The sequence below is a fragment of the Streptomyces sp. NPDC016845 genome (assembly GCF_044332585.1).
Classification (GTDB): Bacteria; Actinomycetota; Actinomycetes; order Streptomycetales; family Streptomycetaceae; genus Streptomyces.
This window is the reverse complement of the sequence record NZ_JBIRPI010000033.1, coordinates 1-56439: the sequence shown is the minus strand read 5'-3', so window position 1 is coordinate 56439 and position 56439 is coordinate 1. Positions and strand designations below refer to the sequence as shown.

59 protein-coding genes and 4 pseudogenes (1 of these 63 only partly in view) are annotated in these 56439 nt (G+C 70.5%); 44 read left to right on the top strand and 19 right to left on the bottom strand.

Annotated elements, in window-relative coordinates:
* Positions 1-486 carry the 5' portion of a prepilin peptidase gene (locus ACH4RC_RS39235; protein ID WP_398209355.1) on the bottom strand. It extends 249 nt beyond the left edge of the window, so 486 of the gene's 735 nt are visible here — the first part of the coding sequence; its start codon is at positions 484-486; the stop codon falls past the left edge of the window.
* A 43-nt stretch (positions 487-529) separates the two neighbouring features.
* Complete coding sequence (locus ACH4RC_RS39230; protein WP_398209354.1) at positions 530-1621, bottom strand: hypothetical protein; 1092 nt, start codon at positions 1619-1621, stop codon at positions 530-532.
* 1319 nt (positions 1622-2940) lie between these two features.
* Between ACH4RC_RS39230 and ACH4RC_RS39225 the strand changes: the two genes are divergently transcribed.
* The 22 genes from ACH4RC_RS39225 (at position 2941) to ACH4RC_RS39120 (ending at position 27768) form a co-directional block, all read left to right on the top strand.
* Positions 2941-3840 (top strand): conjugal transfer protein, encoded by a 900-nt coding sequence (locus ACH4RC_RS39225; protein WP_398209353.1) that lies wholly within the window; start codon positions 2941-2943, stop codon positions 3838-3840.
* Between the two features lie 14 nt (positions 3841-3854).
* Positions 3855-4178, top strand: coding sequence for a hypothetical protein (locus ACH4RC_RS39220; protein WP_398209352.1), 324 nt, complete (start codon positions 3855-3857; stop codon positions 4176-4178).
* Positions 4175-4759: a hypothetical protein gene (locus ACH4RC_RS39215; protein WP_398209350.1), complete on the top strand. Its 585-nt coding sequence runs from the start codon at positions 4175-4177 to the stop codon at positions 4757-4759. Before ACH4RC_RS39220 ends, ACH4RC_RS39215 begins: the two co-directional genes overlap by 4 nt.
* Positions 4759-7449 carry an ATP-binding protein gene (locus ACH4RC_RS39210; RefSeq protein WP_398209348.1) on the top strand — a complete coding sequence of 897 codons (2691 nt, stop codon included), beginning with the start codon at positions 4759-4761 and terminating at the stop codon, positions 7447-7449. Before ACH4RC_RS39215 ends, ACH4RC_RS39210 begins: the two co-directional genes overlap by 1 nt.
* Complete coding sequence (locus ACH4RC_RS39205) at positions 7446-7847, top strand: hypothetical protein (RefSeq protein WP_398209347.1); 402 nt, start codon at positions 7446-7448, stop codon at positions 7845-7847. Before ACH4RC_RS39210 ends, ACH4RC_RS39205 begins: the two co-directional genes overlap by 4 nt.
* Positions 7847-10564, top strand: a complete 2718-nt coding sequence (locus ACH4RC_RS39200) for a hypothetical protein (RefSeq protein ID WP_398209345.1) — start codon at positions 7847-7849, stop codon at positions 10562-10564. Before ACH4RC_RS39205 ends, ACH4RC_RS39200 begins: the two co-directional genes overlap by 1 nt.
* Positions 10561-11733 carry a C40 family peptidase gene (locus ACH4RC_RS39195; protein WP_398209344.1) on the top strand — a complete coding sequence of 391 codons (1173 nt, stop codon included), beginning with the start codon at positions 10561-10563 and terminating at the stop codon, positions 11731-11733. Before ACH4RC_RS39200 ends, ACH4RC_RS39195 begins: the two co-directional genes overlap by 4 nt.
* A gap of 329 nt (positions 11734-12062) precedes the next feature.
* Positions 12063-12428, top strand: a complete 366-nt coding sequence (locus tag ACH4RC_RS39190) for a hypothetical protein (protein WP_398209342.1) — start codon at positions 12063-12065, stop codon at positions 12426-12428.
* Positions 12398-15010, top strand: coding sequence for an ATP/GTP-binding protein (locus tag ACH4RC_RS39185; protein WP_398209340.1), 2613 nt, complete (start codon positions 12398-12400; stop codon positions 15008-15010). Before ACH4RC_RS39190 ends, ACH4RC_RS39185 begins: the two co-directional genes overlap by 31 nt.
* The gene (locus tag ACH4RC_RS39180) at positions 15010-15912 is read left to right on the top strand and encodes a replication-relaxation family protein (protein WP_398209339.1); all 903 of its coding nucleotides are present in this window, start codon (positions 15010-15012) and stop codon (positions 15910-15912) included. The genes ACH4RC_RS39185 and ACH4RC_RS39180 overlap by 1 nt, the downstream gene beginning before the upstream one ends.
* A gap of 396 nt (positions 15913-16308) precedes the next feature.
* Positions 16309-16947, top strand: coding sequence for a hypothetical protein (locus tag ACH4RC_RS39175; protein WP_398209338.1), 639 nt, complete (start codon positions 16309-16311; stop codon positions 16945-16947).
* A 215-nt stretch (positions 16948-17162) separates the two neighbouring features.
* Complete coding sequence (locus ACH4RC_RS39170; RefSeq protein WP_398209337.1) at positions 17163-17768, top strand: ATP/GTP-binding protein; 606 nt, start codon at positions 17163-17165, stop codon at positions 17766-17768.
* A 143-nt stretch (positions 17769-17911) separates the two neighbouring features.
* Positions 17912-18490: an SAF domain-containing protein gene (locus ACH4RC_RS39165; protein WP_398209336.1), complete on the top strand. Its 579-nt coding sequence runs from the start codon at positions 17912-17914 to the stop codon at positions 18488-18490.
* Positions 18490-19338 (top strand): MinD/ParA family protein, encoded by an 849-nt coding sequence (locus tag ACH4RC_RS39160; protein ID WP_398209334.1) that lies wholly within the window; start codon positions 18490-18492, stop codon positions 19336-19338. The genes ACH4RC_RS39165 and ACH4RC_RS39160 overlap by 1 nt, the downstream gene beginning before the upstream one ends.
* A 139-nt stretch (positions 19339-19477) precedes the next feature.
* Entirely contained in the window at positions 19478-20863 is a 1386-nt protein-coding gene (locus ACH4RC_RS39155; protein WP_398209333.1) for a CpaF family protein, read from the top strand.
* On the top strand, positions 20860-21777 hold the full coding sequence (locus tag ACH4RC_RS39150; protein ID WP_398209332.1) for a type II secretion system F family protein: 918 nt from the start codon (positions 20860-20862) through the stop codon (positions 21775-21777). Before ACH4RC_RS39155 ends, ACH4RC_RS39150 begins: the two co-directional genes overlap by 4 nt.
* Complete coding sequence (locus ACH4RC_RS39145) at positions 21774-22667, top strand: hypothetical protein (RefSeq protein WP_398209330.1); 894 nt, start codon at positions 21774-21776, stop codon at positions 22665-22667. Before ACH4RC_RS39150 ends, ACH4RC_RS39145 begins: the two co-directional genes overlap by 4 nt.
* A gap of 31 nt (positions 22668-22698) precedes the next feature.
* Positions 22699-22938, top strand: coding sequence for a hypothetical protein (locus ACH4RC_RS39140; RefSeq protein ID WP_398209329.1), 240 nt, complete (start codon positions 22699-22701; stop codon positions 22936-22938).
* Between the two features lie 3 nt (positions 22939-22941).
* The gene (locus ACH4RC_RS39135) at positions 22942-23337 is read left to right on the top strand and encodes a TadE family protein (RefSeq protein ID WP_398209327.1); all 396 of its coding nucleotides are present in this window, start codon (positions 22942-22944) and stop codon (positions 23335-23337) included.
* Positions 23334-23786, top strand: coding sequence for a TadE/TadG family type IV pilus assembly protein (locus ACH4RC_RS39130; RefSeq protein ID WP_398209325.1), 453 nt, complete (start codon positions 23334-23336; stop codon positions 23784-23786). Before ACH4RC_RS39135 ends, ACH4RC_RS39130 begins: the two co-directional genes overlap by 4 nt.
* Positions 23783-24244: a hypothetical protein gene (locus tag ACH4RC_RS39125; RefSeq protein WP_398209323.1), complete on the top strand. Its 462-nt coding sequence runs from the start codon at positions 23783-23785 to the stop codon at positions 24242-24244. The genes ACH4RC_RS39130 and ACH4RC_RS39125 overlap by 4 nt, the downstream gene beginning before the upstream one ends.
* Positions 24241-27768, top strand: a complete 3528-nt coding sequence (locus tag ACH4RC_RS39120; RefSeq protein ID WP_398209322.1) for a BTAD domain-containing putative transcriptional regulator — start codon at positions 24241-24243, stop codon at positions 27766-27768. Before ACH4RC_RS39125 ends, ACH4RC_RS39120 begins: the two co-directional genes overlap by 4 nt.
* An 8-nt stretch (positions 27769-27776) precedes the next feature.
* Here the strand turns inward: ACH4RC_RS39120 and ACH4RC_RS39115 are convergent, their stop codons facing one another.
* Positions 27777-27995 (bottom strand): hypothetical protein, encoded by a 219-nt coding sequence (locus tag ACH4RC_RS39115; RefSeq protein WP_398209320.1) that lies wholly within the window; start codon positions 27993-27995, stop codon positions 27777-27779.
* 62 nt (positions 27996-28057) lie between these two features.
* Positions 28058-28207 (bottom strand): hypothetical protein, encoded by a 150-nt coding sequence (locus tag ACH4RC_RS39110; protein WP_398209319.1) that lies wholly within the window; start codon positions 28205-28207, stop codon positions 28058-28060.
* Positions 28208-28580: 373 nt separating this feature from the next.
* Between ACH4RC_RS39110 and ACH4RC_RS39105 the strand changes: the two are divergent.
* From ACH4RC_RS39105 to ACH4RC_RS39065, 9 genes and pseudogenes are all read left to right on the top strand, one after another.
* Positions 28581-28913 (top strand): annotated as a pseudogene (locus ACH4RC_RS39105) (DnaB-like helicase N-terminal domain-containing protein); the annotation flags it as partial.
* Positions 28914-28950: 37 nt separating this feature from the next.
* Positions 28951-29838 (top strand): DNA primase, encoded by an 888-nt coding sequence (locus tag ACH4RC_RS39100; RefSeq protein WP_398209318.1) that lies wholly within the window; start codon positions 28951-28953, stop codon positions 29836-29838.
* 41 nt (positions 29839-29879) lie between these two features.
* The gene (locus tag ACH4RC_RS39095) at positions 29880-30461 is read left to right on the top strand and encodes a hypothetical protein (protein ID WP_398209316.1); all 582 of its coding nucleotides are present in this window, start codon (positions 29880-29882) and stop codon (positions 30459-30461) included.
* A gap of 115 nt (positions 30462-30576) precedes the next feature.
* The gene (locus tag ACH4RC_RS39090; RefSeq protein ID WP_398209315.1) at positions 30577-30885 is read left to right on the top strand and encodes a hypothetical protein; all 309 of its coding nucleotides are present in this window, start codon (positions 30577-30579) and stop codon (positions 30883-30885) included.
* Entirely contained in the window at positions 30882-31043 is a 162-nt protein-coding gene (locus ACH4RC_RS39085; RefSeq protein WP_398209313.1) for a hypothetical protein, read from the top strand. Before ACH4RC_RS39090 ends, ACH4RC_RS39085 begins: the two co-directional genes overlap by 4 nt.
* A 2-nt stretch (positions 31044-31045) precedes the next feature.
* Positions 31046-31246: a hypothetical protein gene (locus ACH4RC_RS39080; RefSeq protein ID WP_398209311.1), complete on the top strand. Its 201-nt coding sequence runs from the start codon at positions 31046-31048 to the stop codon at positions 31244-31246.
* Between the two features lie 78 nt (positions 31247-31324).
* Positions 31325-31501 carry a hypothetical protein gene (locus ACH4RC_RS39075; protein WP_398209310.1) on the top strand — a complete coding sequence of 59 codons (177 nt, stop codon included), beginning with the start codon at positions 31325-31327 and terminating at the stop codon, positions 31499-31501.
* Positions 31498-31797, top strand: coding sequence for a hypothetical protein (locus ACH4RC_RS39070; protein WP_398209308.1), 300 nt, complete (start codon positions 31498-31500; stop codon positions 31795-31797). The genes ACH4RC_RS39075 and ACH4RC_RS39070 overlap by 4 nt, the downstream gene beginning before the upstream one ends.
* Complete coding sequence (locus ACH4RC_RS39065; RefSeq protein WP_398209307.1) at positions 31794-32129, top strand: hypothetical protein; 336 nt, start codon at positions 31794-31796, stop codon at positions 32127-32129. The genes ACH4RC_RS39070 and ACH4RC_RS39065 overlap by 4 nt, the downstream gene beginning before the upstream one ends.
* Positions 32130-32306: 177 nt before the next feature.
* Here the strand turns inward: ACH4RC_RS39065 and ACH4RC_RS39060 are convergent, their stop codons facing one another.
* The gene (locus ACH4RC_RS39060; RefSeq protein WP_398209305.1) at positions 32307-32678 is read right to left on the bottom strand and encodes a hypothetical protein; all 372 of its coding nucleotides are present in this window, start codon (positions 32676-32678) and stop codon (positions 32307-32309) included.
* Positions 32679-32991: 313 nt separating this feature from the next.
* Between ACH4RC_RS39060 and ACH4RC_RS39055 the strand changes: the two genes are divergently transcribed.
* The 3 genes from ACH4RC_RS39055 (at position 32992) to ACH4RC_RS39045 (ending at position 34507) form a co-directional block, all read left to right on the top strand.
* Positions 32992-33534: a hypothetical protein gene (locus ACH4RC_RS39055; RefSeq protein WP_398209303.1), complete on the top strand. Its 543-nt coding sequence runs from the start codon at positions 32992-32994 to the stop codon at positions 33532-33534.
* A gap of 44 nt (positions 33535-33578) precedes the next feature.
* Positions 33579-33785, top strand: coding sequence for a hypothetical protein (locus ACH4RC_RS39050; protein ID WP_398209301.1), 207 nt, complete (start codon positions 33579-33581; stop codon positions 33783-33785).
* Between the two features lie 284 nt (positions 33786-34069).
* Complete coding sequence (locus ACH4RC_RS39045; RefSeq protein ID WP_398209300.1) at positions 34070-34507, top strand: hypothetical protein; 438 nt, start codon at positions 34070-34072, stop codon at positions 34505-34507.
* Between the two features lie 307 nt (positions 34508-34814).
* Here ACH4RC_RS39045 and ACH4RC_RS39040 read toward each other — a convergent pair whose 3' ends face one another.
* The 4 genes and pseudogenes from ACH4RC_RS39040 to ACH4RC_RS39025 form a co-directional block, all read right to left on the bottom strand.
* Entirely contained in the window at positions 34815-35099 is a 285-nt protein-coding gene (locus tag ACH4RC_RS39040) for a hypothetical protein (protein WP_398209299.1), read from the bottom strand.
* Between the two features lie 33 nt (positions 35100-35132).
* Positions 35133-35344, bottom strand: a pseudogene (locus ACH4RC_RS39035) (hypothetical protein).
* Between the two features lie 68 nt (positions 35345-35412).
* Entirely contained in the window at positions 35413-36099 is a 687-nt protein-coding gene (locus tag ACH4RC_RS39030; RefSeq protein ID WP_398209298.1) for a hypothetical protein, read from the bottom strand.
* Between the two features lie 290 nt (positions 36100-36389).
* Positions 36390-36635: a DUF6233 domain-containing protein gene (locus ACH4RC_RS39025; protein ID WP_398209297.1), complete on the bottom strand. Its 246-nt coding sequence runs from the start codon at positions 36633-36635 to the stop codon at positions 36390-36392.
* A gap of 137 nt (positions 36636-36772) precedes the next feature.
* Here ACH4RC_RS39025 and ACH4RC_RS39020 point away from each other — a divergent pair, with 137 nt between their 5' ends.
* Positions 36773-37024 carry a hypothetical protein gene (locus ACH4RC_RS39020; protein WP_398209295.1) on the top strand — a complete coding sequence of 84 codons (252 nt, stop codon included), beginning with the start codon at positions 36773-36775 and terminating at the stop codon, positions 37022-37024.
* Between the two features lie 61 nt (positions 37025-37085).
* A complete protein-coding gene (locus tag ACH4RC_RS39015; protein WP_398209294.1) occupies positions 37086-37424 on the top strand; it encodes a hypothetical protein in 339 nt (112 codons plus the stop codon).
* Between the two features lie 56 nt (positions 37425-37480).
* Here the strand turns inward: ACH4RC_RS39015 and ACH4RC_RS39010 are convergent, their stop codons facing one another.
* Positions 37481-37819 carry a DUF6221 family protein gene (locus tag ACH4RC_RS39010; RefSeq protein ID WP_398209293.1) on the bottom strand — a complete coding sequence of 113 codons (339 nt, stop codon included), beginning with the start codon at positions 37817-37819 and terminating at the stop codon, positions 37481-37483.
* Between ACH4RC_RS39010 and ACH4RC_RS39005 the strand changes: the two genes are divergently transcribed.
* Together ACH4RC_RS39005 and ACH4RC_RS39000 are read left to right on the top strand one after the other, a co-directional pair.
* A complete protein-coding gene (locus tag ACH4RC_RS39005) occupies positions 37762-38469 on the top strand; it encodes a phage minor capsid protein (protein WP_398209292.1) in 708 nt (235 codons plus the stop codon). The genes ACH4RC_RS39010 and ACH4RC_RS39005 overlap by 58 nt on opposite strands.
* A 294-nt stretch (positions 38470-38763) precedes the next feature.
* Positions 38764-39363, top strand: a complete 600-nt coding sequence (locus ACH4RC_RS39000) for a hypothetical protein (RefSeq protein ID WP_398209291.1) — start codon at positions 38764-38766, stop codon at positions 39361-39363.
* Between the two features lie 263 nt (positions 39364-39626).
* Here ACH4RC_RS39000 and ACH4RC_RS38995 read toward each other — a convergent pair whose 3' ends face one another.
* The 3 genes from ACH4RC_RS38995 to ACH4RC_RS38985 form a co-directional block, all read right to left on the bottom strand.
* Entirely contained in the window at positions 39627-40766 is a 1140-nt protein-coding gene (locus tag ACH4RC_RS38995; RefSeq protein ID WP_398209289.1) for a hypothetical protein, read from the bottom strand.
* Positions 40767-41694: 928 nt separating this feature from the next.
* On the bottom strand, positions 41695-42765 hold the full coding sequence (locus tag ACH4RC_RS38990; RefSeq protein ID WP_398209288.1) for a hypothetical protein: 1071 nt from the start codon (positions 42763-42765) through the stop codon (positions 41695-41697).
* A 558-nt stretch (positions 42766-43323) separates the two neighbouring features.
* Positions 43324-43773: an ATP-binding protein gene (locus ACH4RC_RS38985; protein WP_398209286.1), complete on the bottom strand. Its 450-nt coding sequence runs from the start codon at positions 43771-43773 to the stop codon at positions 43324-43326.
* A 247-nt stretch (positions 43774-44020) separates the two neighbouring features.
* Here ACH4RC_RS38985 and ACH4RC_RS38980 point away from each other — a divergent pair, with 247 nt between their 5' ends.
* Positions 44021-44839 carry a helix-turn-helix domain-containing protein gene (locus ACH4RC_RS38980; RefSeq protein WP_398209285.1) on the top strand — a complete coding sequence of 273 codons (819 nt, stop codon included), beginning with the start codon at positions 44021-44023 and terminating at the stop codon, positions 44837-44839.
* A 3-nt stretch (positions 44840-44842) separates the two neighbouring features.
* On the top strand, positions 44843-45058 hold the full coding sequence (locus ACH4RC_RS38975; RefSeq protein ID WP_398209283.1) for a DUF397 domain-containing protein: 216 nt from the start codon (positions 44843-44845) through the stop codon (positions 45056-45058).
* 191 nt (positions 45059-45249) lie between these two features.
* On the opposite strand, the gene fxlM is transcribed toward ACH4RC_RS38975, so the two are convergent.
* The 6 genes from fxlM to ACH4RC_RS38945 form a co-directional block, all read right to left on the bottom strand.
* Positions 45250-47322, bottom strand: coding sequence for a methyltransferase, FxLD system (fxlM, locus tag ACH4RC_RS38970; protein ID WP_398209281.1), 2073 nt, complete (start codon positions 47320-47322; stop codon positions 45250-45252).
* A gap of 26 nt (positions 47323-47348) precedes the next feature.
* Positions 47349-48605: a lanthionine synthetase C family protein gene (locus ACH4RC_RS38965; RefSeq protein WP_398209279.1), complete on the bottom strand. Its 1257-nt coding sequence runs from the start codon at positions 48603-48605 to the stop codon at positions 47349-47351.
* A complete protein-coding gene (locus ACH4RC_RS38960) occupies positions 48599-51664 on the bottom strand; it encodes a lantibiotic dehydratase (protein WP_398209278.1) in 3066 nt (1021 codons plus the stop codon). The genes ACH4RC_RS38965 and ACH4RC_RS38960 overlap by 7 nt, the downstream gene beginning before the upstream one ends.
* A 97-nt stretch (positions 51665-51761) precedes the next feature.
* Positions 51762-51920: an FxLD family lanthipeptide gene (gene fxlA, locus ACH4RC_RS38955; RefSeq protein ID WP_398209276.1), complete on the bottom strand. Its 159-nt coding sequence runs from the start codon at positions 51918-51920 to the stop codon at positions 51762-51764.
* Between the two features lie 464 nt (positions 51921-52384).
* Complete coding sequence (locus tag ACH4RC_RS38950; RefSeq protein ID WP_398209274.1) at positions 52385-52696, bottom strand: hypothetical protein; 312 nt, start codon at positions 52694-52696, stop codon at positions 52385-52387.
* Between the two features lie 39 nt (positions 52697-52735).
* Entirely contained in the window at positions 52736-53989 is a 1254-nt protein-coding gene (locus ACH4RC_RS38945; RefSeq protein ID WP_398209272.1) for a helix-turn-helix domain-containing protein, read from the bottom strand.
* 214 nt (positions 53990-54203) lie between these two features.
* Here ACH4RC_RS38945 and ACH4RC_RS38940 point away from each other — a divergent pair, with 214 nt between their 5' ends.
* The 4 genes and pseudogenes from ACH4RC_RS38940 to ACH4RC_RS38925 form a co-directional block, all read left to right on the top strand.
* Positions 54204-55052, top strand: a complete 849-nt coding sequence (locus ACH4RC_RS38940; protein ID WP_398209270.1) for an NUDIX domain-containing protein — start codon at positions 54204-54206, stop codon at positions 55050-55052.
* Positions 54953-55360 (top strand): annotated as a pseudogene (locus tag ACH4RC_RS38935) (SAM-dependent methyltransferase); the annotation flags it as partial. The gene ACH4RC_RS38940 and the pseudogene ACH4RC_RS38935, both read left to right, overlap by 100 nt.
* Positions 55361-55373: 13 nt before the next feature.
* The gene (locus ACH4RC_RS38930) at positions 55374-56330 is read left to right on the top strand and encodes an NUDIX domain-containing protein (protein WP_398209269.1); all 957 of its coding nucleotides are present in this window, start codon (positions 55374-55376) and stop codon (positions 56328-56330) included.
* Positions 56252-56439 (top strand): annotated as a pseudogene (locus tag ACH4RC_RS38925) (transposase family protein); the annotation flags it as partial. The gene ACH4RC_RS38930 and the pseudogene ACH4RC_RS38925, both read left to right, overlap by 79 nt.

The window sequence follows — 56439 nt, the reverse complement described above, 5'->3', positions numbered from 1 at the left end:
CACGATTAGGAACAGGGTGGTCAGGGTGAGGGCGCCGAGCAGCGCGCCCGTCCATGCTCCGGCGGCCCCTGGCAGCAGACTCGCGGCGCCGAGCAGCGCCAGGGCCACGGCGGCCAGCGGCAGGGTCAGGACATCGGGCAGCCGGTGGGTGCGGGCATCCACCAATGCCAGCAGCGTGCCGGCCGGGGTCAGTAGCAGCCACACCACAAGTTCGGGGTGTGGCCCGGTGGTGAATGCCAGCAGGCCACAGACGCTTATCACGGCGGCCGGGATCGACCCTGCGCGGGCTGTCGAGGGGTAGCGGTGGCCGCCTGCCGCACACCAGGGGGCCAGCCAGCCCCAGAGGTGGTTCGGAAGAGGGTGGCCGTGGGGACAGGTGGTGCGCCACGGGTCACCGGCGGGCACGGCCAAACGGTGCAGCGCGGCCAGGATGCACCAGCCGGATGCCCCACCCCATAGCGCGGTCGCCACGATGAGTATCGGCACCGGCCCCTGCCTCCGCTCCCCGGCCCCCGAATCTGCGGGGCTGTCACCCTTCTCCTTGGGACAAACGAGCGCACGTGGGACACAGTTCGCCCGGGGCGCCGACGGGAAGACCGCACAGGCCGTCGCGGCCCTCGCACTCGTGCTTGCGCACCACCACGTCCACGACAGTCCTTCCCCACCGTGCGGCTACAGCCGGCCCCGACGGGTTCTGCCGGGGCCGGTCAGGGGCGCGTTCGCCGGCCGCTGCCAGGAGAGCGAGTTGCCGCAGCCGGGCGGCCACCAGAGCGGCCAGCGAGTGGGTGCGCTCGGACGGCGGCGGATACGGGCGGCCCACCAGCGCCTCGCGGATGTGCTCACGGGGGACGCCGCCGGCCAGGAGACGGCCCACCAGCGGGGCCTGGTCGGCGAGGGTGCTGCCGGTGGCCAGCGCGGCGTGCAGTTCGGGGTGGTGGCGGGCGATCGACAACAGCGTGGCTTCGCCCCGAGCGGTCGTGGTGGCATCCGTCCCGTCCGTTTTGCGCGTGCTGGGCGCGGAGGGAGGGAGGGGATTGGTGTTCTGCTGGTTGGTCTTCTTGAGGTTGTTCTTCTTAGGGGGCGGATTTTCCAGCGCTGGGTTACCCAGCGCTGGAAAATCGGACTCTGGTTCTGACCTGCGGGGTTGCGCTTCGGTGTCCAGAGATCGATTTTCGGACTCTGGTTCTGGCCTGCGCAGATGCGCTTCGGGGGTGCCAGAGGCAGGTGCGGGGCTGTCGCGGTCGTCGTGGCGGGGTGGTGGAGCGGGTGCGGTGAGGGTCAGCCCGTGGGGCATGTCAGTGATGTGGAAGAGGGTGTCGCCGAGCCTGCCCCGCTCATCGCGGGCCCGGTAGCGCCTCAGATACTCGTAGCTCTCAAGCTCCCGCAGTGCCGTCGTCAGCGCCGCCTTCCCCTCCGGGCCGGCCCTGAGCAGCGCCGCCAGGGAGATGCCGTAGCCGTCCTGGTGGCTGAGCAGCTCGACCAGCAGGCCACGGGCCCGCCGCGAGAGCCGGCGATCACGCACCGCGTGGTTGAACACGGTCGTGTAGTAGGCGCCGACCACGTCGACGGCCATCGGCCCGCGCTGGATCAGCCCGCCAAAACCCCGGCTTGCTCCGCTCACGGTCTGCTCCGTCCGTCCGGGACCCGCAGGCGAGAAACGCGTGCTGCGGATCGTGGGTGTCATGCCGGAGTTGACCCGTCAGGGTGCACCACAAGGCGCACCGGTTCGGGGCTGAGCGATCACGTTTGCGCCACGATCCGAGGTACGGCGAGTGGTGCGCCCAGCGGTGCACCTTCGGTGGCTCGAGCAGGCGCAGGCTCCAGTGGACGGCTCACGCCACTCCTCTCGCGCTCGCGAACGCCGGCACGGACACGAGGACAGCGGGATGCGCAGTGGACCGGCCGGCCTTGGCGCAGAGGGCGGAGAGGATGCAGTGGCAAGTTGTGCAGTGCGTGTGCCCGACTGCGCAGTCACGGGCCCGAGAACGGGTGCGCAGTGCACCGGTGAAGGTGGTGCGCAGTGGCCCGGGTGACGTGGTGCGCACCGTGCTTGTGCGGGGGACAGGTGTCCCGCGGCAGCAGCGGACCTGAGGGCCCGTGCAAACTCTGGTGCGCACCCGGATCCCTCGGTGCGCACCGAGAGCGATGGTCGGACAGCGTCGTCGGCACGGGGGCGCAGACGGTGCACGGGATGCGTGCCCCTGCCACTGGTACGCCTTTCGGCCGGACTTCAAAGGCGCACCGAAACGCGCACCGCCGCAGTTCACCGGCGTGCGCACACGGGAGCGCAGGTGGTGCCCACCGGATGGATGCCCTCTGCACTGGTGCGCGTTCGGGAGTACCCGTGCCAGTGGTTCTGCCTCGCCCGCGAAGTTCGCAGCGGGCAGTGCGCACCAGTTCGGTGAGGTAACCGCCCGGCCGCCGTCATAGGTGCTGCACACTGCGCAGCACGCGCTCCGGGTGCGCAGTGTGCCGCGGTTTGGTTGCTGCACAGCCGCCACGCAGTTCACTCCCGACTGCACACGATGCGAGATGCGCACTGCGCATCTCACATCCGGTCCGTGCGCAGTAGAAGGCGCGCAAGAATGCGTCGCCCAAGAAGCACTGCGCAGCTCGGGCGCCATGAGCGGGCGCAACGCCTCCCCGCACCGAACTGGCGCTCGTGAACGATGCGGGGCCTACCGCCGAGTGCGGGAGACTGCCCGTCCCAGCCGAAGACTCCCCGAAAACGTGGGCGCGGCCCGATCCCCCTCGCGTCCTTGGCCGGTGCGGGTGCCTGGAGAACGCGCACCGCTGCGCGCACCACTTCGCGCACCAGTCAGCGCACCACTGCGATCGTGACTCACCCGAGACCTACGCCCCCGGAACTGGTGCGCCTTGTGGTGCGGCTTGCTGGGTTTGGTCATGGCATCAACTCATCGCTCCCCCAGGAGATCGCTGATGCCAGCACCCCTTCGCGAGGCGCCGCCGACGGCAGCCGGTGTCGAGCTCGCCCACACCTTCCGCGCCGTGCGGCTCGGGCGCGCCGGTGTGTGGGCCTGCCTGATGGCCGGGCCCGCCGCACTTGCGCTCGTCCTCACCCAGCCCGCACCGACGGTCGCCCAGAGCGCCCCGGCGCCCGCCCGCACCGCTGCGGCCGCAAGGCCCATGGACCCGTCCGGTTACGCCGCCGTATTCCTCGACGCGTGGCTGCGCGCCGACGCCGACACTCCCGACAGCAGCGACGCGGTACGTGCCTTGCAGCTGGCACCGGACGTGGCGCTGCCCGAGTCGGCGGACACCGCTACAGCGCCCCGAACGGTCGCTGCGGTGCGCAGCGTGCGAAGCGCGGGAGGGCAGTGGTCGGTCACGGTCGCGGCTCAGTACGCCGACGGTGTCCGTTACTTCGCCGTCCCGGTGACCTCATCGATGTCGGGCGGCGCGGTCACGGTGACCGGCACGCCCGCCCTGGTGGCCCCGCCCGGCCCCGCGAGGACGGCTCCGTCGCCCTACCGGGTGGACGTACCGGACGGTCCGCTGTCGGACACGGTCAGCGGCTTCCTGTCGGCCTACCTCACCGGTAGCAAAGAAGTCGACCGTTACCTCTCCCCCACGACCGTTCTGGCGGCGGTCCGCCCCGGTGTGGCCGAGCGGGTGGACCTCGAGGTCGTGAGCGCCCGCGAGCAGGCCGCGGCCGAACAGAAGGTACCGGGGGACGGCACTCGCGTACATCTCCAGGCCAGTGTGCGGGCCCGCACCAAGGCTGGCAGGTGGCCGCTGTCCTACGAGCTCACCCTCGCCGCGCGTGGCGGGCGCTGGGAGATCGCCGCCCTGACCTCGGGCGGAGGCGGGGCGAAGTGAACAGTCTGCGTCCGATGGTTCTGGCCGGCCAGCTCGATGATCTCGGCAACGGGTGGATCGACATGTTCAAGGGCTGGGCCAACAACGGCCTCAAGGCCGCCTTGGTCCTGATCGTGCTCTACGTCCTGATCACCCGCTTCAGCCTGAAAGCCGGGGTGGGAGCCCTGTTGCTGATGGTGCTGGCGCTGGGCATCTACAACGCCCGCGAGGATCTGGCGGACAAGGTCGAGGACGAGGTCAAGAACCCCGCCCACGGCGCCGCCCAGCAGCACACGCCTTTGGGACCAGAGCCGGCTCACGGGGTGCGGGGGATGGCCTTGAGCGGGTGGTCGGCATGAGCGCGGCCGCCGGTCCGGTGCGCGCGGCCCGCTACTACACCAGCGCGCGTCGTCTGCCGTGGGTGATCGGGAAGTTCGCGGACTGGAAGATCCCGTTCGGGCCGTTCAACGCGGTGCAGATCGCCCTCCTCTCGCTGGGTGGCCTGCTGCTGGTCAGAACCGCCCCTTTGTGGTGGGCGTATCTCGGTCCGGTGCCGGTGGTGGCGTGGGCCACCGCACTCTTCGTGTGCCGCCGTCATAAAGTCGCCGGCCGCACTCCGGCCGGTTGTGCGCTCGGTGTTCTGGCCCGGATCGTGCAGCCCGTCGGGGGCCGCATCGGCGGGCGGGCCGCCCGCGATCGGCGACCGCAGCCTCTCACAGGATCCTTCACGTTGCAGCCTCTGGCCTGCCCGGAGGTTTCCGCCACGACGGTTTGGCCCCACATCCTGCCGCGCCAGGCATCTCGCCGAGCGGCTCTTGCACCGCGGTCCTGGCTCGCCCCGAAGCCTCCCGCTACCGCATTGGCGACCGCGCCGGCGGTGGCACGGCGCTCGCTGTCGCCCATCCAGGTGGCCCTTCTCGCTGCACAGGAGCAGAACTGATGCGCATTCCGATTCGTCACATTGCCGGCCACTTGGTGTGGTCGAGCCAGGGGCACAGCTGGGCGCTGTACCGGCTGCACCCCGAGCCCAGCGAGGACGGGCACAGCACCGACGCCGTGCACGGCGCCTACCAGGCCGCCACGGTCCGCGAGGAGCAGCTGCAGCGCATCACCCAGCTGGTGCGCTCGCTGTCCGGTCAGCCGCGCCTGTTCGGGGTGTGCGCGCAGGTCGATCCGTCCGAGGTCGCCTGGCGGATGCTCGAGGGCCTCAGCGACGAAGGTGAGCTTCGGCCGGCGGCGGGTGCGTGGGTGGAGCATGTCGAGGCGGCGCTCGATGTGCTGGAGGGCGCGGAGATGCACCGGCGGACCCTGTGGCTGGCTGTCCCCCTGTCGCTGCAGAGCACGGGCCGGCGCGGGCTGGTGGCCGGCGGCCTAGGAGTGGGGGCGTTCGGGGAGCTGGCCGACTCCCTGGGTCTGGTGCCCGCCCCCGTGAGCGCGGACGAGCTGGCGCGGACGCGGGAGAAGGCGGCACAGGTGGAGGCGCAGATCGCCGGCGCGGTGCCGTTCCGCCGGGCCACCCCGGCCGAGATCGTGTGGCTGGTGCAGCATGCGCTGCACCGCGGGGTGCGGGAGCCGCTGCTGAGCGAGGCGTCCGCCAGTGCGCTGTACGCGGGCGGCACGCGTGCGGGAGTGCTGGCCTCCCCCAGCTACGCCGACCTCGGGCAGGTGCGCCTGCACGAGGGCGGCCACCCCTCCCCCGCCACCGAGCAGGAGCGGACGGGCGGCTGGCGGCAGGCGCTGCGCAGTCTGCCCTGTCTCTCTGGGGGAAACCTGACGGCCCGGCAGTGGTGGAAGGAGAGCATCTCCCCGCTGCAGCGACGCTGGCTGCAGGTGGAGACCCCGGACGGCATCGGCTATCAGGCGCAGCTGGTGCTGGCCGAGGCGCCGCCTGCCATCGCGGTGCAGGCCGCGGATCTGTTTGCGCAGCTGGAGGCGCTCGACTTCCCCGTCGACTTCACCGTCAGCCTCAACCTCATCGAGGCGGAGGAGGCCCGGCGCAAGATCCAGCGCAAGCGCACCGAGCTGGTCGATCAGGTCGACCAATACGATGCCCGGCCCACCGGTCTGCCCTGCGACCTTCCCGAGGCCGCGCGCGACCTGGGGGAGATGGACGGCCGCCTGGCCCGCAACGCAGCTGAGGTGGAAGTGCAGTCGGTGACGGTGCTGACCGTGTGGGCGCCGACCGCCCAGCTGTGCGATGCCCGGGCCCGGGCGCTGGAGAAGCTGTTGTCCGGGGCGAACTACCGGCTGGTGCGCCCGGTCGGGCGGCAGCAGGACCTGTTCCTGCTCGGCCTGCCGGGCAGTGCCCAGCCCTACAGCGTGCGGGAGTTCACCCAGCATCAGCTCGCCGAGGACTGGGCGATGTGCGGGGCGTTCGCCCGCACCGAGGCTGGTGATCCCGACGGGATGCTGCTGGGTCAGGACCTGGACTGCGGCACCACCCGCCCGGTCATGGTCAACGTCTCCGACGCGCCGCAGCACGATGCGTCCGCGTCGCTGGCGGTTGTCGGTGATCTCGGCGGCGGCAAGAGCGTGCTGGAGAAGCTGGTCCAGTCCGCGACGATCGACCGGGGCGGGCGTGCGATCTGCATCGACCGCACACCGGGCCGGGAGTGGGCCCGCTTCGCCCGCGGCTCCGCGACGGGCCGCTGCCAGATCATCGACGCCGCGCGTGCCGCCGTGTCCATCGACCCGCTGCGCGTCTTTCCCGGACCCGCGGGCCGCCAGTACGCCCTCAACTACCTGACCCTGCAGCTGGGAATCGGCGCGATGAGCCTGCAGGGCGAAGTGCTTCATCACGCGGTCGAGGAGACCGCGGGGCAGCAGGATGCGTCGATGGCCAAGGTCATCGAACACCTGGGCCGGATCGCAGCCACCGACCCGGGCGAGCGCGCGGATGCGGCGGCATCGACGGCTGGCATGCTGCGCCTGGTCACCACCAACCCCCTCGCCGCGATGGTGTTCGACCCCGCCCTGCCCGTCGCGCGGCTGGACGGAGATGCCACCGCGGACCTGCTCGTGGTCACCACCACCGGACTCACCCTGCCGCCGAAGGATGCCTTCGAGAAGCCGGAGATCCTGGCCCACCAGCCGCTGGAGGCCTTGATCGGACGGGCGGTGCTCTATCTGATCGCCGCGATGGCCCGCCAGGCCGCCTTCAGTGACCCCTCCCGGTTCTGCGCGGTGGTCACCGACGAGCTGTACTGGCTGACCAGCTCCGCCGAGGGCACCGCGCTGGTCCACGAGATCCTGCACGACGGCCGCAAGCACAACGCCGGCCTCATCGCCGGCGCCCACGACGCCAAGGAACTGGGCCCCGACCGCAACCTGTTCGCCTACAAGGCCCTCTCGCGCACCACCGACCGGGACTCGGTCCGCCGCGGACTGCACTTCATCGGCCTGGACAGCCAAGACGACAACCTCGTGCGCACCGTCCAGGACCTCTCCCCCGTCGGGGTGCCCGAACGGGCCGGCGAAATCTTCCTGACCGGGCCGCGCAACAACACCGGCCGCATCAAGGTCCGCATCCCCGCGGTGGCGCGTATCGACGCCCACATCCGCACCACCCCCGGCGACAAGCAACAAGCCGACACCCGTGGGCCGATCAGCAGTCAGGAGGCGACCTCGTGACGATCCGTCTGTGGGAGCGGCGCCGCCGGGTTGCCGCCTGTGCCGTGATCGGCACCGTTGTGGCCCTGCTTACCAGCGCGCTGATTGTTGTCCTCGTCGGCCCGAGGCTGCCTGCCGCCTGGTGGCCGCAGACCGGAGACGCCTTCCGGGCCTCCAGCCCCTCCCCCGTCCGGGACGCCGCCGCGGTCCACGAGCAGGCGCCGCCTGACGGGGCGTCCGCCACATCGTCGGTGTGTGACGCGGTCGTCGGCCCGGCCCACGGCTTCTGCCTGGGTGCTCCGCCCCCCGCCGCCGCCCCCGACCATCCGCTGGCGCTCGCCGAGTCCTGGCCGCTCGGGGTACTCGCCATCGGCATCACCACCCTGTACGTCCTCCACCGTCGTCGTCAGGGACTGTGATGAGGCGCCCGGACCGCGGCACGCTGCGCGCCGCCGGCTTCACCGTCCTGCTGGCGGTGGTCTTCCTCACCGTGAACACCGCGGTCACGCAGGCCGCCGACACTGCGGCGGCGGGCGGGGGCGGGCTGCTGTCCCCGCTGGAGCTGGACACCTCCGAGGGCGCCTCGCTCAAGGGCTACGAGGTCGGCACGCAGGGCGGCAGTGTGTTCGCGCTGACCTCCAACACCCAGGCGATGGTGCTCGGCGGGCTGTTCACGGTGGTCCGGGTCCTGGTCGGGCTGGCGTGCTGGGGCATCGAAGTCGCCTACCGCTTCCCGCTGCTGAAACTGCTGGCCGCCCCCGCGCAGCACCTGTCGAAGGTCTACACCGACACGGTCGTCGACGACCTCGGGCTCAAAGCGATGCTGCTGGCGTGGGCGTTCGTGTTCGGCCTGGTGCTGCTGGTGCGCGGCAAACACGCCCAGGGGGTGGGTGAGATCGCGCTGACGCTGGTGATCGGGGCGCTGGCCGCCTCGGTGTTCGTCACGCCGAACTTCCTGCTCGGCAAGGACGGCCCGATCCTGCAGACCCAGGCCGCGGCCGGCGAGATCGCGCAGAAGACCGTCGACGCCCACGCCTGGGGCAGCAAGGTCTCGAACGCGGATCCGTGCGCCAGCGTGACCGGTCCCGCCCAGAACGCCTGTCACAACACCCGCGGCGGCGGTACGGCGGGCGCTAAGAAGGTGGCCCGGCCGATCCAGGACGCGGTCACCAACGCGCTGGTGGTCAAGCCGTACATGCTGGTGCAGTACGGGCGGATCCTGGACCCGGGCAAGGCCGGTGACCGCAAGGCCTACCGGGTGCACCTGAAGTGGGTCTCCGGCGGCTACCGCCCCAGCACCAAGAAGAAGGACAAGGGTGCGGACGCCGACGATCCCTGCCGGCTGATCAAGGGTGAGGGCCGCAAGTGGTGCGAGCGCGAGCCCGGTGACAAGGGCCCGGAAACGCTGCCCGAGCTCACCCCCGGCGGCCAACTCCTGGAGGAGGTAGCCCCAGTTCTGACGGAGGATGACCAGCAGTTCGCGGCGTTCCTGAAGGACCTGCGGGCGGCCGGGCCGGTCGGCCGGGCGTGCGCCGCCTATGCGGAGCAGCCGTCCTGGTGGCGGGTGGCCGCGGTCGTCATGGTGTTCATCGCCGCGCTGCTGATCTGTGCGCTGCTGCTGTCCGCCGCGGTGGTGCTGCTGGGCATCTCGGCTGTGTGTGCGGGGGCGGCCGCGGCGGGCGGGGTCACGTTCGTGTGGGGGATGCTGCCCGGCCCGAGCCGGTCGGTGGTGTGGAAGTGGCTCGGCCTGTTCGGCATCGCGATGGCCGCGATCCTCGCCGTTGCCGCGTTCATCCCCGCGGTCGGTATCACCCTCGACGTCATCCTCACCGACGGCCCCGATCTGATGGCCGAACGACTCCTGCTCATCGACGTCCTCGCCCTGGTCGGCCTCGCCTTCCACCGCCGCCTCCTGGCGATGATCGTCGCCTTCAACCAGCGGCTCACCCTGCGCATGCGCTACGCGAAGATCGGCGGCAGCCACCTGGCCGGCGACTCCCAGCTCGGCGCGGCGCTGGCCATGTCCATCGGTCGCGGAGCCGGCGGCGGCCTGTTCACCGGGGCCTCGTTGCGCGGTCGCGGCGTGACCGGGCTGGGATATGGCACCGGCGGCCTGCTGCACGGCGCCGTAGCGGGTCTGGCCGACGGCACCGGCACCCCGGGCGATCCGGCCCGGCTGCTGGCCGACGCCAACGCCGAGGCCTCCCGCGGTCTCGCCCCCATCGGCCTGGCCGTCGCCGGCACCCGGCTCGCGGCGGGCGCCGCGTGGGCTGCCGTGGTCGGTGGGCACCCCGGGGCCGACCAGCTCACCAAGCTGCGCAAACCGATCGCGGGCGGCAGCGAATCCACCGCGCCGCACAATGCAGCATCCCCGTCCGCGGCCGCGGGGCCACCGCACCGCTATCGCAATAGGGACGGCCGGATCATCGACCCGGACACCGGTGAGGTGCTGCACGACCAGCACAGCGACCGCACCCTGCCCTCCACCCGCGCCCACAACCACCTCGTCCGCCTACGTGGCTACCGCCTCGCCCACCAGGGCGGACGGCTGCTGTACGGCGCGACCATGGGACTGCCCGCCACTGCCCGCACCACCAGGGCCAGCGCCTCCAAGGCCACCACGGACACCCGCCAGCAGCTGCGGGTGTGGAGCAACACCCTGCGCCGTGACGGCCAGGCCTGGGCCAGCATGCTGCAACAACCCACCGGCCGCCCCGCCCCCAGTGGCCACCGCCTCACCCCCGCCATCCCCCGGCACATCGCCCCGGCCTCGGCAACCGCCCCCTCGATCCCGCCGGGCAGTGCCCTCGCGCCGGCAAGCGCCTGGCCTGCGCCCAGCCCGCGGCCCGCACGACGTGCGGTGCCCGCGCCGTCGTGGAGCGATGTCACCGCCGCCTCGGGACCAGCCGCTCCCGGCCCCCGGCCCGGTCCTGTCCCACCAGCGCCGTCCGCGCCTCCGCCTGCGGCGAACACGCGGCGGATGCCACCGCCAGTCTCCCGGCCCACCGGATCCCTCGGCGCCTCCGAGGCCTCCCGCCGGCGCGCACAGGAAATGTTCCGCCGCATCCAGGACAGCAAGCTGCCCCAAGAGCCCGACGGCGGCAGCGACACCGGGTCGGGCGGTGACCCAGAATGAACATCCCGGTCACGCGGGTGCGGCCCGCGCGCCGCGCGCTGTACTGGACCCTCACGATCGGGGCAGTGCTTGCCCTGGCGGCGTGCTGCCTGGCGCCGCTGTCCGGAGCCTCTGCCAAGCTCGCCGTCCTGTCGCAGCAGCGATACGCGGATACGGGCCTGGCCGGAGCGGGCACCAGCGCCGACATCCCGCCGCGCATGCTGCACGCCTACCGGCAGGCCGCACAGCGCGTAGGCAGCGTGGTGCCGCGGTGTCAAGGGATGGGCTGGCCGATCCTGGCCGGCATCGCCAAGGTGGAGTCCAACCACGCGGCCGGACGCACCATCGCGGCGAACGGCGACATCCGGCCCAGGATCTTCGGGGTGCTGCTCAACGGCTCCGGCGCCGGCGGCAATACGAGCGTGTTCGCCGATACCGACGGTGGGCGGTGGGACGGCACCGCAGTGGGCGAACGTGCCGTCGGCCCCTTCCAGTTCATGCCCGCCACCTGGGCATCAACCGGACAGGACGGCAACGCTGACGGCATCCGGGACCCGCACAACGCCGACGATGCCGCACTCGGCGCCGCCGCCTACCTGTGCGGCCGCGGCCGCGACCTCACCCGGGCCGACCAGCTGCGGGCGGCGATCTTCCAGTACAACCACAGCACCGCCTACGTCACAGACGTCCTGCAGTGGATCCACCAGTACCGTGCCGCGGCCGCGGGCGGTGTCGGCCTGCACGGTGTGACCGGCACCGCCCGCACCGTCCTGGCCGCGGCGCTCGCCCAGCGCGGCGTCCCCTACTCCTGGGGCGGCGGCACCCCGACCGGGCCCTCCACCGGCACCTGCTGCTCCCCCAACGGCGCCTCCGGCACCTTGATCACCGGCTTCGACTGCTCCGGGCTGACCGCCTTCGCCTTCGCCCGCGCCGGGATCCGGCTGCCGCACTCCGCGGCCGCCCAGGCCAAGCACGGCCGGCGGATCCCCGCCTCGAAGGGCCCAGAAGCTCTGCACCCCGGGGACTTGGTGTTCTTCGGCTACGCCGCCGGGCGGGACGCCACGATCTACCACGCCGGGATCTACCTCGGCGCCGGGCAGATGATCAACGCGGCCCGGCCGGGCACGACCGTCCGCCAGGACCCGGTGGATGCCCTGCCCGGCTACGCGGGAGGGGCGCGGCTACTGTGAGCACTGCATGCGACAGGCAGGCCGGGCATCAAGGACCGCGGTTTCCCTGGCTCCTGCTCGTCTCGACGGTCATCTGCACGGTCCTCGCCTGGCCGCTCATTTCCGCGCCCTCGGACGATCCCCGCTCGGGTTCGGCGGCCCGTCCTCTCACGCCCGTACGGCCGAGCATCCACGCGCACTTTTCCGCAGGCGGTGCGCCCTCGTCCTTGGCCACGACCGCCCCGGCCGGTGAGCCTTCGACGCCGGATCCCGATCCCACGCCCTCTAACTTGCCGGTCTCGCCAGCGGGTGAGCTGCCCCCGCGCGGCGAGGGACCGGCAGGAGACGCAGTGATCCAGCGGCTGCTGGAGACAGCGTGGCCCGCCGACCTGCCCGCCGTGCAGGCCCGCCGGCTCGCGGAACAAGGGCGCAGAGTCCTGCTCGCCGACCTCACCGGCCTGGGCCGAAGCGCCTTCCCCACGGCGTTCGTGGACGCGGAACCGTCCGCGTCCACGGTCGTCCCCGCCTTCTCCCGCATCCGCATCCAGGCCGTCATCGCCCGCATGGGCCCGCGTCCCGGCTGGACGGTGGTGCATCTGGTGTGGGCCGGCGCCGACCGCGGCGGCACCTACACCGACGGCCGCCTCACCGACATCACTTTCCGCCACCACCTCGGAGATGACACGTGGATTCCCCTGCCCCCGGCCACGGCCTGACCGCACTCGCGCTGCCGGGTCTGGCCGACGCCTGCTTCGCCCTCGGCCACGCGGCGTGGTGGCTGACCGTGCACTGGTACGTACCGCTCACCTTCGCGCTGGCCGGCTGGACACTGTGCGAGGCAATCCTGCACAAGCTGGCGGCCCGGGCCTCGGCGAAGCGGTGCGTACTGCGGATGACGCCGGCCCCATACTTCGACCCGGACCAGGAGCGGGTGCTGCGCCAGGGCCTGCTCCTGCTGCAGGCCGCGAACGCGCTGCCATGGTGGGCACCCAAGCGCAGCCGCACCGTCCGTATCCGCATGCGCTCCGATGAACACCATCCCCTGGCCTACCAGCTGCAAGGGCCGGCCGGGGCGCACAAGTTCCTGGCCATCAGCGGCTTCGGCGACGCCGTCACCATCACCGACCCGAACCTGGAGCGGGCAGGCGAACCGCCGGAGAAGCAGCGGGAGTTCGAGGTGTGCGGTGAGATGGTGCTGCGCGGCAATCCGGCCGCCCCGCTGCGCGAGGTGCCGCTCGAGCCGGATCCGCTGCAGCCGATCGTCGACGCCGTCAGCGCCCTGAAGACCCACCTCGGCGACCTGGTCGAAATCTGCATCGATCTGCAGCCCGCCTCCCGGCCGGCGCTGCACATGCAGCGCCAGCGGCTGCTGCAGCAGGCCCGCGGCCGCGAGCAGCGCGAGAGCGCCGAGGCCTCCCGCTGGATGCGCCGGGAGGTAGCAGCGGCCGCCGACTCGCTGCGCACCCTCGCCCAGCACCGCTCCCCGCAGGCCGCCCCGCTGGTGGTGCCGCAGGTGCGGCGCATCGACAAAGAGAAGGTGCTGGGCAAGCTGGCCGACGACAGCCCGCTGGCCCGGGTACAGATCCTGATCCGCTGCGCCTCCAACCAGCAGGGCCGGGCCCAGGCCCTGCTCTCCCAAGTCCAGTGCGGCTTCCAGGTGTTCACCCACGAGGCCCGGCTCGCCCCGCGGGGCGTGCGGCTGCTGGCCTGGCGATGGGGACCGGATCAGTGGCCGTACCACCGCGCGTGGCGGCGGCGGTGGGAGAGCGGCCAGTGCCGCCCGCCGCGCGCCAACCTGGCCCGGCTGCCCGAGCTGACCGGGCTGCTCAAGCCGCCCACCCGCCACTGCGTGCTCCCCCTGCTCCCCGCCCAGCTGCCCACCTTCCAACACGGCGAGGCCGGCCTGCTGCTGCAGGGCGCCCTCACCGCCGCCGACGGCACCCGCCGCCTTGTCGCCACCTACGAAGCAGAAACCCTTTTCGAGACTGCCGTGGGCAAGGCCGGCTGCGGCAAGACCGAACGCGCCCTGGCCCAGGCCATCGCCCGCGCCCACGCCGGCGGCGGACTGCTCTACCTCGACCCGCACCGCGACTCCTTCGACCGCGCCGCCCCCTACCTCGCCCACCCCCCACTCATCGACCGCACCCAGCTCATCGACCTCACCCCCGGCGACGACCACAGCCCGGTCGGAGCCTGGAACCTGCTCGACATGAGCTCCGGGCGCCCGCGCCACGAAGTAACCGCTGCTGTGGTCGACGGACTGGCCGCCGGCATGCACTGGGACGACGCCACCGCCCCACGCGGCCTGGCCATCCTCACCGCCAGTGTCCAGGCCCTGACCACCCTCAACCAACACCTGTGCCACACCGGCCAACCCCAGGCCCAAGCAACCGTCTTCCACATCCAGAACCTGCTCACCGACGCGCACTTCCGCACCCAGGTCCTGGCCGCCCTGCGCACCACCCTCACCACAGACACCGACGACACAGCCGCCGGCTGGTGGTCGACCGTCTTCCCGACACTGACACCCGACGCCTTCGGCATCCTCCTCAACCCCCTGGCCCGCCTCGCCGACAACCCCGTCTACCACGCCTTCCTCGGCCAGCCCGTCAGCCATTTCGACCTGCGCACCGCCATGGACACCCATCGCATCGTGTGGATCTGCACCGCCGGCAACGGGCCCACCGACCGGCTGCTGTCCTCCCTGATCGCCCACGAACTGCTGCGCGCCGGCCGCTCCCGCCGCACCACCCCACCCGATCAACGCGTGCCATTCCGCGCCTACCTCGACGAAATGATCACCATCGCCGGATCCGCGCCCGAATCCCTGGCCGCCATGGTCGAAGACTTGCGCAAGTTCCAGGTCCGCATCCACGGCATGACCCAGGCCCTGTCCCGTCTGCCCCAGCCGGTCCGCGACGCCCTGCTGCAGAACTCCTCCACGCTCGCCACCACTACCGGGTCCCGCAAAACCATCTCCCCCCTCACCGCCGAATGGGGCGATGACCCGAGCCCCGAGCAGGTCGCCGCGCTCCCCCGCTACCAGCACTACGCCTCCTTCACCATCCACGGCCGGCGCCTTCACCCCGTGCGCCTGAGCGGCCCGCACCTCGACGACGACTTCCGCCACCTCAAACGCGACCGCAACGTCCCCACCCTGCTCAAGCAAGCCCACCAGGCCGCCGGCAGCCGCCCGCTCCACGAACAAGCACACCACGCCGCCACCCAGTTCACCCGGCTCACCGCCGTACTCACGAACCAACCGCCCCCCAACCTGGCGAAAGGCAGCTACCGCTGATGACCACCCCCCACTTCGTACCCCCCACCACCGAGGACTTCACCAGCCAGGTCCTCGGCATGATCGCCCAGCACCGCATGGTCACCCTGCAGCAGCTGCACACCGTGCTGCTCCCCGACCGGCGCCGCGAAAACCTCTCCCGCGCCCTGAACCGACTGCGCACCGCCCAACTCACCGACTACACCGTGCTGCCCGCCTCCCACGGCACCCGCGTGTGGTACCTCACCGAACGCGGCGCCGACACCATCCGCCACCTCCCCCAGATGCAGGACCGCCCCCCGTACCCGATCACCACCGCCGGCGCCTCCCTGCGCACCGCCCACACCCTCACCGTCGTCCGCGCCCACGCCGCCTTCGCCCAGACCGCCCGCACCCGCGGCGACGAACACGGCCCCTGGGACTGGACCCCGGAAGTCGCCCACCACCTCGGCGACGGCGAACGCGTCATCGCCGACGCCCTCATGTACTACACCCATCACACCGCAACCGGAGGGCGCGCCAAGTACCGGGCCTTCATCGAAGTCGACCGCGCCACCATGAGCAGCGAACGCCTCGCCTGCAAACTCATCGAATACGCCCGCTTCTACACCTACGACCCGCAGACCGCCAGCGCCCAGCGGCGCACCCGGCCCACCGCACTGGCCGGGCCGGCCTGGCTGCGCTGGTACCCCGCCTTTCCCCGCATCCTGTTCATCCTCACCGGCGCCGGACCCACCGCCCTGGCCAACCGCATCCACGACCTCAAAGCCATGGTCACCGAACACCCCACCGTCGCCACCCTCGCCCGCACCGTCCCCCTCGGCGCCGCCACCCTCGAAGACCTCGAAACCCACGGCGTCGACGCCCCCGCCTGGCACTGCCTGCGCGGGCAACAAGGACTGCGCCCCTGGACCGCCCTGTGAGCACAGGCCGAGCAGCGCCGATGCCGGCCGTCCTCGGTCCTACCGACGGGCAGCACGACGGCGCACGTTCCGAACCAGCAGTGCCTGCGACGATTCGCCCGCCAGAGAAATGGATGACTGAAGAACGCATCAACTCCCGTCGTTGCTCCGAAGGATGGAATTGGCCAGTGGCAACTTGCTGGGAGGCGCGTTGAGATGCCTGCTCAGGCCGCTGCACGCCACGCCACGCGCTCCCATCGCCGTCGAGGGCACGCACCCACACTTTCAAACGCTGCGTAGCGTGATGACTACTCAGTCTCATCGCCGCACGTCCTAAAGCCTCATCCCGCCCCAGCGCCCCAGACCGCACAGCGCAAACCGGGGCCTGGTCCGCCTCACGCCGTACGGGGAGACCTCATGACCCGAGCAACACGTCCCTCTGAATATGCCGGGATTCGCAAGCGAGCAAGCGGACGCTTTTTAGGAGTAGTTGCCGCCACTTCTGCAGCGGTTGCTTTGACCTCCTGTTCGGGAGGCGGCACGAAGGGAACCGAAGCCACACACGACGCAGCGAAGCCACACAAAACTGCGGCCGACACGGCCAGCGCCGCTCCAAGCCCGAGCGAGACGGACCCCGACGCAGCGGTGAAGAGGGTCGTGCTCGACACATACACGCGCATGTGGGACGAGCAGGCCAAGGCGTACAACACCGGCAACCTCTATGAGACCAAGTTCGAGACGTACGCCGTTGCTCTCGCTCGCTCCGACGTCAAAAACGATCTTCAGGGCCTGTGGTCTAAGGGCATCGTGACGCAGGGAGCTCCTACGCATGACGCTCAAGTCACGGAGATCAAGAGGCCACAAAGGATGGCACCCCGGGCGAAGATCACGGACTGCATGAACACCACGAAGTGGCGCTTCATCTACAAGAAGACCGGCAAGCCGCTACCGATGCCCAGCACTCGGATGGACCGCTACGTGATGACCGCACAGGCTGAGGTTTGGGGGGAATCGTGGAAAATTGTCGAGCTAACTCCATCAGACAAGCCCTGCTGACTGCCTCCGGCGTAGCTGCCGTGCTACTGGCTGCGGCGCCTATCTCGTTCGCAGGCCCGCCCATGGGCGGAGGGTGCGCCGGGGTCGGCGCCTACGTCCGATGCTCCGCAGACTCAGACCACAAAGCCGGTGCCAGGCCGTCCAGCAAGGGGGACAGCAAGTCGAGCGGCACGTCGAAGGGGGCCAGCAAGGCACCCAAGTGCAAGGTCGAGCGTATGGATCCCCAACCGCCCGAGGGAACGATGTTCTACCAGGGCGAGGGGAAGATTGTCTACGAGCGTACGTGCCCGGATAGCCCCACCACCCACTTCGGTGCGGCGGACGCGGAAGTGATCCCTGCTGTTGACCCGGCAGTAGTAGCTGCACAGGCCGTGGACAAGATGAAGCTCGTCGGTCCTCAAGTAGCCAGCCCGCGGGCGAACGCCAAATACACGGTCGGCGTTCCGGTGTGGATGTGGGTGACGCCGTCCGCGTCAACGTTCGGACCCAATTCAGCGACGGCGTCCGCAGGTGGCGTGACGGTCACGGCCAAGGCCAAGGTCTCCAAGATCGTGTGGATCATGGGCGACGGCGAGTCGGTGACCTGCAATGGGCCGGGCACCCCGTTCAAGAACACCCGCAACGGCACCGAGTCACCGGACTGCGGTCACACCTATCAGCAGCCCTCCACCCAAAAGCGGGGCACGAAATTCCGCGCGACGGCGACCGCGTACTGGGACGTGACATGGCAGGCCAACACCGGTGAAGAGGGCCAAATCCCCACCACCCGTCAGACAACCGTGCTGCTCACCGTCGGTGAGCTGCAGTCGGTGGGCAGCTGACCACACCGAGATCCCAGACGAACGAGAGGTCCGATGTGAGCAGGACGGATGTGCCACCGCAGGCCGCTGCTGTGCAGGCACCGACAATGGTTCCGGCCACGGGGGTTCAGGTGAGGTGGCAGGCGCGCAGGCGCCGGCCGGGCATGCTGGCGGTCGCGGTGGCCTGCATCGCCGCATGCGCGGCGGGTAATTGGTGGTACTGGACCGAGAACGGGCAGCGTCAGCCGGTCATTGAGATCGCGCACGAGGTGCCAGCCGGCAGCGTCATTAGGGACGCCGATCTGCGCGAGGCCTCCGTGGCGGTCGATCCGTCCATGAAGGTTGTCGGGATCCAGCAGCGCGACCAGGTCGTGGGCATGCGCGCCACCTCCACCCTGCCGGCCGGGGCACTGCTGCACCCGAAGGAGGTCACGAACAGGACGCTCGTGGCGACGGACGAGCAGCTGATCGGGATCGCGCTGAAGCCGGGCCAGCTGCCCGACAGCGCCCTGCGTCCCGGCGACCGGGTCCAGGCGGTCTTCACCACGGACGATCCGGGGGCCGGGGACTCGACGGCGGGGCCGGGGTCCGTGCAGGCCCGCATCGTGCGGGTCGGCGTGGCCCGGGAGTCGACGGGCGAACGCGTCGTCGATGTCGCGGTTTCCTCGCGACAGGGTCCACTGCTGGCGGCGCAGGCCGCCGCCGGTGAGGTCGCGCTGGCCGTGAACGGAGCGGGGGGCTGATGGCGGTCGTTGCGGTGGTCGGTCTGCCCGGCGCACCCGGTGCCACCACGTCGGCGCTGGCGCTGCAGCGGCGGTGGCCGGTGGAGGGTGATAGGCGGGTGCTGCTCGCCGAGTGTGACCCCGATGGCGGTTCGATCCTGGCGGGCGCGTTGGAGGGGCGTCTGCAGGTGGATGTGGGGTTGCGGCATCTGGCGGTGTCGTTGCGGGGTGAGCAGAGCCTGCAGGAGGCGTTTTGGAAGCAGCTGGTGCGGCTGTCGGACGACAGTGCGCCGGGTGAGGGCCGTCAGGTGCTGCTGCCCGGGCTGACCAGTTTGTCGGAGGCGGCCGCGTTGGCGCCGGAGTGGCCGCGGCTGGCGGAGCTGCTGGTGGCCATCGACCGGATGCCCCAGCACGCGCACGACGTGCTGATCGACCTCGGTCGGAACGGCGCCTTTGGGCCCTCCCGGGTTTTGGTGCAGCGCGCGGATCTGGTGTTGCTGGTGGTGCGGGGCACGGTGCGGTCGGTAAGTGCCGCCACCGGCCGTCTGCCGGTCCTGCGGCAGGTGTTGGAGGGGGACCAGAGCTCTCCGGCGCCCGCTGTGGGGGTGCTGCTGGTTGACGAGGGTGTCTACGGGCGGCGTGAGATCGAGCAGCAGCTGGGGGTGCCGGTGGTGGCGGTGCTGCCCTACCGACCGGTGGAGGCGGCGGTGTTGTCGGACGGCGCCGTGGAGCGGAAGTTCGCGAAGTCGCCGCTGATGCAGGCGGCCGCCGATGCCGTCACCTCGATCCGGCAGCATGTGGCCGGCCGCCGCACACGGCTGTATTCGCCGGTGCGGCAGCGGCTGGAGGAGGTGCGCCGTGCGCGCTGAACCCGTCTACACCGGCCCGCCCCCACCACCCCGCACACCCCGCGCATTCACCCAGGATGCGTCTGCCCAGCCGTCCGATGGCGCGGCATCCGGGGGCGGCCCGGCCGGCCGGCCGCTTGCATCCGTACCGCCGACCGAGATGCCGGCAGCTGTGGTCGCCGGGCAGCCGGTGGACTACCGGGCCGCCCAGGAGATCAAGCGCGTCGTGCTGAACGCGCTCAGCGAGGAGGGCAAGCAGCGCGCCTGGGCGACGGTGCAGGCCAAGGAGCAGCGGGGCCGTCAGCTGATCAATGAGCGGGTGGCGGTCTGGGCCGATGCCCGCGGCTGGTCGACCGGTGGCGCGGTCAGCCAGGCCCTGGAGCAGGAGCTGGCGGCGCTCGCTTTCGACATGTGTTTTCGGGCCGGGCGGCTGCAGCGCCATCTCGATGATGCGCAGGTCGAGGACATCTGGCTGGAGGGTTTTGAGCGGGTCTTTTTGAAGTACGGCGGGCAGCGGGAGCCGGTGCGGGTAGCGCGGGTGGCGGACTCGGAGGCCGAACTGCAGGAACTGGTGCGGGACTTGATCCGCGCCTCGGGGCAGAACGGGCGGACGTTTTCCACCCACTCCCCCGATGTCGAGCTGCGGCTGCCGGACGGCTCGCGGCTGCAGGCGTTGGGGCCGGAGATCACGGGCGGGGCCACGCATGTGACGATCCGCCGCCACCGCTACCGCAGCATCAGCATGCGCGACCTCATCGACCTGGGCACCCTCAGCGAGGAAGCCGCCGACCTGCTGGCGGCCGCCGTGCGGGCCCGGCTGAACATCATGGTCGCCGGGGAGCAGTCCTCGGGAAAGACCACCTTGCTGCGGGTGCTGCTGCGCGAGATCGCGCCCACTGAGCGGTTCGGCACCCTGGAGACCACCTTCGAAGGACTCGCGGATCCCGGTTATCACGAGCATGTGGTGCCGATGGAGGCCCGGTTCTCCAACGGAGAGCGGATCGGCCCGAATCAGGCGGCCGCGGGTGAGATCACGCTGATGGATCTGATGGTGAAGGCCAAGCGCATGAGTCTGACGCGGACCATCGTCGGGGAGGTCCGCGGCTCGGAGATCACGGCCATGATGCAGGCGATGACCTCGGACCGGCCGGGCAACATGTGCACCATCCACGCCAGCGAGCCCGGCGCGGTCTTCGACCGGATCGCGGAGCTGTATCTGCTCGCCCGGGCCAACTTCACCCCCGAGATCGCCTACCGGCAGATCGCCAACGGCCTGCACCTGATCGCGTTCTTGTCGGTCGACGACAGCGGTCCGGCGCCGCGCCGCTACCTCTCCCACCTCTGGGAGATCACCGGCATCGGCCATGACGGGCGGCCGATGCACAACGAGGTCTTCGGGCCCGTGGACGGTCTCGACGGCCCGGCCGTGCCCAAGGGCGCGCTCAGCGCGCGCAGACGCCGCCGCCTGGAGTCGGCCGGGATGACGGCGGGCCTGCTGTCCGCGCAGGCCGTCGCCTACCTCGACGACGGACGGGAGACACCATGATCAGTGCACTGTGGGGCCTCGCCGACGGCGTCCTGCTCGGTCTGGGACTAGTGCTGGCGGCCGGCGGCCTGATCGGCACTCGCCGCCCCAGGCCGCCGCGGCGCCGGCCGGGCGAACGCGGCACGCTGATGCGGCAGTTCGCCGGGCAGCGGCGCATCCTGCTCGCCGCGGCCGCGGCGACGTTGCTGCTGGTGTGGCTGGTCACCGGCGTGCTGATGGCCGCCCTCATCGTCGCCGGGGTGATCGTCGGCGGGCCCTGGCTGCTGTCCGGACCGGCCATGACCAGGGCGCAGATCACACGAAGGGACGCGCTAGGCGAGTGGGCGCAGCGGCTGTCGGAGATGGTGCGCCTGGGCAATGCGCTGGAGAAGTCGCTGCTGGCCTCGCGCAAGCACGCCCCGGCAGCGCTGGCCGGGGAGGTCGGCGAGCTCGCGGACAAGATCCAGGCGCAGTGGCCCACCCACGAAGCGCTGGCCGACTTCGCGCGCGGCTTCGGCGACGTCACCGGGGACAAGGTGTGCTCCGCGCTGATCCTGGCCGCGCACGATCCCGGGCCGGGGCTGGCGCAGGCCATGGAGGATCTGGCCGCGGCGGTGCGCGAGGAGGTCAAGATGCGCCAGGGCATCGAGGCCGACCGACAGAAGACGCGGACCACGGTGCGCACCCTGACCCTCATCACGCTCGGGATCGTCGGCCTGGGGTTCACGGTGCCGCAGTACACCGGCGTCTACGCCACCCTCATGGGCCAGCTGGTCCTGGCGGTCCTGACCGGGGCGTTCGTCGCCACCCTGGTGTGGGTGCGGCGGCTGGCCACCCGCGGCCACACGCCGCGTGTTCTCGTGCTCGACCCGCGCAGCCCCGTCACCGCGCCCGAGCGTCCGCGGGGCGCCAACATGATGGGGGTGCTGCAGTGAACCCGCTGACCACCGTGATGGTGTCCGGCGCGGTCGGGGGCGCGGGCCTGGCGCTGCTGGTGAGCGAACTGCTCCCCTCCGCACCCAGGCTGGGGCCCGCCATGGCCCGCCTGCACCAGCCGCCTACCCGGCAGTTGCCAGCCACAGCCCAGCCGGCCACAACGCAGCACCAGATGGTGGGGCGGTGGCTGCTGCACAAGGTGCCGGTGAACCTGCCGCGCACGGATCTGGACCTGCTGGGCCGGCCCGCGGAGGAGTTCGTCCTCAGCAAGGTGCTCTTGACGCTGTTCGGGCTGCTCGCCCCCAGCCTCTTCCTCGGTGCGTGGACCCTGCTGGGCATCGACATCGCGTTGTATGTGCCGGGGCTGGTCGGGGTGCTGCTGGGCGGGGTGTGCTGGGTGGTGCCGGATCTGATGCTGCGCCGCGATGCCGCCCAGGCGCGGGCCGAGGCCGCGCACGGCATCGCCGTCTACCTGGAACTGGTCGCCCTGCGCCTGGCGGCCGGCATCGCCATCGAATCCGCCCTCGAGCAGGCCGCCTCCGTCGGCCGGGGCTGGGTGTTCCTGCGGATCCAGGAGACGCTGATGCGCGCCCGGATCGAACGCGGCCAGCAGTGGGCGGCCCTGAAACACCTCGGCGAGCGCCTGGGCGTGCCGGTCCTGGCCGACGTCGCCGACTTCGTGCAGATGTCCACCCAGGACGGCGCCTCCGTCTACGACACCGTCCGCCACCGCGCGGCCAGCCTGCGCACCGAACAACTGGCCGCCGAGGCCGCCGCCGCGAACGCGGACACCGAACGCATGCAGGCCCCGCAGGCCGTGCTGTGTGTCCTGGTCATGGCGGCCATGGCCTTCCCCGCCGTCCTCAACGCCTTCGCCCAGACCTCCTGACCCGCTCCCCTTTTTGAGAGGCGACAGCACCATGTCCGACCTGTATCTGAAGAGCAGCCTGCTGCTCGCCCGGATCCCGGCCGCGGTCCGCCGCCGCCTGCACGAGGCCCGCACAGAGATCGCCGAGCATGGGGACCGCGGGGACAATCCGGTCGTCACCGTGATCCTGTGGGTGGCCGGCATCGGCATCGCGGTGACCATCGTGGCCGCGCTCGTCGCCCTCGGCATGCGGGCCAGCAGCAAGGTCGACAACGTCGACCTCGGCGGCTGACCCGTGCGCCCAGTCCTGGACGACCGCGGCTCCTCCCCCATCCAGTACGCCGTGCTCTTCCCCGTGGTCCTCGCCCTCACGTTCCTGCTCATCCAAGGGGTGCTGTGGGCCTATGCCCGCAACCTCGCCTACATCGCCGCCCGCTCCGGCGTCGGGGCCGGACGGCTGTATGAGGCCTCCCCCGCCACCGGCGCCGCCCGCGCGCACAAGACCCTCGAGGACCTGGCGGGCAATCTGCTCACGCACGCGAGCGTGAGCAGCGCGGGCAGCAGCCGGGACACCCTCCGCATCCGCGTCACCGGCCAGGCGCTGACCATGCTGCCCGGCTATCACCTGACCGTGGCCGCGACCATGACCGGCCCCGTCGAGGACTGGACCACCCCCGGGGCACCGTCGTGAGCCGCCGTGCACAGCGGCGGGTGGCGCTGTGCGGGGACCGGGGCAATGCGGCGATCGAGGCTGCCCTGACCGTCCCGGTCCTGATCCTGCTGGTGCTACTGTTCATCGCCGCCGCCCGCCTGCAGCTGGCCGGACAGAAGACCGACGGCGCGGCGCAGGCCGCGGCCCGTGCCGCCTCCCTGCAACGCACCCACGGCCAGGGGCAAGCCGCGGCCGGGCGGGCCGCCCGGCAGGCGCTGTCCGGCGAGCAGCAGGCATGCACCGACACCGCAGTGCGGGCCGACACCGCCGGGCTGGCGGTGCCCGTCGGCCAGGTTGCCGCGGTCACCGTGACCGTCACCTGCCGCGTCCCGATCGGGGACCTGGTGCTGATCGGCGGCGGGCCCGGGGTGCGGACCGTCACCAGTTCCTTCACCTCCGTCGTCGACGCCTACCGAGGCCGCGGATGAACCTGTTGCAAGAAGTGTGGGGCGCGCTGCGGCGGCGCCCGTTCGACGACCGAGGCGGGGTCAGTGTCTTCGTCGCCGTCCTCACCGGCCCGCTGATCCTGCTGGCCGGACTGCTCACCGTCGACGCCCTCGCAGAACTGCGCTCCCACGAGCGCTCCGACGCACTGGCCGTCGAAGCCGCCCGCGCCGCCCAGCAGGCCGTCGACCTCAACATGCTGATCCCGGCCCGCGGCATCCGCATCGACCCGGCCGCCGCCCGCGCCGCCGCCCGCACCTACCTGGCCCGCGCCCACGCAACCGGCACCGTACGCACCGGCCACCACGGCCGGACGATCACCGTCACGGTCACCGGCACCTACCGCGGCCTGTTCTGGCCACACACCTACACTCACCACGTCTCCAGCACCGCCACCCTGCTCTACGGCACCACCCGGCCCCAGAACGGCGAGATTCGATGAACCGCTCCCCCACCACCGGCCCCCGCACCCACACCCGGCCACGCCGGACACTGGTCGCGCTGTTGCAGGCCGTGGGCGCGCTCGGAGCGTTCGCGGTGACGCTGGGCGCGCTGCCGTGGCTGCTGTGGCACGCCACCGCGGCGATCACTCCCAGCGCGTGGGAGGCGGCCCGGCACCTGCTGGACCGCCAGGACACCGGCGCCCTCGCCCTGCTGGCCGTGTGCATGGTCGGCTGGCTGGCCTGGGCAAGCTTTCTCCTCTCCGTGCTGCTGGAGATCCCCGCCCAGCTGCGCGGGGTACGCACCCCCCGGCTGCCCGGCATGCAGATCAGCCAACGCGCGGCGGCCGCCCTGGTCGGCTCACTGCTGGTGCTGCTGCCCACCGGCACCGCCCTGGCCGCCTCCCCCGCACAGGCCGCCCCGCGCGCTGCGACGTCGGTCAGCGCCGAGGCCGCGCCGGGCCCCCGCACGCAGGTGCAGACGGCCACGCACACTGGTGGCGCGCAGGCGCCGCAGGCCAGGCACGACACGTACACGGTGCGCGACACCCGCCCCGCCGAGAGCCTGTGGTCGATCGCGGAACGGCTGTACGGACACGGCGAGGCCTACACCCACCTCACCGACGCCAACGAAGGCCGCACCATGGCCGACGGACGCACCTTCCACGCCGACGCCCCCATCTACCCCGGCTGGGTATTGCAGTTGCCCGCCGACGTACCCCGCCTCGACACCACACCAGGCCCCACCAGCACGACCACCCCAGACGCCTCACACGAACGCTCACAGATGCCTGCCGAGACCGCCCACGCAGGGCGGACCCATGTGGTCGAGCCGGGCGACACCCTCACCGGCGTCGCCCGCGAGGAGACCGGCAACGCCGCCAACTGGCCGACGGTGTATGAGGCCAGCCGCAGTACCCAGCCCGGCGGACTGCCCCGCATCACCGATCCCGACGTGCTCCTGCCCGGGCAGCGGCTCACCGTCCCCGCCCAGCTGCCGACGGGCCCCGGCGCCTCCGCGGAACATGCGCACGGACATGGGCGGCCCTCTACTCCACACCGCGGCGAGCGGGGGCACAACGCCTCATCCGGCGGGGCACAGACGGCTTCCCCGCCCACCCGGCAGCAGGAGCACCCCGCGGGTCCGAGCGCACACCAAGGCGAGAACAAAGAGAAGGACAGCGGCCGGGAACGGCCAGGCACAGATGCCCGTCATCCGGCGCCACCGTCCGCATCGGCATCGACACAGCCCTCGGCGCCGAGTCGCGAGAGTGATGGTTCCTCAGGCCGGTCGCCTTCCGCGGGCGCCCAGCCGTCCGTCCCGGCCGAGCAGCCCCCGGCGTCGCCGACCACACGCCCTCCGGCCGCCGGCACGGCACCGTCGGCAACCAGGCAGCCGCCACAGGATGCGCCAGGCTCCCCCGTCAGCGCGCGCACCACGCTGCGGGCTTTCGCCCTGCTGGCCGGGGTGATTACGGCATCGCTGCTGGCGCGCCGGCTGTGGCAGTGGCGCACCCGCCGCCCCGGCCAACAGGTGCCCGCCCACGAACCGGTTCCGGTCGAGGTGGCGTTGGAGGAGGCGGCGCACGACGGCGCGCGCGGCGTGCAGCGCCTGCAGACGGCGCTGCGGCTGCTGGCCCAGCAGCCCGCCGGCGAGGGGCCGCCGGTGCTGCGGGCGGCCCGGATCACCGACGACAGTGTCCAGGTGCTGCCCGAGGACCTCGGCGCCGCCGTCCAGGCCCCGTTCACCACCGCGCGGGCCGGCTGGTGGCTGCTGCCCCACACCACCGACCTGCCCACCCCGAACGAGGCCGGGGCGGGCGAGCCGCCGTATCCGGCGATGGTGACCCTGGGCGCCACCGGGACCGGCGAGCTGCTGCTGGCCGACCTCACCGCCTGGCAGGTCCTCCTGATCGACGGCGACCGCGAGGAGCGGGCCCAGGTGATGGCGGCAATGGCCACCGAACTGGCCATCGGCCCCTGCGCCGACTATCTCGAGGTCCTCACCTGCGGCATGGGCCCGATGGCCGCCGACCTGCGCACCCTCGGCGTGCGCTATGTGGCCGACCCCCGCATCGCGGCTGGCGAGTTCGCCCAGCGGATCCTGGAGGCCCACCAAGACCCCGCCGCTCGCGGCTACCCCTACCTCGTGCTGTGCGCCGCCGACGCCGAGGACGACATCCTATGGCAACTCGCCGAAACCCTCAGCCGCGCCGAGCAACTGACCCCCTGCGCCCTCATCCTGCCCGCCGCGGCGGCCGACGTGTTCCCCGACGCCGACATCCTCGATGCCGCCACCGACGGCCCGCAGCGCGTCGACGCGGTCGGCGCCGACCTGATGCTGCAACGCCTGGACCCGGCCTCCCTCGCGGAGTTGGCCCGCGCCTGCGCGCACACCGAGCAGCCGGCCGACGAGCCGCAGGGGGTGTGGGAACACGTGCCGCCCGAGCCCGTCGCCGCGCCCGGACCGGCCGTACCCCCACTGTCCACCGTCCCGGCCCCAGCCGGCACCGGGGAGACCGACGGACTCGCCGCGGCCGCAGAGCCCGACGACGTCACCGGTCCAGGACCGTCTGCCGGGCAACCGACCGGGTTCCAGGCGCTGCTGGCCGCCAGCACGGTCCCAGGCCCGAGCGACCTGCGGCCCGCCCCGGCCGCAGAGGAGCAGCCGGAAGCGGGCCCGGCCATCGGCCCGCGCTTCCGGATCCCGGTCGCACACGCACTGACCGCACCCGAGCGCCTCGGCCCCCTCCCCAAGATCGACGCCGACCGGATCGTCGCCGAAGCCGGAGCGCACCACGGCGCGCCCCGCCTGCGCGTCCTGGGCGCCCTGGCGATGGACAACCTGCCCAACGGGCCGGCCGGACCGCGGCTGGTCGAACTCGCCGCGCACCTGCTGCTCAAACCAGGCAGCAGCGCCGACCGGCTGTGCGAAGACCTCGGCGACGCCGAACCGTGGTCACCCCGCACACTCAGCGCCCGGCTGCGCGATTTGCGCAGCGCCCTCGGCACGGACCCGGACGGCACCCTGTACATCCCCCACCGCAGCAGCAGGTCCGCGCCCTACACGATGACCGGGGTGCAGTGCGACTGGCACGATTTCGAGCGCCTGGCCGAACTCGGCCTCAGCCGCGGCCCCGACGGACTCCCCTACCTCGAGCGCGCACTCGCCCTGGTCAACGGCGTCCCCCTGAACGCTCACCCCGCCACCTGGATGACCGGCATCCGCACCCGCATGCAAACCGACATCACCAACATCGCCCACACCGTGGCCAGCCACCGCACCCAGGACGGCCCCCACCAGGACCTGCCCAGCGCCCGCACCGCCTGCCACACCGGCCTCACGGTCGACTCCTACTGCGAGTGGCTGCACCGCGACCTGATGCGCGCCGAAGCCGCCGCCGGCAACCACACCGGACTCCGCGCAGCCATCGACACCTGGCAGGAGATGACCAGCAACCTGCCCCCCGGCCAGGCCGACCGTGCCACGTCGGCCCTCGTCGACGAGCTCCTGAACGCTTCCTGATCCAGTTCTCAGGCGGTGGCGACCTCGCGGGTGGCGTAGGCGAGCAGTTCGCGTGTGGCCGCCTCGTTCGAGGCTGGTGGCCGGTGCTGCCACTGCCGGACGGTGTCGGCCACCATCGTGACGACGGCCTGGGCCTGACGCGCCAGCGTCTCGTCCAGGCCGCACAGTCCGCCGTCGCTGTCGCGGCCGGTCACGATGATGGTGCCGTGCAGCGGATACAAGGGCATGCCGCGCCAGGCGCTCGCCAGCGTCCAGGCCGCGATGTTGTCCGGCTGCTCGGCATTGGCAGTCAGACGTGCAGCAGCGCCCTCGGGTGATACACACCGGTGCTCACCACTCCCCCGAAAACGGACCGGATCTCCGTACGCGCCACGGCAACGTCGTCGGACAGATCGAGCTGGGTCAGCCTCAAGTTGCAGTCGACCCGCACCACGTTCATGACCATCTCCCCCGGTTACACAACGCGGTGCCCACCCGCCACAACGAGCTGTGAAGCCGCCTAGCAACGGCGAAACGTCCCTGCGTCGACGGAAGGCAACTCGCGCCAGCCATCAGGATGCACGGCTGAAGGCGAGCCTTCCCGCGTTGAGGCGGAGCGCCCCCGCGCAGTCTTGGCGGAGGTCGCCGCTGGAACACCCCGCGTAGGCAGGGAATCCGGCTACGCGGGGTGAGGCGGAGGCTGTATCAACCAGTACACCCCCGCGTCGGTGGGGAGCACGCCTTCGGGGCCGGGGCTGGGGTCGAGGTGAGCGGAACACCCCCGCGTCGGCGGAGAGCACCCCTTTCCGCGAGACCCGGCGGACAGTGACGGCTTCAAGCGGCTCCCCCCTCAGGACGTTGCCGCCGAACAGTCCGTACTCGGCGGAATGCTCCTGTCCGAACGCGCCATCACCGAAGTCATCGAGGTCGTCGAAGGCCCCGACTTCTACCGCCCCGCCCACGAGACCATCACAGCCATGGCCGTGCGCGGCGAGCAGGTCGACCCCATCACCGTCGCCGCCGAACTCACCCGCCGCGGCGACATCAACCGCGTCGGCGGCGCCTCCTACCTCCACACCCTCATTCAGCAGGTCCCGACCGCCGCGAACGCCGAAGGCTACGCCGAGATCGTTCACGAGCTGGCCGTACGCCGCCGCGCACTGGAGGAACTCGACCGCGCCGGTGACCTCCTGCCTCGTCGAGATGAGCCGAGGCAACCACGTCGCCTACCTCGACTTCGAGGACTCGGAGGCCGGAGTCGTCTCCCGCCTCCTCCTCATCGGCGCCGTACCCCACCAGGTCAGCCGCCTGTTCCACTACGTCCGCCCCGGCAGCACACCCACACAAGTCCAGCTCAACCAGTTCATCGACCGCATCGGCGACCTCGGCCCCTCGCTGATCATCGTCGACGGTGTCACCGAAGCCATGGTGATGATGGGCCTGGAGCTCAAAGAGAACACCGAGATCGCCAAGTTCGGCCGCATGCTGCTCTGCCCCCTCGCCGACACCGGGGCCGCCGTCGTCCCCCTCGACCACGTCGTCAAGAACAACGAGTCCCGCGGCCGGTACGCCCTTGGCGGCGTCCACAAGCTCAACGCCGTCGACGGCGTCCAGTACATGCTCGAAGCTGTCCGCCCCTTCGGCATCAACACCGAAGGCCGCTCTCCCCTCCGCATCGCCAAGGACCGGCCCGCACAGATCCGCCGGCATGCCCTCCCTGGTGGCCGCAACCCGATGCACTGGTTCGCCGACCTCGTCATCCGCTCCGAGGGCGAGGAGTTCGCCGACGCCCACCTCTACCCGCCGATCCAGCACCAGGACGAGCCGGCGGAAGAAGCGGCCGCCACGGACAAGGCCGCGCAGGAGGAAGCGGACATCAAGGAGCGGGAGGCCGCCATCCTAGCCGCCCTACGGGAAGCCACCGAGCCGATGAGCAAGAAGGCACTGGAGGAGCTGATCCCCGGCTGGGCCTCCGTCACCCGGCGTGTCCTGACCCGCCTGGTTCACGGCGGTCAGGTGACCGCCAAAAACGGGCCGCGCGGTGCCGCTCTGCAATCGAGGGCCCCCACCTCCGTGGCGTCGGCGACCTGAACTTCGGCGCTGGTGAGGACGCCGCCGCTGATGAGGCGTTCGTGAGCCACGCCCACGAGGACGTGGTCGCTCTCGTCGCCGAGGTCCGCTGTCTGCGGGCCGCCGACGAGCGTGCGACGGCGGCCTACGCCTACTTCGCCACCCGCGACGAGCAGCGCGCCGACCGCGAGGAGACGGAGCGCGCCCACGAGGCAGGCGACCACGAGTACTGCGGCCTCCACTGCGAGAGCCAGTTCCCGACCGAGATGCTCCGGAACTCGGGCTACCCAGGGACCGCCGGGATGCTGCACGAGCTGCTCCGCCGCACCAGCGAGGAAGGCCGCCAGACACCCGCCGTGACGCAACTGCCCCAGGTGTGGACGGTGTCCGGCGAGGACCAGTCGATGTACGGCCTCTACACCGACGAGATCACCGTCAAGCTCGCCATGATCGAGTACTACGAGACGGAAGAAGAACGCTGCCCGGACTACGGCTGGCGCACAACGGATGACGGGCTGGAACTCCTCGCGGGTGGCGAACCTACCTGCATCTACCTGTCCCGTGAGCCGGTGCGTGGCGCGCCCACACCCGCCGACCGAGCCGCCACGACGCAGCAGGCCGCCGAGGAGGCCGACCGTGGCTGACACCCCACGCCGCAGCGACGCCGACCTCCTCGCCGAGCTCGGCCAACTCTGAGCCCTCATCGCCGACAAGATCGCCACCACACCGGTACGCCTCGGCCCCGGCGGCACCAACCAGATGGCCGACGAACTGACCCTCGCCGTCGCCGTGTACGTCGGCCGCCACGTCCTCCCCGCCGACGCCCTCGCACTCGCCAACCCGCCGTACCCGGCCGAGGACGGATGGAGCGTCGAAGTCCAGCGCCGGAGCGGCACATGGGTCAGCAGCGGCCCAGCCTGCCGCCCCCGTGCCGAGGCCGTCGAAGACTACGAACGCGCCATCGAGACGAGCGGCCATCGTTGGCCCCACCGCCTTATGCGCGCGATCACCACCTACACCGTCGAGGACGAGCACACCCCCGAGCAGCAGGACGGAAGCGCACAGTGAGCACCCACGGATTCACCGGCATCAGCCTCGCAGGCCGCTGGGAGTGCGGGTCCTGCGGCGCCAGCGGCGACGGCTGGTACGACGAGGAGAACGGGCTCGTCCTGCACGACGAGGACGAGCAGCCGTTCGCCCCTGCCGACCACGTCTGCGGGGAGTAGCTGTGATCGTCCACGACGTGGCCACCGCCCTCCCCGCCGCCATCGGCCACGCGATCCTCACCGTCGCCATGACGACCGGGCTCGGCGCCGCCGTCCTCGTCCTCGCCGTCGTCCTCCTCACCACCGCGGCGACCGGCGCCTGGCCCACCCGACGCCGGCGCCCCGCCGAGGAGCCCGCCACCGCGTACGACGAGGCCGCCTGATGGCGCGCCCTGCTCTGCCCCAAGTGCAGTGCTCACGTCGCCATCACCGAGGACATCGCCAGCTACCTGGACTGGGGCATGGCCGTCCTCGGCGACGACGGCGTGGTCCGCAGGGAGGAGCCGGAGTACGAGCCCCGCGTCCTCATGGCCGACAACGCTCGGCAGGTCGGCCGTCCTCGCGCCTGCTGCGTCAACCCCACCTGCGGCCACCAGTGGCGGCTCCGTCGCCGGTTCGACCCGGACCCGGCGCCGTGATCACCGGCCTCGCGCTCGGCGTCGTCCTCGGCCCGTTCGTTTCCGCGCTCCTGCTCGCCATCCGGTGGGCAGGGCGCGGCCCCTACCGCCGGACCCTGGCTCGCTTCCGCGCCCACGCCCCGAACCCCACCCCGCACACCAACCCCCACCCAAGTCCCGACAACAGCCCGACCGGCCACGACCAACCCACCGCGACACGCATCAGCGCACCCCACACCAGCCCCGCGACCAGCCAGACAGCAACCAGCTTCAACCAGGTCATGCCGCCCAACTACCCGCGAACGGAGCCCAGATGACACCGCACCTCCGCCCCGACCTCCTCCTCACCGCGGCCGCCGCCCTCACCAGCGCCGCCGCGGCCTACCTCCCGACCACCAACACCCCGCTGTGGGCCGCCCTGGTCGCCCCCTTCGCCGTCGCCCTCGCCCACTGCGCGGCCTGCGAATGGACCCGACACCGGGCGCTCCTCGCCGAGCACGCGGCCGTCCGCCGCGCAGCCGCCGACGCCATCGCCCGGACCGGCCCGCTCGCCGACCTGTACACCGCATGCTGCTCCGCCGGGTTCGTCTCCCGCGGCCGCGCCCACGACACCACCTGCCCAACCCGCACGAGGAGCCGCGCCTCATGACCGGCCCGAGCAGCACACCCCGGGGCGAGCACACGCCCCGCCCCGGGGCCACGTGGGAACACCGCATCGTCCGCACCGAGCAGCACGTCGCCGACGACACCCCGACCCGACCCCACCCAACAGGGCCACGAGACGCGCCATGCAGCGCGCAGCACGGAGGAAGATGTGAGACGCGGACTACCCAACAGCCGCCTGCACTGCCGCCAGAGCCCTCTCCGCCCGCCCCTCAGCGGCCTCGGCACGAGCCTCTGCCGCCACCGCCCGCTCCTCCGCGGCAACGGCGCTCGCACGCAGCGATCGGCAGCCCTCGCAGGCGAGTTCCTCCACGCTCGGCAGTTCGGCCTGGGCAGGGATCGCCTTGCGCGCCTTGAGGCGTCGCAACTTCTGGCGCTCAACGTCTTTCACCGCGAAGAGGTTCGTACCGTTGCGCCCCTTGCCCACAACGGTCAACTGCCCCTCCGCCTTCATCGCGTGCACCGTGTCCGTGCGCACGCCGAGCAGCTTCGCCGCTTGAGCTGTGGTCATGGTCTCGCTTGCTTGGTTGGTCATGCCTGCCCCAACGACCCCCACCACCAGGAGCAACCTTCGCCGCCCGCTGTTCGCCCTCTTCAGTGAGCGCGACGTCACGAGCATGACGAAGGGGCGCGCCCACGATCTCCCCAGACCAGGCACGCCCCAACCGGTGGATCAAGCGTATCGCCCCGCCAGCACCAGGAGCGCACGATGAACACCACCGCCACCAGCACCACCGCACAGCACCTCCGCACCGTCGCCCTCCACTGGGCAGACCTCCGCGAAGCCGCCGGCGCCCCCACGCTCGTCGGCGCGTTTGGGCTCGGCCTCAAGGGCTACCTCGCCGCCCTTGACGACGCCGACCACGATCGCGCCCTCATGGAAGCCACCCTCGCCCGCCTCGACGAACGCCCCGGCTCCAACCCCCGAAGCCCTCGGCGAGCGGCCCGTCCCTGTTCGCCTCCACATCCTCGACACCATGCGCGCCGTCGAGGCCGCACTCACCGCCTGCACGGACGACATCGCCCACCAGTTCCAGCGCGCCCCGGTGGCCATGCCCAGCGCCCGCCGCGCCACCTACGCGAGCGACCGGGAGGCCCGCCTCGCCTACGAGGACCGGCAGCGCCTCGCAGTCCTGGCCCGCGCCGACCTCGCCGCCCCCTGGCGGTGGCGGCACACCGGCCACCGCGACGCCGTCCGCGCCGCGCTCTGGCTTCTGGCCCGCGTCGAGTTCGCGGCCGGTGCTGCCGAGCGGGTGGAGCGGGCCCTCGATATCGCCGTGCAGTCCCGCACGTTGGCGCGCCCGTGCTCGGGGGGTGGTGGGGAGATCGAGATGCACGGCGGCGAGGGACGCCCACCGGTCGCACGCTGCACGGGGTGTGGGCACATTTGAGCCGAAAGCAGGATGATTGCTGCATAGGGGAGGAGTCGCGCCTCATGACTGACCGGATCAAGATCGACGACTCGCTCAGCAGCGACCTCGACGCCCTGTACCGCCGGGCTGAGACCGAACGCGACGCCGTACTGCACGGGCGAGGGGCACCACGGCATGGGCGTGGACGAAGCGATGTGGGACGGGTCTCAAGGATCGATGGCGTCGGCAACAAAAAATGCCTGACCTGGCAGCGCACGGGTGCCTACTGACTGGTAATTACCAGCCGGTAAATCGTTGACATGCGGATACTCCACTGCCGCCGCGACCGGAGGTGACGTTCCGTCAAGAAACAGTGCCCATACGTCTGTTATGACCACTTGCGCACTGGTGTGACATGAGTCCCAAACCCCCTGATCCTCTTTGTGTTCGGGTGCGAGCTACCCGCAAGATTCACCCAACGCGAAGGGCCCGCCGCACTCAACTGTGGAGGCTGGGACGACGGGCCCTTATGCGGACTACACACCCTTTTCGGAGTATGAGTAGGAGCCGCACCTTGGACACTACACACCCCGCCGCCGCCCGACCCGGCCCTTCGAGGGCGATCCTCGTCACGTTCACCGCGCTCGCGTGCGTTGACGTTGGCCTCGGTGTCGGCGCCGTTGCCCGCGCAGGCGGGCATCTGACTCCCTACAACTCCACTGCAACCGGTGCATCGGCCGCCCTCGCTCTACTGCTTGCAAGTCTCGTGATCCTGACCTTCGCCGTGAAGCCGCAGGGGCCGACCGTACCGGCGTCGAGGGCGACCCTGGTCACCATCTCGTTCCTCGCCTGCGTCGCGGCCGGCTTCGTCGCCGGAATCTTCGCTCGCACCGTCGGCGACCTCCGGCTCTGGTCATCGGGCGCAATAGGTGCGGCGGTAATGCTCGCTCTGCTCGTGGCGAGCGTAAAGGTGATGGCCTTCGCCATGAAGGAGGAAGCGAGTACAACCTGACCGGCGCACGCGAGGGGTCCGCCGGGCGTCCGGCGGACCCCTGCGCGACGGAATGAAGCGGGCCTCGCCATCGCCGCACAACAACGGACGCCGGCGCGCCCGTGCGCGGAGTGCGGTGAGGAGATCAAGATGCACGGCGGTGAAGGGCGACCGCCGGTCGCACGCTGCGGAGGGTGGGGGGAACTGGACCGAGGCCGGTGCAGTCAGGGTATGGATCTCGGCCAACGCGGTGCGAGAGCAGCACTGTGATGCACCGCACCGTACGTGCGCGCGGTCGAAGATCCCAAGTAGCGCGCAGGTACGTGGATCAACCCCGATCATCCACAGGCTCGTCGTTGATCCACACTTCGACCGTGGCGCCGAGCGGATTACCTTGCTCATCGAGGTGTTCGCGGACGGCAGCGCCGACATCACCCGTCAAACTCTGGGAGAAATACGTCGAGCCAGCCTCCGGCCGATTCACCTCCATAGGGCCCACCGCTGGCGAGTCCGAACCGAACTTTGCGTTCAGAGCCCGGAACAGCCCGCGGGCGTCATCCAACTGATCGTTACGTGCTTCCACCCTGATCCACGTGCGAATCTCATCGCTCATGGCACTTCACCTGCTCACTATCGATCATGCGTCTCACGCTGCCTCGTAATGGTGTGCTCGTCCGCCGCGCCACGTCACCCAGGACGGGTCGTCGAGGAGCTGCTCTGCGTCCGAGAGCCCGGCCCGGCGGAGGAACTCGATGACGTCACGGCCGGAATGCGCGAGTCCGAAAATCTGGTCTCGCGCGGTGACACGCCGGCCGCCCGACGGGACGGCGAGTGCACGACTATCGGACCGTTCGCCATACATCCAGAGTGCGTCGCGCCCCCCCATCGGCATGTCGAACACCCTTAAATGCTAGCCATCTAAGGCCCTACGTCGCTGGCGCTTCCGAATCCGCCTGAGTGGCGGACTTGCCCTCAACCGCCGCAGGAGCTTCTGAGAACGGCCCGGAAATCATTGCGTCCACCAACTTGGCGACCGCCGCCGCCCGTTCCTCACGCGTCAGATCGGCATCGTTGATTAGACGCTCAGCGGCGAGGTAGCGGGAGAACTCCAAGGGCTGGTCGAAGTAGCGTTGCAGGTGGGCGGCCGCGGCTTCTTGGGAGCGGATGAATGTACGGGATACGAAGCCTGCGAGTGCGGCCGCGACGGTACCAAGGACTGCGGCGGCCGCGCTCGCCGCGGTGTTGTCGGCCTTCAGTGCAACAATGGCAAAACCGACCAGAAACAGGAATCCGGTAATCATCGCGCCCTGGGCGGTCCAAAAGGATCGCTTAGCCTGCCCCAGGGCGATTCCGTGATAGTCCCGCAGACGGGCATGCGTGACCCCCCAGAGCTTCGCTAGTGCCAGCTGAGCCCTTTCCGCCGCCTCCTCTCTGAGAAGCCTCCGCTGAGCCTCGCGTGCCCGCGTCGAGGTGCCCTCGTCGTGCGCCTTCTCGGGATCATCCCGCCCCGCGCGCACGATTTCCTCAAACGCTTTACGCGCCTCTTCGCTCGCAAACCGCACGGAAATCGGAGCGGCGATAGCCGCCTCAAGCTGCTCTTCCGCCTTCTCCACGTCACGGGACGGGTTGGCCGATCTGTATAACCATCGATCAAAGAGCGTGAACAGAATGAGCGCTATAACCGCAACTGAGATTGCTGCAAGGATTCGCAAAGTAGAGTCGGGTGCTTTTCCGTCGAGCAACCAATACGCCAGCCCGCCAACTGCGGCGGACCCTGTCCAGTTAAGTATTCGGTCTACCCTAGACGCAGGGGACGTCGACGAGTCGGGAGACGCTTCCGGATGCAGCGTCGGCTCAGCAGACATGACTCCCCCTCAACGAATGGCTCAGCGCGGAGTATCAATCACGCCAGCGGAGACGCAGGATATCGATGCCAGGCGCGCCAAGTGGCCTGTTCAACTGGGTTCGTTACGAGGCGGCCTTCAGCGCCGAGCGCGGTGTCCGGTCGGCAGTGCGGGCACGCGTCCGTACCGTCCACGAGGGCGCGCCGCGCCTCATCCCGCTCCGCGCTATGGCGATTCTGAAGTCCGCGCTCGATGAGCCACTCGGGTACAGACGGCCGGGCCGCTGCGCCGCGGGCCCGCTCCACCTCGCGTCGCTCCTCGTCCGCGATCCACCGGTTGGTGCGCGCCAGCTCCTACTCCTGCACTCGGCGCAGGAATCGCAGCAGGTCGAGGCGGGTCACCGGAGTGGGGTCGTTCACACGTTCGAGTCTATAGCGGTGGCGTGGCACCGCTCGACACCCCCACCGGGGCCGATCATGACGAGGTGAACCCGCCCGGCCGCTACCACGTCACCCTCATCATCGACGGCGAGCACATCCTCGACGGCTGGTGGAACGACCCGGACACCGCCGAGCGCAAGGCGTCCGGGTTCGCCCCCGAGCACGAGGACAACGCCGGTGCCCGCGTCACCCTCACCGAGTGGCACGGCGGGCAGGAATGGCCGCTGCGGGAGTGGCCTAACGGTCTGATGTGACCCATTCATTCACTGCGCGCCGCCAGCGTAGGGCGCACTCTGGAAGCGTGAGGTGAGAGCGATGGACATACAGAACGAAGCCGAAGTGCACTGGCAGCCGAAGAAGGACGAATTTGGGCTCAGGTGGGTCAGACAGCGGAGGTACGGCCAGACTATCAGCGGCGACTTCGGATTCAGCGTAGACCTCACCGACGAGGACATCGTGGGCTGGACTTTGGTGCCCACCGACAACCCCGAGGTTGACTTTGTCCCCCGAGTCTTCTACCTGCTGAGGGGCGACGAGGCCGAAGAAGCGCAGAGCGCGAAGGCGTGGCACAGGGCACCGGCCGACGCCGTACTGATCGAGACGGTCAGCCAAGGAGTGGCCGGCGAACACCCACGGCTCCACATGTCTAGCTGACGAGCAGAACTCACCCTCGCCTCGACCAATGAGGCGGGGGCGTTGAGCAGAGCAGGCTACGGCCGCCACTCCTCGCGGTACCCAGGCCGGCCCGCGTACGACAGAGCGAGGAGTGGAAGCACCCACGCGGTGCCGCCAGTGTCGCCGTGCTCACGCAGCCACGCGTACCGATCCACGATCCTTCGCTTGCCGTCGATTTCGCGCAGCATCCGGGCTGGAACTCCGCAGTCGCAGACGAGGCCGGGTGCCTGATGGAACATCGCCATCGTCGCCCGCACGGACTCGGCGTCGCCTTCGAGGTGGGCGTGGATGTCGCAGTCGAGGGTGTGCACGCTGCTTGCCGCGCGGGTGTCCTCGTCGAGCTGCTCGCCGAGCCACCGCACGAGATCATCCACCCTGCGCCTCCCCCTCGGCACTGGCCAAGTTCGCGGACCGCGGCATCACGGGCTTTGTCGACACGCGCGGCCGCGCGTGGAACCTCACCTCGTACGTCGAGATGGCGTCCCGCTCGGCGCTCGGCCGCGCCGCAGTGCAGGCCCACACGGATCGGCTCGGCGCAGCCGGGGTCGAGCTGGTCATCGTGTCCGACGCTCCGGAGGAGTGCCCGCGCTGCAAGCCGCGGGAGGGCAAGGTGCTGCGCCGCGACGGCGCGGTCGGCGCGGGCACGGTCGAGGTCGAGCACGCCACCGAGGACGACCGCATGGTGTCGGTGCGCGTTGCCGGATCGCTGCCGGAGGCGCGGGCGGCGGGGCTGATGCATCCGAATTGCCGACACAACGTGTCGATCTACCTGCCTGGTCTCACCCGTCCGGCCGGGCCGAAGAAGGCCCGCAGTCGTGCGACGTACGAGCAGTCGCAGCGGCAACGGTACTTGGAGCGGCAGGTCCGCACGTGGAAGCGGCGGCCCGCTGCTGCGGTGGATGACGTGGAGCGCAAGGCCGCGAACGCGAAGGTTCGAGCGTATCAGGGGCGGATCCGTGAGCTGGTCGCGGAGACCGACCTGCCGCGTAAGTCCCACCGCGAGCAGATTAGGTCCAGCCGCTAACGCTGATGCGGGTTCACCTGCTGCTCGTACTTGCCGCAACCGCGGTTCTTGCAGACGTACATGCCGCGCACGCGGGCGTAATTCTCGTCGCCCAGCGCGGTCACGTTCACGTCTCCGCTATACCAGACGGGCTCACCGCACGACGGACACGGCAGATCTGGCCTTTGTCCGCTTCGGTCATCAAAAGCGTCCATAAGGCCACGTTACGCCCGACCGGCATGGAGTGACAGCGGACGCCCCGAGACTTCCGGCCGCCGCACGGCGTCCGGGCAACCCGAAACGGGAGACGATCACATGCAGGTCCCTTTCACATGGCGGGGTTTCAAGCATCCGCTGGCATTGCACTCCGCTCTGGATGTGCTCGGCTACCGCCGCAACGGCTCGCCGATCTACGCCATCGCGGGTGGCAACGGCGAGGGCGAAGGCGGATCCGAGTCCGGCGAGTCCGGATCCGGTGAGTCCGGATCCGGTGAGTCCGGATCCGGTGAGTCCGGAGAATCCGGGCAGAGCGCGGAGAACGGCACCGGCCAGGGCTCCGGTCAGGGCGAACAGTCGTCCGGGCAGGAATCCGGCGAGTCCGGATCGCAGTCCGGAGACAAGGACTGGAAGGCCCACGCCCGCGAGTGGGAGAAGCGCGCCAAGGAGAACAAGGCCGCGGCCGAGAAGGGCGAGACCGCGCTCGCGGAGCTGGAGAAGCTCCGCAAGGCCAAGCTCTCCGATCAGGAGAAGGCGGTCGAGGAAGCCGAGGCACGGGGCCGCACGGCCGCGACCGAGGAAGCCGCGACGGAACGGAACACCCCCGCGTCGGCGGGGAGCACGCTGTCGTCACCGTGCAGTTCGACGTCGCCGTCGGAACACCCCAGCGTCGGCGGGGAGCACGCGTCGATGAGGTAGCAGGTCTTGAATGAGGGCAAAACACCCCCGCGGACACGGGGGGTGTTCCGGCGCTTGCGTTTTACGTGGACAAGTGGGGCGAGTCCTCTCCGCGACGCGGGGGTGCTCCGTCCACCCGGTACGGGTCCTCTTCTCCGGTGCCGTCCCAGCCACCGACGCGGAGGCATTCCGCCGCCGAGGCCGCCGGGCTTCTGCTACAGATGCTGGCTGTCCCCCAGCGGGAGGGCAGTCCTCAGTCTGGCGAGCCGAGAAGCGCTCCCCCGTCAGATGAGGTAGCTGGCAAGGAAGTCGGCCGTGGCTGTCAGGTCGCGCCCGAGGCGGATGCTGTGGTGGGGAAGACGAGCAAGGCACGTGGTGACTGCCTGGCGGGTGTGGTCGCTGACAGTGTCGGTGGGGGCGAGACCGAGGAGGTCGGGATCGCGGTGCTCAGTGGCGCCGGGCAGGAAGTCGTCGATAACCACGACACAGTGCCGGTCAAGGGCAGCTGGCTGGGCAGCGGGGTCGACGTAGGGGAAGAGGAGCGTGGAGGCCCGGCCTGCGGTGGCCAGGTCAAGGCCGAACCGGGAACGGAACTGTTCAGGGAGGACTTGCGCCTTCTGCCCACTGTGTCCGTCGTCGTCCCCCTGGAAGGTGCCTCGACCGTACGGGCGGAGCGCCTGGGCGACGTCGGGGTGCTGCGCGGGGTGCGGCCGGTCGCGCTCTTGGAGGTGCATGCGGATGACGTCGGACCAGCCCAGTGCATCCAGGACGTCCAGGCCGATCGCGGCGGGCGAGGGCCAGGGCAGCACGTCGAGGGTGCCGCGCGGAGCGGGTCGGACAAGGACGCGGTCGGTGGCGAGCAGCTGCCAGCCGCGGGTGGCGAGCGCGAGCGCGGTGGTGGTCCTGCCCGCGGCTTGGGGGCTGAGGGTAAGGACGCATTGGCCGTCGCGGACGGCGGCGGAGGCGCGGAGCTGGGTCCAGCCGTCGGCCGCGAGCGTGCCGGATAGGGCGTCGCGGGCGATGCGGGCGGCGGCGAGGGCGACTTGGTCGTCGCGGGTGCCGTACAGGATGAGGTAGTTGCTGCGCTTGTAGTGCTGGTAGGCGAGTTGAGGTTCAGGGCTGACGGCGGTGATGGTGCCGGTGCTGTCGTGGGCGACGAGGGTTTTGGCGTCGGCGTAGGTGGTGTGCTGGTGCGGACAGGACTCGACGAGGGTGCGCAGGTCGGTGTAGGTGCTGGCGTCGATGTCGGCGGAGATGAGTGGGCCGGTCCAGGCGGTGGCGGCCGGTACCTCGAACGCTTTCCACCAGGGGTTGAAGGAGCGGCGGGTGTAGTCGGTGACGGTGTCGCTGGTGGAGATGAGGGTGAGGTGGTGGCCGCCGGCGTGCAGCCGGATCGCCGTGGTGGCCTGAGGGTTCGTAGTCATGGGGGGTGTCTTTCCGGGTGAAAGTCTTGGGGCGAGGGTCGGCTGGGATGGCGGCCGAAGGCGTCGTGGGCGGCCCGCGGTGTGCGGGGCACGGAAGTGACCTGGTGTTGCTCGCTGCTGTTCGGTGACCGGTCATCACGGGGTGGGGGCCGCGGGGACGGCGCGGCGGCGAGCTCAGGCCGCTGCCGTGTGGGGTGCAAGGTTTTGTAGGCCGTTGTCGAGGAAGGGTCTGTGCGCAGAGCTGGGAGCACCCTGCCGGTCGGGGTGAAACGCGGACCGCTCGACCCGGGTAGCAACTCGGCCTTATGTGCGCGCAGCTCCTTGCGGGCTTCCGCTCACGACTGCGGCGCCCGCGGCTCGATGGACCGGGTCGACGTGGGCACAGATGGCGGCTCCGTCGCCGTCCTCGACGCGCACACGGCCCGCGGATCACCGTTAAGACAGCCGCGCAGGACGGCCAGCACATGGCGGTAGCGAGCGCGGTCCCGGTAGGAGCCGGCCCCAGCATCCGGGGCGCGCCAGTAGGTGAACGTCGATGCCCGGGCCAGCAGGCCAACGGGGCTGTCACCGTCAAGGCGGTGTCTCCGCAGCTGCGTTGGGGGGCGAGGTGGAGAGCGGCCGAAGCGGTCGCGGCTGCGGCGACCGGGTGGGGGCCGGGGCGAATGAAGGCGGCTCCAGGCCGGGGATGGCGGTGGTGATCGCTCGGCCGGCCTGTGTCGCGGCCGGACAGACGGCTTGCCGGCGGGGTGTGGTGCCCGCTGTTGCGCCCAGGCCGTCGAGGTCTGCCTCGACGGTGCTCGTGCCCTGCCCGGTGCGGCAAGTAGGCCACAGCCGTCCGATCGGTCCTGCAGTGCACCAGACGGGGGCGAACGGACGTCTCCCCTCGCCGGTGTCCGCCAGGGCCGGGCGCTTTCAAATCGGGTGGTGGTCATGTCACGGCCTCCCGGACCGCGGTCAGCACCCCGTGCCAGGCCACCGGGATGTCGGCCTGGTGGAGGAGGACCGCGCTCGCCCACTCCAGCAGGCGGCAGGCGGCCAGCGGCTGCCCGGCCAGGGCCTGGGCGGGCTCGGGCAGCGGCAGCCCGGACGGTGCCAGCAACACCCGGCGCAGCACGAGGGCGGTGTCCATCAGCCAGCAGCTGAGAACCTCGCACTGCCAGGAGCGGGCCGCCTTCGCCGACCTCTGAGCGAGCTGCTGCTCGGCGAACGCCTCGATCCCGTCCAGGATCCGGGTAGCGTCCAGGGCCGTGGGGCGGGTGGCGATCAGGCGCAGCACGATCCGGCTGATCAGTTGCGCGGCGTCGCCGCTGGCACGCCCTCGACAGAGTGCGGGAGCGAGGAGCACCGGCCGTCCGCGGTCGCTATCGGGGAAGAGGATGTGCCCGGGGGCGAGCGCCCCGTACAGCAGGACCTCGTGGGCCGACTGCAGCGTGGCCAGGCGGGCCTGCCGCAGTCGGCCCACCGCCACCCGGAGCCCGGCTGCTGCTTCCAACCGCACCGGCTGGGGGTGGTGAGCGGCCACGAGGCGGTCCAGGCGCAGCGCGTCAGCGGCGCCATGGAAGGTATGCTCGAAGTCGGTGGCGATCCCCCGCTCCCCCACCACCCCGGCAGCATCCGGTTGTTCAGCCAGGCGCGGACGGTGCAGCGGGCCAAGCGCGGCCACCGTGTGCTGCAGCAGCCACCCGCTCCGGGCCGGGGCACGCCACAGCAGGTCGCCCAGGGCCTCCCCCGGCACCGGCTCCGTGAACAGCACCCCGAGCGCCTGGCCGGCCGGCCTGCACACGGAAAGTCCGCCCACCCGCTGCAGAAAGCGGAGTTGCGACTCCTGCCGTGTTGCGAGCGTGCCCGGGCGCCGTACGTACTCCGCCTGCGCCCCCTGCACCTGCGGCCAGGAACCACCCGCTCCACTCAGCAGCGAGGTGAGCGACATCCCGAGGAAGGAGTACGTCGCGTACAGGGGCTGGCCATCGACACGCACGTGCGCGACGTACTTGGTCATGCTCGGCACGTGCGCACCAACCTGGATCTCTGCCTGCGGCCACAGCACGGTGGCGGCCTGCCTTATCTGCGTGCGTGCGAACGCGAAAACATCCGCAACTCGAGGGACGGGACCGGGTGGTTCCAACATGCTGTGGGTGAGGGCGCTCACTGGCGACTCCTTGCGAGGGCGAAGAAATAATGCTGATCAACCGCCGGACGGCAAGCGCTGAGGGCGTGGACCGCAGTGACGGAAACTGCCCATTGCGGGCTGCACAAAGACGAGCCCGGCAGGTCACACGGGGCCGGCCGTGACCCACACTTCGAGAGCGAGGTACCGGCTCGAACTCGTGTCGCAGTGCGGAATCGAATGCGTGCGGACTCAGCAGAACAGCCTGGCTTCGTGCCGAATAACATGACGGCGAGACGAATCCCAACGAGCACTCAGCCGAGGGCTTCTGTGCCCGCCGGACACTGCTTGGTCATCCGGTATCCAGGCCGTTCTGCCGTGAGTACGCATACGAATTCAGCGAGTGGGCTCGTGGCGCGGCAGCAGTGCAGACGCTTCTGAACATCGAGTTCAAGACGTGTCGGCGGCATAGAGCGCGGTCCGCTCCGGGCAGTTCCCGAGCCACAGAGGGATCTCCGCCCAAACTGTCTTGCCTAGCACCTCAGTGGCAGTGCCCCAGTTAGACGCCAAATGTTCGACGATCTGCAGGCCACGGCCGCAGACCGCCTCTTGGTCGCCGCGCGGCGAAGACACGACAGGCCGCTGCTCGTCAGCGTCTCGCACTTCAATGCGGATGATGCTCTGCAGCAGACGCAGGGTCATCCCGAACTCGCGTGCCTGCGGGGCTTCGGCATGGCGTACCGCGTTCGAGACCAGTTCACTCGCAATCAGCACGGCATTTTCTGTGAGGGCGGAGTCGACTCCCCACAAGTGCAATACACGTTCGACATGATGTCGGGCATTGCGGACCTGAGCGGGATGTGAGGGGTAGCGGGAGCAGTCCGTCCGAGGTTCGGCCATGTTGCGTCCTTGAGAGTGGCCGCGCCGCCGTGCACGCAGCCGTGAGTGATCGACTCCTTACGCAGAGTCGCGGACGACCCCACTATCCCGCCCTCTCACCCCACTGTGCAAGTCCCTACTTTTCCCTGAAGGCACTTTGCTTGTCGCGGACAGTCAAGAGCGGCAAACTGTGAGCAGCCGAAGGGGGCGCACACACGACATGCCAGTGAATCGGAACCCGACTGTTCGCCAGCGCCGTCTTGGACGCATGCTCAAAGACCTGCGCACCAAGGCGGGTAAGACGCTGGCGCAGGCAGCTAACGAACTGCAGTGCGCGGAGTCGAAAATGAGTCGCGTTGAAGCGGCGCAATCCGGAGTCCGCCCTCTCGACCTGCGGGTACTCCTCGACTTCTATGGTGTCAACGACGAAGCGCTGCGCGCACGGCTGCAGGAGTTGGCCCGGTACGGTCGTGAACGCGGGTGGTGGTCACAGCACGAGGACACCCTCACACCTCTGTACGCGGACTACATCGCCCTTGAATGGGACGCCGCCGACCTGTACGTCGTCGAAACTTCCCTCGTGCCCGGGCTGCTGCAGACTCCTGACTACACCGAAGCTGTCATCCGCCTGCACAACCCTCAGAGGGCCGAAGATGTCGAGTACGTGCAAGAACAGATCAAGGTGCGCGGCCAGCGCCGGCAAGTCTTTGCCCGCAGTGCGCCTCTGCGTCTGTGGGCCATCATCGCCGAGTCCACACTGCACCACCGGGTCGGCGGGTTGGACGTCATGCAGGAGCAACTGAGGCACCTGCTTTCCGCGGCTCAGGAAACCAACATTCAGATTCAGGTGCTTCCCACGAACGCACCTATCAATGCTGCTCTGTACGGCCCGTTCGGCATCCTCGCCTTCCCTGAGCCAGCTGAAACCGACGTCGTCTACGCCGACAGCCTTATGAGCACCGTCTACTACGAACACCCAGACCAGGTGGAGTTCTTCACCACCCTGTTCCGCCGCCTCAACTCGGAAGCTCTCCCTGTTGAGGAGTCCATGGCGCGCATCCGTGCCGCAATACAGAAGAAGGACTAGCAAGTGATCGCGCACCCCTCGCACTTCGATCCCACCACCGCCGTCTGGTTCAAAGCCTCATACTCCAGCGGTGATCAAAACTGTCTGGAGACAGCTCGGAACTTGCATGTTGTCCCCGTCCGGGACAGCAAGCGCCCCGAGGGCCCTGTGCTTCTGTTCCAGCCGAGCAGTTGGGCCAAGTTCGTGGTCGAACTTGCGAGCCACCGCGCCGTCTCTTGAGCCCTTCTTAACAGATTGTTGCCCCGATCAACGCTCGTAAGAGGTGCTGCTCGTCCCCTACCGGCTCAAGGAGGCGCCTGATGCATGGGGGCTTGCCCCCTTGCCCCCGTAACGGCGGGCTTTCAAGACACCGGCAGCCTCGCGGTAGAAACACCGTACTCAGGAGATCCCGACACGCAGCGGAGGGTCGATCACCAGTCGATCTGTAGGTGGGTCTCCGGCCGGGTCACGTGGTAGCCCGTGGTCATGTGATCGCTGGACGTGGTGGCGGGGTAAGCGGTGACCGTCGGCTGCGCGGGCCTTGTCTCGCTCCAGGCGCGCAGTGCTGCGGTGGTCTGGCTGGTGAGTTCGTTGCTGTCCGGGCCGTGGGCGATGAGTCCGATCTCGTCGGCGTCATCGTGGGCCGGGCGGGCTGTCAGATAGGCGAGGGTGCCGCCGTTGTACAGGCTTGCTCCGGCCCAGCGCAGGGCGGGATCGGCGAGGGCGCGGGCGGAGGCGGTGACGGAGAGCCGTGCGAGGTGCAGGCCGCTGTTGTGCATGGCGAGCCAGAGGTCGAGGTGGGCTGCGGGCTCGTCGTGGCGTACTTCGATTCCGGTCCACACCGCGTGGGCGGGGTGGTCGAGTGCGTGGGCGAGGGCGGGTTCGTCGGGCAGGTCATCTGCGTCGACCTTCAGGATGACTTCGTCTGCGAGACGGACGTGGCGTTCGCCCATCTCGGCTACGCCGCGCAGGGGGACGAAGCCGCAGACCTCGGCATGGGTGCTGACCATGCGTTGCTCGTCGATCCGGTCGAAGGCGAGGGAGCGGGTCAGGCCGCTGCCGTGCAGGCGGAGGGGGACGAGGAGGCGTCCGCCGAGGGCGAGTTGGGCCCACCAGGCGGCGGGGATGTCCCAGGCGCCCGCGGTGACGATGATCCTGTCGAACGGTGGGCCGCTGGGGTCGCCGAGTGCGCCGTCGCCGCAGATGACGTGCACGCGGTCGTAGCCCGCGGCGGTCAGGCTGCGGCGGGCGCCGTCGGCGAGGTCCTCATCAAGTTCGATGGTGACGACCGAGCCGGTGGGGCCGACCAGTTCGCTCAGCAGGGCGGCGTTAATGCCGGTGGCCGCGCCGATTTCCAGGACCCGGTGGCCAGGGCGGACGTCGAGCTGCTCGAGCATGGTGGCTACGAGGCTGGGGCTGGAGGCCGAGGAGGTGGCGGTGTCGTCCTTCGCTCGTTTGGTCACCACCGGTTTGGGGGCGTAGGCGGTTGCGAGGTCCACGCCGGGCAGGAAGAGGTGCCGGCGAACGGCCCGGAATGCGGCCTTGACCTGGGGGGTGCGGAAAATGCCGCGGTTGTCGATCTTGTCGATGAGGGCTTCGCGGAGCTCGTGCACGTCGGGAGGCGAGGTGTCGGTGGGGTGCATCGTCACTGGCCTGACTGTAGTGGAGTAGAGGGGGGTGGTTCGGATAGTTCGCGCGGTGTGGCCGGTGGTCGGTTCGCGGTGGAAGACGACACGGCTGGCGGCACTCGCGAGGATGTTCTGGTGCTGGGCGGAGATGCCGAGCCGGTTGAAGGCGAAGAGCAGGTGGTCGGTGAGGACCGCGCGCAGTCCGCGGGTGAGGCATCCGTGGCGGGCCAGGGCGGCGAGGGTGCGTCCGGTGTCTTCGAAGGCGGCCGGCCACTGCGGTGTTCGAGTGAGCGGGCTGTCCCGGTGGTCGCTGTCGGCGGTGATCAGCAGCTGTACCGCGGCGAGTGTTCCGGTCGAGGGCTCGGTCTGGCTGCCGTTGTTGCGGTGTTCGGCAATCTGCGCCCAGATGTCGCCTTGTTCGTAGAAGTCCTGGTCGGCGGCGGTCATCATGCGGGTCGCCAGCCGTACGGCGAGCTCACGGCGGTGGTCGCCGCTGTCCCGGGTGCGGGCGAGGTGGTTGAGGATGTGGTGGCTGTCGTGGCAGAAAAGATCATGGGCGACACGCATCGCTGCTGCTCCGCCGAACCGGCGGATCTCGGGCTCGTAGAGGACGCGGTCGGCGCGGTTGATCACGGCGCGGTCGGTGAGCGTCTGGGTCATCTGTGTCAGAAAGGCCACGGTGGCCCGGCTGTCGGTGGGAAGGACGCGCAGCCGCCATGACTGGCGTTTGCGGATGAACCACCAGGCGGCGATGTCCCCGGCCGCCACAGCGTGGGCCAGCAGGGGGCCCGCGTGGCGGACGGCCATCTCCTCGGCGGTCTGCCAGCTGTCGCACCAGAGATCGACCTGCCGCCAGGGGGTGTTCGTCTCGCTCATCTCGGACGTCCGATCGCTGGGGGGTGTTAGTTGAGCAGCAGGATGGCGGGCCAGTTACCGCTGGTGCCGGTCGCGAGAGTGGTCAGGATCATGGCGACGCCAGCACTCCCCTCGATCAGGCCGGGCCGGTCCCCGGGGACGCTGCTGCGGGCGTGCGTGAGCAGCGCCTCCAGGAGGTGCGGCAGGTGATCAGCGATCCGGGGGGTGCCTGCATCACCGGCGGCGTACCAGGCGGTTGCCAGCAATCCGGCCCATCCGTGACACAGGGCCGGGTCGGTGACGTGCGCAAGTTGGGCGCGGTCGGCCAGGCACTGCGCCAGGGCGTCTTCGGCTGCATGCTGCCGCGCCTTGTCGCCGAGGGCGAGGGCGGCCAGTTGCTGGGCACGGGCCAGCCCGGGAGTGCCATAGCACCAGGACGGCCGCAGGGGCCCGTCCTGGTGGGGTCGGCCGGTGTGCAGTTCCTCGGCGGTGATCCGCTCGGGCCACCAGGGTCCTGCCGTGCCGTGCTGCCGCCACTGTTCCAGCCAATGGCAGAGGCGTTCGATGGCCGCGGCCTGTCCGTCGACGACCACGCCCCGACGCATCGCCAGGGCCAGGAGGGCAAGCGGGCCCGCGCAGCCGTGCGCCATGCCGAAGTTGGCTTCTCCGGCGGCGAAGGCCGGATGACGGGTGTAGGCGGAACTGTCGCGGGTCCACCAGCCGGGTGCGCTCGCTCCGGCCTCGTCGTGGGTGTCCACCGGTTCAGTGAGCCGCACCAGGTAGGCCAGGATCCCGCGGAGGAGGTCACCGTCGGGGCCGTTGTGCAGAAGGTGGGCGCCAAGTCCGGTGAGGCCGCGCGTGAGGTCGAACTCGTGCTGTGAGGGCCGTTGCCGGGCGTCGATGCGCGTGTGAGCGGCCTGCAGGCGGGTTTCCACGAGCCGGGTGACGCCGGTATCCAGGCGGGTTCTTGCCTGTGGGTACGAGCGGGGTGTGGCGCTGTGCAGGGCGAAGGCGATGGCGGGGGCGCCGAGCCACAGTCCGGCGCCGGCTGCGGCGGTGAGGTTTTCGCGGGTGGCGCGGGTGAGCCACGCGTGCACGGTCTCCGGTGCGGCGAGACCGTCCCGGACGCGTTGCCCGTGGAGGATCGCGATGCCTGCAGCGCCCTTGGACAGTGACTGCTCGCGCCAGCGGGGGCTGCCCGGGCTGTCGTCGTGAGTGCCGTGCGGGGGCGGGGGTACGGACAGCGCCGCGGCGAGCCGGTCGGCCATGGCCGCGGCGGCGGCCCGCTGTTCGGTGTTCAGCATGCGGGTCCGTCTTCCTGGTCGGTGCGATGGCGCGCGGCGTGCGTCAGGGCGACGCAGCGGGCGAGTTTGTGCGTTGTGGCTTCGCTTGCGGGATCGCAGCCGAGTGCCCGGTTGTGGTGCATGTGCAGCAGGGAGGTGAGGACGGTGTCCGGCGTGAGGCGGCTGGTCTCCGCGGTGAGGCGTGCGGTGTACCGGTGGGCTGCCGCGGTGCGGGTTGCCCAGGCGGCAGCGACAGCGTCGGCGCCCGGGGTGCGGTGCAGGCTCGGATCATCCGCGAGGCGCAGGGTCTGCCGGCGCAGCCCGCGGTCCCGCAGCGGGAGGTCGGCGGCCAGTTGCGGGTGGTTCATGAGCCAGCGCATCGCTGCGCTGTGGCTGCCGGTCATCGCCGCGGACAAGTTGACGAGGCTGGCGGCGGTCAGGGCCTGCGGGTGCAGATCCGTGGCGGCCAAGGCGCCGAGCTGGGCTGTGACGGCGGCCGTGTCCGCAGCGAACAGGGCTTCGGCCGCCGTCAGGGCGGTGGCGCTGCCGTACCGCCCGGTCTCCGGGTGGTAGGTGTCGAAGGTGAACTCGCTGATGAGTCCGCGTTGACGCAGGCCGTCTGCCCAGGCCGCCACCCGGCCGGCGGCGCATGCAGCATCGGGATCGTGTACTCGGATGCGCAGATGCGGCCGGGGGCTTCGATAGCGGATGAACCACCACTGCGGCGGCATGACCCACCGGGACAGCAGAGCCGGTACGTGCTCGGTCAGAAGCATGTCGAAGACGTCCGAGGGCCCGTACAACTTGGCGTACGCCACTCCCCCGCGAGGCGATGGCGGCACGGGCGGCGGCAGTCCCGCGCCGGCTAGGAACGCGGGCGCCGCAGCAGGCGGCGCATTCGCGGCGAGCGAGACAACGATCTCGTGGGCCCTACCGCCGCACCATGCGTGGTCGGCGCCGGTCGGTGCCTCGGTGACGACGGTCGGCCCAGAACTCTGCAGGTACGTGCGCAGCAGGTCCCGGTGCATGACGTTGTGCAGATCCAGCCGCAGCTGCTGGTCGCCGGAGCCCACCGCGATGCTCATGGGCAGACGCCGTCGCTCGCGGATGGCCTCCCATGCAGCAGTCCAGTCACCGGCGGCCGACGATCGGGGCAAGTCGGCCGGGGTCAGGCGCCATCGAGCGGGTGCCAGGATGCTACGACCGCGGCGCAGGCGAGGCAGGAAGGGCAGGCACGCGGCGGCACCCCAGTCAAAGGACGTGAGCTGCGGCTGATCCGCCCGAGGGATCTCCAAGAGCAACCGCGCCACAGGGGGCATCGTGTGCCGGGCGCCAGCGTGGGCCAGCACCGGCACCACCACCCGCCCGCGCGACAACGAGACCACATACAGACGCTTCTGGTCGGCGGTGACCGCGAGATCCTGCAGTGCAATGCGGCCGTCAGCCGACCCGCCGTGTTCGGCCAGCCGGATCACCTGCGGCAGCACGGGCTCGACCCGCTGGACGCTCTCCTGGCCCACGTGCCGGGGCGGGAACGACAGCTGGGCGGCGAGAGCTCCGTCCACGCCGGTCGACGAGGTCGCGTACGCAGCATGCACGCGCCGCCGGTCGGGGGCATCCAGCAGATCAAGGAACCGGCCGGTGCCGGCCGCGAAGCGGCCGAACCCGCACACGCCCAAGGTGAAGTCACCCGCATCAAGCGCGGCCACTGTACTGGCACGGACATCGGCCCACAGGTCCGCCGGAGCCACCGGCCGCCGCTCACCTGGCACGCTCAGCGTGTCTAGGCGCTCGTCATCCAGCGCGACCTCCATCTCCCCGTCCAGCGCAGCCCGCTGGGCCAGGGCGAGCAGAGCCTGATCACGGGGCGAGAACTCGCGCACCTCGTCTTGGCCTTCGCTGAAGTGACGCGGAAAGCCCAGTCCGACGGTGCCATCCACGAGCTGATCGACCGGGACCGGCGTGCCCGGCCCGTACCGGTCAAGGAATCGTCCGTGGTACTCCCGCCACGCGGCAGAACCCGCGGGTGCCGGGCTCAGCTTGACGAGCGCTTCGGCCGCAGCGGCGGCTTCGCCAGCCACCTCCTGCGGCAACACCATGGTGGCGCCCAGACGCAGATCAACGGTGAAGGGCTGCCTCACGGTCCCGGCCAGGGCACGCATCCGGGTCGCTATGCCACGTCGGCTTGCCGCCTGCGCACCGAGGTCGCTGCCGTCGACTCCGTTCAACTGAGCGCGCAGCAAACACAGTTCACGTGCTAGCGAGGCCACCTCCGGTACGGCAGTGGCGTCCACCTCAGCAAGCCGGTCGACGAGGTGACCGAGTGTATCGACGGTGGTCGAGGGCGGACGCAGGCTGCTGATCAGAACGCCGTGCGTCATCAGCTCTCCGACCAATGCTGTGACAGCCGCCGCCGGTGCGCCCGGGTACTGCGCTGCCACCTTGTCCACCACATCCCCCGCGCGGACGGGCGACCGAGCCGTCGACATGATGGTGCGTACGACGGGAACGAGCAGGATCGACACCTCGCCCTCCGGCCGGTCGGCACTGGCGTGGGGAGGGACCGACACGACAAGGCGCCCGCCCCGGACCGTGGTCGCATCATTCGTGGTGACCGGCAGCCGCGCCCGCAGTGCGGAACAGCTCTCAAGCTGGGCGATCACGTCGGCCAGCCAGAGAGCGTCCGGCCGGACACGCACCCGATGGCCATCCGTCCATTCCGCCTGGGCGCGCGCACCGAACTGCAGCGCGGTCACACCGGCGAACGTTCCGAAGGGGGTGGCGCGGCCTTCCATGCGCACCAGATAACGGGCCAGTGCCACTGTCATCCGGCGCATGCGTACGGCACTCACTGCTCGCCCGGCCAGGACGGCGCCGACACTCTCGGCAAGCGCAGGACTTGCCATCCAAACGGCCTCGGCCGTGGAGCGGTTGGCCCAGATGGCGGCGAGCCACTCACACCACCGCTCGGCCTCGATGCCAGGCCAGGGCGGCGATGCCGCACCGGCCGCTTGCACACTGGCGCGCAGCATGCCCGCTCCGGTCGGCCGGTAGTACGGAATCTGTGTCTCCACCTTCACCCTCGATCTTCGAGTTCCGCCCTTTCGGCGTGCGTCACCGCTCTGGCGGGGCGCCTGCGACAGGCATGCGGCCGCAGGCGCCCCGGCTCTGTTCGGCTCAGCAGTCGCCGTTCTTCTGGGTGTCGCAACCGTCGTCGGTGCTGCTCAACAGCGCCGCCGCAACGGGACCGAAGGTAACGATCTTGACGTTCAGGTCGAGGTCCACCACGTCAGTGACTGCGACGTCCGCCGTGGTGCCCGCGCTCTGGTTGTTCATGGCAAGTCCTTCTGCTGTTGGAGAGGGTGGTGGTGGTCGAGTCGGGGGTGCTGATGGCTGTCGGCCGCCCAGGCATCGCTCCTGCGGCTTGAATCCATCCGGCGCGCGACCTCACGCACCGGACACCGCAAGCGGCACGGTGTACCAAGTCCAGGGCCGTACCGGCTGGGCCGCGGCCTACGGGAACGGTGGCCATCTGTTGCGTCGGCTTCACCGACCGCAGCGCCAGGGCACGGTGCGGCACACCGCTGCACTCGTTCTTGCCCGGGCGTCCGACCCTGCGACAAGGGGCAAACGGTCCCGCCGCGGACTGGATGGTGGTGTCGGCGCACAGCGGTGGCCATCGCTCGTTGCCCGATGGGACACCGTGTGCTCTGTGCCGGCTCGAGCAGGAGGCGACCTCGACCGGACATCCGCCACCGCGTCGCATGCACCTCCACAGCCCGCGCCGGGGCGGCATGCGGTCACGGAACATCGCCCTGGCGTGCACCACGCCCGTCCTGCGGCAGGGCCGCTTCGCCCCGGCTCATGTCGGCGGGCGCCTCTACCGCGCAGGGGTTAAGGCGGATGCGCAGGGCGGGCCACTCATCCCCGCCGTCCGCCGGGCACAGATGGTAGACCTGTGTCCCGGTGTCCTCCGGTACGGCCACCACGACGCCCCTGCGCCCGGCCACCGCATCCTCGACCAGCTCACCCCGCCGCGGCGCCCATACCGGGCTTCCGCTCGCCAATGCCGGCCCGAAGGCCGGCTGCTCCTCAGTGCGCTGTCCCGTCATGTATCCGACGGTAGGAGCGCGAGAACCGCTCAATATGAATCAGCGGAATACGGCCTGGTCGTCGAGGTGAAAACGGTTGGACATACCGCGCAACCTCTCACGCGTCGCCACCCGTTCCGCGTAAACGATCTTGCGGAGGGTGGCGCGGGCTATGGGGTGGTTCCGCACGAGCTGAGGGGCAAGGCGTTCGGCCTCCTCCAGCTCGGTGAGCGCTCGGTCTCGGTTGCCGTCCCACAGCCAGGCCCGTGCCAAGTCCATATGGTGGTGGCCTCGGCGGGACTTGGGCAGCACGCGCAGGTGACCGGGGTCGGAGCGGCGATCGAGTTCCAGTGCCCTGCTCTGGTCGCCCACTTCCAGCGCAATGCTGATGCGGTGAATGTGCACGTTGCCGCTGGAAAATGTCAGCGAGTGGCGGTCATAGACGGGCGGCCCGGACAACGCGTCCATCCGCTCGCTCGCCGCCTTGGCATACCCGAGCCGGCTCTCGGCCTCATCGGCATTGCCCCCACGTGCGCACGACACCGCCGCACGCAGCTGCAGGGTGCCCCACACGCGCAGCGCCAACGGATCGCCCCGGTCGTACGCATCCTGCACACTGTGCATAGCCTTGTCCGACAAGGCCACGCAGTCGTCCCAGTCAGCGGTGGCCCACATGTCCCACACCCGCATCCAGTCGGCCACGGCGGGCATCAGCGGATCCCCGGACAGACGCGCGGACCAGGCTGCGCGCTCTCCCGCTATGGCGATGAGTTCCGGATGCCCCAAGGAGTGGGCCGCGGTGTGGGCGAACTTGCAGCACACCGTGTAGATGGCGAACGCTTCCTCCCGTTCGCGCCCCATCGACGCCTCGGCCAGCGCACGTGACTCGCGAAACAGATCGGGCAGAGTCTTCAAGACGGCGATGTTCGCGGCCGCGTCCCGCAACCGGTGCAGGCGCTTCATGTCCTGCCACAGCCCGGTCGACGGACGCGGAGAGCCGTCGAAGACCGGCGTGAGGTCGTAGCGGCGCAGCTCCCGCACGATGGATGCAGCAGCGGCCTGCCAGTGATTCTCCCCAGCGGCCCCGCCGTAGGGCCGCTCCAGCAGAACATTCGGGTGGCAGTGGAGGGCGGCAGCGAGCTGGTTGATCAGCCCTGCACGGTCCAGCTCGATACGGCCCGCCTCAACCTTGGACACCCAGCCCTGCGTCCGGCCGACCGCCGCCCCGAGATCAGCCTGCGGCATCCCCAGACCAAGCCTCTGCCGCCGGATCCTGCGGCCAATCGCCTCCTGCTCCTCAACCTCGTGCGCCACACGCAACTCCAACTCCGATGAGAGAACACAGCACGGACAGCACGGTACTCGGGACAAGGCCAGCCCGGACTGCGACTGCCGCGGTCCCCTCCCCGCCGTCTCCCCTGACTGAATCGGGCCCGGCGTCGGCCGTCCAGGCTTTTCCAAGACCGGTAGTGCCGACCGCGCCGTGCCGAAAGGTTGCTCGGCAACGGTGGGCGGGCAGGCTACGGGCATGCGCGAGCACCACTTGCGTCTTCTGGGCCGCTACTACCGGCAGATCGAGGCGGGGCGCAAGACGCTTGAGGTCCGCGTCGCCACCCCGTCCAAGGCCGCCATCCACGCCGGAGACGCGCTCATCTTCCACGACCGGGACAGCGAGCGTGAGCTCGATGTCCTTGTCCAACGGAGCACCTTCTACCCGACGTTCAAGGATCTGCTGCAAGCGGAAGATGCCGCCCGCATCGATCCTGACAACCCGGTGGAGCAACTCCTCACGACCTTGCGCGCCATCTATCCCCCGGCGAAGGAGTCGCTCGGCGTTCTGGCATTCGCGTTCGACCACCGCCCTGCTCGCCCTGGCCACGTGATGCCGCTGACGCCCGCGCAGTACGCGCACACCGTTCCCCATCACACGGTCTCCGCCTGCCTGTACGTCCGTGACGCCCAGGACCGGCTGATTCAGCTGCGCTCCGTCTATGGCCGGCGGGCGTGGCAGTTCCCCGGCGGCAACCTCGACGCGGACGGGGAGGACCCGCTTGCCACTGCCCGGCGCGAAACCCTCGAAGAAACCGGCCTGGGCCTCAGCCTCGCCCAGGAGCAGCCGCGACTGCTGCTCGCGCACTATCTGCATGTCGGGCCACGCAGGCCACTGCAGAAGGTGGAGTTCGTCTTCGACGGCGGCCGGTTGACCGCCGACCAGCTCAAGCGGATCCGACTGGATCCGTTGGAGCACGACCTATGGGCCGTGCACGACCTCGCCCAATGGCGCCGGCTCATGGACCAACGTTCATTCGCCCGGCTCGAGGCCGTCGAGCGCGCCCGGCGCGGCCGGGGCCCGGCCTACCTCACCACGCCCGTTTAATAGGCCGCACCTATCTGGGAGGCCGTATGTCCGCCGCGGACGTCGAGGACCTCAACACACAGGCGTGGAAGGTCTACGGCGAGCGGCAACTCGCCCGCGGCTACACCCCGCCGGTCCCCACCACCCTGTCCTGGACGCCCTGGGAGGGCGTCGGGCCGGGCGCGGAGCTGCTGGGCGATGTGTGCGGGCGGCGCGTGCTGGACATCGGCAGCGGGGCCGGTCATCACGCCGTCCACCTCGCCCGCGCTCACGGCGCCCACGTCACCGGGATCGAGCGCTCCCCCACCCAGCACCAGCGCGCCGTCAGCACCCCACGCGGGCGTGGCGAACGTCGAGTTCGTCCAGGCCGATGCCGCCGACTACCTGGCCGCGGTGGAGCCGTTCGATGCCGCGTACGCGATCGGCAGTCTCGCCTTCATCGACCCGCACCGCGCCCTGCCCGCCCTCCATTGCGCACTGCGCCCCGGCGCACCGCTGGTCTTCTCCGCGCTGCACACTGACCTGCACGGTCGAGGCCCCTCCCCGACCCTGGCTCCGCGCGAGCAGCAGATTCTCCAGGGTGATCACCCGCCGCTGCCCGTGCAGATGTGGGTCCTGGCCCCGCAGCTGTGGAAGGCCCTGCTCACCCGGTACGGCTTCGGCGTCGACACCATCGACCTGCTGCCCCACCCCGAGGGCCATGCCCGCGTCGTCCAGCAGCTCATCCAGGCCCGCCGCCTGCCCGCTGCGCCGCGACGCGTTTCAAGCCGCCTCCGCAGCACCCAGGCACCCCGCACACATGCCGCCGTCGGAGTCGGCGCCATCCTGCTGTCCGATCACGGGCTCCTGCTCGGCCGCCACCGGCGCGGCACCCTGGAGCTGCCCGGCGGCACCGTCGAGGCCGGCGAATCCTTTGAAGCCGCCGTAGTACGCGAGCTGAAGGAGGAGACCGGGCTGCGCGCCCGGCTCGCCGACGTCACTGTGCTGGGCACGCTGATCGACCATGTCCACGACGTCCTGCGCGTCACCATTGCCGCCCTCGTCCACACATGGCGGGGCCAGCCCGCCACCCAGCTGCACGAACCCGTCGGCGAGTGGGCCTGGTATCCCCTCAATGAGCTCCCCGACCCGCTGTTCCTGTGCAGCGCCCAGATCCTCACCGCATGGCGCCCCGACCTGCCCATCGACCACCCACCCGCCCACTCCACCCCGTCGCCAACCCCACATCGGCCCTGTTGCCGGGCGAGGAGGACGACAACGCCGCCCACCGCAAGGTCCGCGCCCGGGTCGAGCACGTGATCGGACGGATGAAGAACTACAAGATCCTCCGCGACTGCCGGCAACACGGCGACGGACTCCACCACGCCGTCCAAGCCGTCGCCCAGATGCACAACCTCGCCCTCGCATC

Coding starts and splice junctions, on each gene's coding strand:
- ACH4RC_RS39225 (WP_398209353.1), top strand. CDS start 2,941: ATGCCAGCACCCCTTCGCGAGGCGCCGCCGACGGCAGCCGGTGTCGAG.
- ACH4RC_RS39220 (WP_398209352.1), top strand. CDS start 3,855: ATGGTTCTGGCCGGCCAGCTCGATGATCTCGGCAACGGGTGGATCGAC.
- ACH4RC_RS39215 (WP_398209350.1), top strand. CDS start 4,175: ATGAGCGCGGCCGCCGGTCCGGTGCGCGCGGCCCGCTACTACACCAGC.
- ACH4RC_RS39210 (WP_398209348.1), top strand. CDS start 4,759: ATGCGCATTCCGATTCGTCACATTGCCGGCCACTTGGTGTGGTCGAGC.
- ACH4RC_RS39200 (WP_398209345.1), top strand. CDS start 7,847: ATGAGGCGCCCGGACCGCGGCACGCTGCGCGCCGCCGGCTTCACCGTC.
- ACH4RC_RS39195 (WP_398209344.1), top strand. CDS start 10,561: ATGAACATCCCGGTCACGCGGGTGCGGCCCGCGCGCCGCGCGCTGTAC.
- ACH4RC_RS39180 (WP_398209339.1), top strand. CDS start 15,010: ATGACCACCCCCCACTTCGTACCCCCCACCACCGAGGACTTCACCAGC.
- ACH4RC_RS39175 (WP_398209338.1), top strand. CDS start 16,309: ATGACCCGAGCAACACGTCCCTCTGAATATGCCGGGATTCGCAAGCGA.
- ACH4RC_RS39170 (WP_398209337.1), top strand. CDS start 17,163: ATGGATCCCCAACCGCCCGAGGGAACGATGTTCTACCAGGGCGAGGGG.
- ACH4RC_RS39165 (WP_398209336.1), top strand. CDS start 17,912: ATGCTGGCGGTCGCGGTGGCCTGCATCGCCGCATGCGCGGCGGGTAAT.
- ACH4RC_RS39160 (WP_398209334.1), top strand. CDS start 18,490: ATGGCGGTCGTTGCGGTGGTCGGTCTGCCCGGCGCACCCGGTGCCACC.
- ACH4RC_RS39155 (WP_398209333.1), top strand. CDS start 19,478: ATGCCGGCAGCTGTGGTCGCCGGGCAGCCGGTGGACTACCGGGCCGCC.
- ACH4RC_RS39150 (WP_398209332.1), top strand. CDS start 20,860: ATGATCAGTGCACTGTGGGGCCTCGCCGACGGCGTCCTGCTCGGTCTG.
- ACH4RC_RS39140 (WP_398209329.1), top strand. CDS start 22,699: ATGTCCGACCTGTATCTGAAGAGCAGCCTGCTGCTCGCCCGGATCCCG.
- ACH4RC_RS39125 (WP_398209323.1), top strand. CDS start 23,783: ATGAACCTGTTGCAAGAAGTGTGGGGCGCGCTGCGGCGGCGCCCGTTC.
- ACH4RC_RS39120 (WP_398209322.1), top strand. CDS start 24,241: ATGAACCGCTCCCCCACCACCGGCCCCCGCACCCACACCCGGCCACGC.
- ACH4RC_RS39115 (WP_398209320.1), bottom strand. CDS start 27,995: ATGCCCTTGTATCCGCTGCACGGCACCATCATCGTGACCGGCCGCGAC.
- ACH4RC_RS39110 (WP_398209319.1), bottom strand. CDS start 28,207: ATGAACGTGGTGCGGGTCGACTGCAACTTGAGGCTGACCCAGCTCGAT.
- ACH4RC_RS39100 (WP_398209318.1), top strand. CDS start 28,951: ATGAGCCGAGGCAACCACGTCGCCTACCTCGACTTCGAGGACTCGGAG.
- ACH4RC_RS39090 (WP_398209315.1), top strand. CDS start 30,577: ATGGCCGACGAACTGACCCTCGCCGTCGCCGTGTACGTCGGCCGCCAC.
- ACH4RC_RS39075 (WP_398209310.1), top strand. CDS start 31,325: ATGGCCGTCCTCGGCGACGACGGCGTGGTCCGCAGGGAGGAGCCGGAG.
- ACH4RC_RS39065 (WP_398209307.1), top strand. CDS start 31,794: ATGACACCGCACCTCCGCCCCGACCTCCTCCTCACCGCGGCCGCCGCC.
- ACH4RC_RS39060 (WP_398209305.1), bottom strand. CDS start 32,678: ATGACCAACCAAGCAAGCGAGACCATGACCACAGCTCAAGCGGCGAAG.
- ACH4RC_RS39050 (WP_398209301.1), top strand. CDS start 33,579: ATGACTGACCGGATCAAGATCGACGACTCGCTCAGCAGCGACCTCGAC.
- ACH4RC_RS39040 (WP_398209299.1), bottom strand. CDS start 35,099: ATGAGCGATGAGATTCGCACGTGGATCAGGGTGGAAGCACGTAACGAT.
- ACH4RC_RS39015 (WP_398209294.1), top strand. CDS start 37,086: ATGGACATACAGAACGAAGCCGAAGTGCACTGGCAGCCGAAGAAGGAC.
- ACH4RC_RS39000 (WP_398209291.1), top strand. CDS start 38,764: ATGCAGGTCCCTTTCACATGGCGGGGTTTCAAGCATCCGCTGGCATTG.
- ACH4RC_RS38995 (WP_398209289.1), bottom strand. CDS start 40,766: ATGACTACGAACCCTCAGGCCACCACGGCGATCCGGCTGCACGCCGGC.
- ACH4RC_RS38990 (WP_398209288.1), bottom strand. CDS start 42,765: ATGACCAAGTACGTCGCGCACGTGCGTGTCGATGGCCAGCCCCTGTAC.
- ACH4RC_RS38985 (WP_398209286.1), bottom strand. CDS start 43,773: ATGGCCGAACCTCGGACGGACTGCTCCCGCTACCCCTCACATCCCGCT.
- ACH4RC_RS38980 (WP_398209285.1), top strand. CDS start 44,021: ATGCTCAAAGACCTGCGCACCAAGGCGGGTAAGACGCTGGCGCAGGCA.
- fxlM (WP_398209281.1), bottom strand. CDS start 47,322: ATGAGCGAGACGAACACCCCCTGGCGGCAGGTCGATCTCTGGTGCGAC.
- ACH4RC_RS38965 (WP_398209279.1), bottom strand. CDS start 48,605: ATGCTGAACACCGAACAGCGGGCCGCCGCCGCGGCCATGGCCGACCGG.
- fxlA (WP_398209276.1), bottom strand. CDS start 51,920: ATGAACAACCAGAGCGCGGGCACCACGGCGGACGTCGCAGTCACTGAC.
- ACH4RC_RS38950 (WP_398209274.1), bottom strand. CDS start 52,696: ATGACGGGACAGCGCACTGAGGAGCAGCCGGCCTTCGGGCCGGCATTG.
- ACH4RC_RS38940 (WP_398209270.1), top strand. CDS start 54,204: ATGCGCGAGCACCACTTGCGTCTTCTGGGCCGCTACTACCGGCAGATC.